Annotated in this window: 59 protein-coding genes (2 of these 59 cut by a window edge); 30 read left to right on the forward strand and 29 right to left on the reverse strand. The window is 64.5% G+C overall.

Annotated elements, in window-relative coordinates:
• Nucleotides 1-189, reverse strand: partial view of a hypothetical protein gene (locus A3AU_RS0107490; RefSeq protein ID WP_027052246.1) — the beginning only. The gene continues 399 nt to the left of window position 1, outside the view; only the first 189 of its 588 coding nucleotides appear in the window; the start codon lies at nt 187-189; its stop codon lies beyond the left edge, outside the window.
• Nucleotides 190-340: 151 nt separating this feature from the next.
• Nucleotides 341-703 carry a hypothetical protein gene (locus A3AU_RS0107495; protein WP_027052247.1) on the reverse strand — a complete coding sequence of 121 codons (363 nt, stop codon included), beginning with the start codon at nt 701-703 and terminating at the stop codon, nt 341-343.
• A 172-nt stretch (nt 704-875) separates the two neighbouring features.
• Between A3AU_RS0107495 and A3AU_RS0107500 the strand changes: the two genes are divergently transcribed.
• The gene (locus tag A3AU_RS0107500) at nt 876-1,178 is read left to right on the forward strand and encodes a hypothetical protein (RefSeq protein WP_027052248.1); all 303 of its coding nucleotides are present in this window, start codon (nt 876-878) and stop codon (nt 1,176-1,178) included.
• A gap of 10 nt (nt 1,179-1,188) precedes the next feature.
• Here A3AU_RS0107500 and A3AU_RS0107505 read toward each other — a convergent pair whose 3' ends face one another.
• The 3 genes from A3AU_RS0107505 to A3AU_RS01000000135050 all read right to left on the reverse strand — a co-directional run bounded on the left by A3AU_RS0107505 (nt 1,189) and on the right by A3AU_RS01000000135050 (nt 2,581).
• Nucleotides 1,189-1,500, reverse strand: a complete 312-nt coding sequence (locus tag A3AU_RS0107505) for a type II toxin-antitoxin system RelE/ParE family toxin (RefSeq protein WP_027052249.1) — start codon at nt 1,498-1,500, stop codon at nt 1,189-1,191.
• Complete coding sequence (locus tag A3AU_RS0107510; RefSeq protein ID WP_027052250.1) at nt 1,497-1,787, reverse strand: ribbon-helix-helix domain-containing protein; 291 nt, start codon at nt 1,785-1,787, stop codon at nt 1,497-1,499. Before A3AU_RS0107510 ends, A3AU_RS0107505 begins: the two co-directional genes overlap by 4 nt.
• Before the next feature lie 89 nt (nt 1,788-1,876).
• Nucleotides 1,877-2,581: an XRE family transcriptional regulator gene (locus A3AU_RS01000000135050; RefSeq protein WP_032916977.1), complete on the reverse strand. Its 705-nt coding sequence runs from the start codon at nt 2,579-2,581 to the stop codon at nt 1,877-1,879.
• Between the two features lie 26 nt (nt 2,582-2,607).
• Here A3AU_RS01000000135050 and A3AU_RS0107520 point away from each other — a divergent pair, with 26 nt between their 5' ends.
• Entirely contained in the window at nt 2,608-3,033 is a 426-nt protein-coding gene (locus A3AU_RS0107520; protein ID WP_027052251.1) for a hypothetical protein, read from the forward strand.
• 122 nt (nt 3,034-3,155) lie between these two features.
• Nucleotides 3,156-3,851, forward strand: a complete 696-nt coding sequence (locus tag A3AU_RS0107525; protein WP_027052252.1) for a GcrA cell cycle regulator — start codon at nt 3,156-3,158, stop codon at nt 3,849-3,851.
• Between the two features lie 2 nt (nt 3,852-3,853).
• On the opposite strand, the gene A3AU_RS0107530 is transcribed toward A3AU_RS0107525, so the two are convergent.
• On the reverse strand, nt 3,854-4,162 hold the full coding sequence (locus A3AU_RS0107530) for a DUF982 domain-containing protein (RefSeq protein ID WP_032917035.1): 309 nt from the start codon (nt 4,160-4,162) through the stop codon (nt 3,854-3,856).
• Between the two features lie 99 nt (nt 4,163-4,261).
• The gene (locus A3AU_RS0107535) at nt 4,262-4,543 is read right to left on the reverse strand and encodes a DUF982 domain-containing protein (protein WP_027052254.1); all 282 of its coding nucleotides are present in this window, start codon (nt 4,541-4,543) and stop codon (nt 4,262-4,264) included.
• An 86-nt stretch (nt 4,544-4,629) separates the two neighbouring features.
• On the opposite strand from A3AU_RS0107535, the gene A3AU_RS1000000140275 reads away from it, so the two are divergent.
• The 3 genes from A3AU_RS1000000140275 to A3AU_RS0107550 all read left to right on the forward strand — a co-directional run bounded on the left by A3AU_RS1000000140275 (nt 4,630) and on the right by A3AU_RS0107550 (nt 6,192).
• Entirely contained in the window at nt 4,630-4,800 is a 171-nt protein-coding gene (locus A3AU_RS1000000140275) for a DUF1376 domain-containing protein (RefSeq protein WP_245235431.1), read from the forward strand.
• A 438-nt stretch (nt 4,801-5,238) separates the two neighbouring features.
• Nucleotides 5,239-5,535: a hypothetical protein gene (locus A3AU_RS01000000135060; protein ID WP_154674540.1), complete on the forward strand. Its 297-nt coding sequence runs from the start codon at nt 5,239-5,241 to the stop codon at nt 5,533-5,535.
• A 63-nt stretch (nt 5,536-5,598) separates the two neighbouring features.
• Nucleotides 5,599-6,192, forward strand: a complete 594-nt coding sequence (locus A3AU_RS0107550; RefSeq protein ID WP_027052255.1) for a DUF6456 domain-containing protein — start codon at nt 5,599-5,601, stop codon at nt 6,190-6,192.
• 54 nt (nt 6,193-6,246) lie between these two features.
• On the opposite strand, the gene A3AU_RS0107555 is transcribed toward A3AU_RS0107550, so the two are convergent.
• From A3AU_RS0107555 to A3AU_RS0107585, 6 genes are all read right to left on the reverse strand, one after another.
• Nucleotides 6,247-6,549, reverse strand: coding sequence for a hypothetical protein (locus A3AU_RS0107555; protein ID WP_027052256.1), 303 nt, complete (start codon nt 6,547-6,549; stop codon nt 6,247-6,249).
• Nucleotides 6,550-6,805: 256 nt separating this feature from the next.
• Nucleotides 6,806-8,776, reverse strand: coding sequence for an acyltransferase family protein (locus tag A3AU_RS0107560; RefSeq protein WP_027052257.1), 1,971 nt, complete (start codon nt 8,774-8,776; stop codon nt 6,806-6,808).
• 219 nt (nt 8,777-8,995) lie between these two features.
• Nucleotides 8,996-9,502 carry a DUF2306 domain-containing protein gene (locus A3AU_RS0107570; RefSeq protein ID WP_027052259.1) on the reverse strand — a complete coding sequence of 169 codons (507 nt, stop codon included), beginning with the start codon at nt 9,500-9,502 and terminating at the stop codon, nt 8,996-8,998.
• Between the two features lie 176 nt (nt 9,503-9,678).
• Nucleotides 9,679-9,984 (reverse strand): hypothetical protein, encoded by a 306-nt coding sequence (locus tag A3AU_RS0107575; protein ID WP_027052260.1) that lies wholly within the window; start codon nt 9,982-9,984, stop codon nt 9,679-9,681.
• Nucleotides 9,985-10,301: 317 nt separating this feature from the next.
• The gene (locus A3AU_RS0107580) at nt 10,302-10,517 is read right to left on the reverse strand and encodes a hypothetical protein (protein WP_027052261.1); all 216 of its coding nucleotides are present in this window, start codon (nt 10,515-10,517) and stop codon (nt 10,302-10,304) included.
• Nucleotides 10,518-10,637: 120 nt separating this feature from the next.
• Nucleotides 10,638-11,225: a TetR/AcrR family transcriptional regulator gene (locus A3AU_RS0107585; RefSeq protein ID WP_027052262.1), complete on the reverse strand. Its 588-nt coding sequence runs from the start codon at nt 11,223-11,225 to the stop codon at nt 10,638-10,640.
• A 107-nt stretch (nt 11,226-11,332) separates the two neighbouring features.
• Between A3AU_RS0107585 and A3AU_RS0107590 the strand changes: the two genes are divergently transcribed.
• The 3 genes from A3AU_RS0107590 to A3AU_RS0107600 all read left to right on the forward strand — a co-directional run bounded on the left by A3AU_RS0107590 (nt 11,333) and on the right by A3AU_RS0107600 (nt 14,143).
• The gene (locus A3AU_RS0107590) at nt 11,333-12,148 is read left to right on the forward strand and encodes an oxidoreductase (RefSeq protein WP_027052263.1); all 816 of its coding nucleotides are present in this window, start codon (nt 11,333-11,335) and stop codon (nt 12,146-12,148) included.
• A gap of 78 nt (nt 12,149-12,226) precedes the next feature.
• Entirely contained in the window at nt 12,227-13,081 is an 855-nt protein-coding gene (locus A3AU_RS0107595) for an alpha/beta fold hydrolase (protein ID WP_027052264.1), read from the forward strand.
• A 60-nt stretch (nt 13,082-13,141) separates the two neighbouring features.
• The gene (locus A3AU_RS0107600) at nt 13,142-14,143 is read left to right on the forward strand and encodes an NADP-dependent oxidoreductase (protein WP_027052265.1); all 1,002 of its coding nucleotides are present in this window, start codon (nt 13,142-13,144) and stop codon (nt 14,141-14,143) included.
• Nucleotides 14,144-14,205: 62 nt separating this feature from the next.
• Here the strand turns inward: A3AU_RS0107600 and A3AU_RS0107605 are convergent, their stop codons facing one another.
• From A3AU_RS0107605 to A3AU_RS0107625, 5 genes are all read right to left on the reverse strand, one after another.
• Entirely contained in the window at nt 14,206-14,874 is a 669-nt protein-coding gene (locus tag A3AU_RS0107605) for a GntR family transcriptional regulator (protein ID WP_027052266.1), read from the reverse strand.
• 52 nt (nt 14,875-14,926) lie between these two features.
• The gene (locus A3AU_RS0107610; protein WP_027052267.1) at nt 14,927-15,670 is read right to left on the reverse strand and encodes a hypothetical protein; all 744 of its coding nucleotides are present in this window, start codon (nt 15,668-15,670) and stop codon (nt 14,927-14,929) included.
• 159 nt (nt 15,671-15,829) lie between these two features.
• Nucleotides 15,830-16,012 (reverse strand): hypothetical protein, encoded by a 183-nt coding sequence (locus A3AU_RS1000000138830; protein ID WP_154674541.1) that lies wholly within the window; start codon nt 16,010-16,012, stop codon nt 15,830-15,832.
• A gap of 102 nt (nt 16,013-16,114) precedes the next feature.
• The gene (locus A3AU_RS0107620) at nt 16,115-16,384 is read right to left on the reverse strand and encodes a hypothetical protein (protein WP_155765327.1); all 270 of its coding nucleotides are present in this window, start codon (nt 16,382-16,384) and stop codon (nt 16,115-16,117) included.
• A gap of 157 nt (nt 16,385-16,541) precedes the next feature.
• Nucleotides 16,542-17,141 (reverse strand): SOS response-associated peptidase, encoded by a 600-nt coding sequence (locus tag A3AU_RS0107625; protein WP_027052269.1) that lies wholly within the window; start codon nt 17,139-17,141, stop codon nt 16,542-16,544.
• 77 nt (nt 17,142-17,218) lie between these two features.
• On the opposite strand from A3AU_RS0107625, the gene A3AU_RS0107630 reads away from it, so the two are divergent.
• Both A3AU_RS0107630 and A3AU_RS01000000135065 read left to right on the forward strand, forming a co-directional pair.
• Nucleotides 17,219-17,428: a hypothetical protein gene (locus A3AU_RS0107630; protein ID WP_027052270.1), complete on the forward strand. Its 210-nt coding sequence runs from the start codon at nt 17,219-17,221 to the stop codon at nt 17,426-17,428.
• A 130-nt stretch (nt 17,429-17,558) separates the two neighbouring features.
• A complete protein-coding gene (locus A3AU_RS01000000135065) occupies nt 17,559-17,924 on the forward strand; it encodes a low affinity iron permease family protein (RefSeq protein WP_051355322.1) in 366 nt (121 codons plus the stop codon).
• Here A3AU_RS01000000135065 and A3AU_RS01000000135070 read toward each other — a convergent pair.
• The 4 genes from A3AU_RS01000000135070 to A3AU_RS0107660 form a co-directional block, all read right to left on the reverse strand.
• Nucleotides 17,921-18,355 (reverse strand): low affinity iron permease family protein, encoded by a 435-nt coding sequence (locus A3AU_RS01000000135070; RefSeq protein WP_081709461.1) that lies wholly within the window; start codon nt 18,353-18,355, stop codon nt 17,921-17,923. The genes A3AU_RS01000000135065 and A3AU_RS01000000135070 overlap by 4 nt on opposite strands.
• 153 nt (nt 18,356-18,508) lie before the next feature.
• Nucleotides 18,509-20,617 carry a catalase gene (gene katE, locus A3AU_RS0107645; protein WP_027052271.1) on the reverse strand — a complete coding sequence of 703 codons (2,109 nt, stop codon included), beginning with the start codon at nt 20,615-20,617 and terminating at the stop codon, nt 18,509-18,511.
• A 151-nt stretch (nt 20,618-20,768) separates the two neighbouring features.
• A complete protein-coding gene (locus A3AU_RS0107650) occupies nt 20,769-20,984 on the reverse strand; it encodes a CsbD family protein (RefSeq protein WP_019859538.1) in 216 nt (71 codons plus the stop codon).
• Between the two features lie 569 nt (nt 20,985-21,553).
• Complete coding sequence (locus A3AU_RS0107660) at nt 21,554-22,537, reverse strand: alpha/beta fold hydrolase (protein WP_154674543.1); 984 nt, start codon at nt 22,535-22,537, stop codon at nt 21,554-21,556.
• A gap of 123 nt (nt 22,538-22,660) precedes the next feature.
• Between A3AU_RS0107660 and A3AU_RS0107665 the strand changes: the two genes are divergently transcribed.
• Nucleotides 22,661-23,284 carry a TetR/AcrR family transcriptional regulator gene (locus A3AU_RS0107665; RefSeq protein ID WP_027052273.1) on the forward strand — a complete coding sequence of 208 codons (624 nt, stop codon included), beginning with the start codon at nt 22,661-22,663 and terminating at the stop codon, nt 23,282-23,284.
• A 539-nt stretch (nt 23,285-23,823) separates the two neighbouring features.
• Here A3AU_RS0107665 and A3AU_RS0107675 read toward each other — a convergent pair.
• Nucleotides 23,824-24,855, reverse strand: a complete 1,032-nt coding sequence (locus A3AU_RS0107675) for a hydroxyacid dehydrogenase (protein ID WP_027052275.1) — start codon at nt 24,853-24,855, stop codon at nt 23,824-23,826.
• 201 nt (nt 24,856-25,056) lie between these two features.
• On the opposite strand from A3AU_RS0107675, the gene A3AU_RS0107680 reads away from it, so the two are divergent.
• Nucleotides 25,057-26,106 carry a LacI family DNA-binding transcriptional regulator gene (locus tag A3AU_RS0107680; RefSeq protein ID WP_027052276.1) on the forward strand — a complete coding sequence of 350 codons (1,050 nt, stop codon included), beginning with the start codon at nt 25,057-25,059 and terminating at the stop codon, nt 26,104-26,106.
• Nucleotides 26,107-26,166: 60 nt separating this feature from the next.
• Nucleotides 26,167-27,021 (forward strand): sugar phosphate isomerase/epimerase family protein, encoded by an 855-nt coding sequence (locus A3AU_RS0107685; RefSeq protein ID WP_027052277.1) that lies wholly within the window; start codon nt 26,167-26,169, stop codon nt 27,019-27,021.
• Nucleotides 27,022-27,066: 45 nt separating this feature from the next.
• On the opposite strand, the gene A3AU_RS0107690 is transcribed toward A3AU_RS0107685, so the two are convergent.
• Both A3AU_RS0107690 and A3AU_RS0107695 read right to left on the reverse strand, forming a co-directional pair.
• Complete coding sequence (locus tag A3AU_RS0107690; protein ID WP_027052278.1) at nt 27,067-28,278, reverse strand: FAD-dependent oxidoreductase; 1,212 nt, start codon at nt 28,276-28,278, stop codon at nt 27,067-27,069.
• Between the two features lie 98 nt (nt 28,279-28,376).
• Nucleotides 28,377-29,888, reverse strand: coding sequence for a glucosamine inositolphosphorylceramide transferase family protein (locus A3AU_RS0107695; protein WP_027052279.1), 1,512 nt, complete (start codon nt 29,886-29,888; stop codon nt 28,377-28,379).
• Between the two features lie 377 nt (nt 29,889-30,265).
• Here A3AU_RS0107695 and A3AU_RS0107700 point away from each other — a divergent pair, with 377 nt between their 5' ends.
• Together A3AU_RS0107700 and A3AU_RS0107705 are read left to right on the forward strand one after the other, a co-directional pair.
• The gene (locus A3AU_RS0107700) at nt 30,266-32,323 is read left to right on the forward strand and encodes a GumC family protein (RefSeq protein ID WP_154674544.1); all 2,058 of its coding nucleotides are present in this window, start codon (nt 30,266-30,268) and stop codon (nt 32,321-32,323) included.
• A gap of 1 nt (nt 32,324) precedes the next feature.
• On the forward strand, nt 32,325-33,665 hold the full coding sequence (locus A3AU_RS0107705; protein WP_027052281.1) for a VpsF family polysaccharide biosynthesis protein: 1,341 nt from the start codon (nt 32,325-32,327) through the stop codon (nt 33,663-33,665).
• Between the two features lie 203 nt (nt 33,666-33,868).
• Here A3AU_RS0107705 and A3AU_RS0107710 read toward each other — a convergent pair whose 3' ends face one another.
• Complete coding sequence (locus A3AU_RS0107710) at nt 33,869-35,143, reverse strand: glycoside hydrolase family 5 protein (RefSeq protein ID WP_027052282.1); 1,275 nt, start codon at nt 35,141-35,143, stop codon at nt 33,869-33,871.
• A complete protein-coding gene (locus tag A3AU_RS0107715; protein WP_027052283.1) occupies nt 35,140-36,309 on the reverse strand; it encodes a DUF1972 domain-containing protein in 1,170 nt (389 codons plus the stop codon). The genes A3AU_RS0107710 and A3AU_RS0107715 overlap by 4 nt, the downstream gene beginning before the upstream one ends.
• A gap of 418 nt (nt 36,310-36,727) precedes the next feature.
• Here A3AU_RS0107715 and A3AU_RS0107720 point away from each other — a divergent pair, with 418 nt between their 5' ends.
• The 5 genes from A3AU_RS0107720 to A3AU_RS0107740 all read left to right on the forward strand — a co-directional run bounded on the left by A3AU_RS0107720 (nt 36,728) and on the right by A3AU_RS0107740 (nt 42,070).
• Nucleotides 36,728-37,897: a glycosyltransferase family 4 protein gene (locus tag A3AU_RS0107720; protein WP_032917041.1), complete on the forward strand. Its 1,170-nt coding sequence runs from the start codon at nt 36,728-36,730 to the stop codon at nt 37,895-37,897.
• The gene (locus A3AU_RS0107725) at nt 37,894-39,195 is read left to right on the forward strand and encodes an MATE family efflux transporter (RefSeq protein ID WP_027052285.1); all 1,302 of its coding nucleotides are present in this window, start codon (nt 37,894-37,896) and stop codon (nt 39,193-39,195) included. The genes A3AU_RS0107720 and A3AU_RS0107725 overlap by 4 nt, the downstream gene beginning before the upstream one ends.
• Nucleotides 39,196-39,204: 9 nt before the next feature.
• Nucleotides 39,205-40,440 carry a GNAT family N-acetyltransferase gene (locus tag A3AU_RS0107730; protein ID WP_027052286.1) on the forward strand — a complete coding sequence of 412 codons (1,236 nt, stop codon included), beginning with the start codon at nt 39,205-39,207 and terminating at the stop codon, nt 40,438-40,440.
• A gap of 8 nt (nt 40,441-40,448) precedes the next feature.
• A complete protein-coding gene (locus A3AU_RS0107735; RefSeq protein WP_027052287.1) occupies nt 40,449-41,672 on the forward strand; it encodes a GNAT family N-acetyltransferase in 1,224 nt (407 codons plus the stop codon).
• Between the two features lie 89 nt (nt 41,673-41,761).
• Nucleotides 41,762-42,070: an EthD family reductase gene (locus A3AU_RS0107740; RefSeq protein ID WP_027052288.1), complete on the forward strand. Its 309-nt coding sequence runs from the start codon at nt 41,762-41,764 to the stop codon at nt 42,068-42,070.
• A gap of 4 nt (nt 42,071-42,074) precedes the next feature.
• Here the strand turns inward: A3AU_RS0107740 and A3AU_RS0107745 are convergent, their stop codons facing one another.
• On the reverse strand, nt 42,075-42,389 hold the full coding sequence (locus A3AU_RS0107745; protein WP_027052289.1) for an EthD family reductase: 315 nt from the start codon (nt 42,387-42,389) through the stop codon (nt 42,075-42,077).
• Nucleotides 42,390-42,851: 462 nt separating this feature from the next.
• On the opposite strand from A3AU_RS0107745, the gene A3AU_RS0107750 reads away from it, so the two are divergent.
• The 8 genes from A3AU_RS0107750 (at nt 42,852) to A3AU_RS0107785 (ending at nt 51,722) form a co-directional block, all read left to right on the forward strand.
• Nucleotides 42,852-43,004 (forward strand): Flp family type IVb pilin, encoded by a 153-nt coding sequence (locus A3AU_RS0107750; RefSeq protein ID WP_027052290.1) that lies wholly within the window; start codon nt 42,852-42,854, stop codon nt 43,002-43,004.
• A gap of 109 nt (nt 43,005-43,113) precedes the next feature.
• Entirely contained in the window at nt 43,114-43,338 is a 225-nt protein-coding gene (locus A3AU_RS0107755; RefSeq protein ID WP_027052291.1) for a hypothetical protein, read from the forward strand.
• A 243-nt stretch (nt 43,339-43,581) separates the two neighbouring features.
• On the forward strand, nt 43,582-46,062 hold the full coding sequence (gene ligD, locus A3AU_RS0107760) for a DNA ligase D (protein WP_027052292.1): 2,481 nt from the start codon (nt 43,582-43,584) through the stop codon (nt 46,060-46,062).
• Nucleotides 46,063-46,481: 419 nt separating this feature from the next.
• The gene (gene ku / locus A3AU_RS0107765) at nt 46,482-47,390 is read left to right on the forward strand and encodes a non-homologous end joining protein Ku (protein ID WP_027052293.1); all 909 of its coding nucleotides are present in this window, start codon (nt 46,482-46,484) and stop codon (nt 47,388-47,390) included.
• Nucleotides 47,387-48,514: a tetratricopeptide repeat protein gene (locus A3AU_RS0107770; RefSeq protein ID WP_027052294.1), complete on the forward strand. Its 1,128-nt coding sequence runs from the start codon at nt 47,387-47,389 to the stop codon at nt 48,512-48,514. Before ku ends, A3AU_RS0107770 begins: the two co-directional genes overlap by 4 nt.
• 229 nt (nt 48,515-48,743) lie before the next feature.
• Entirely contained in the window at nt 48,744-49,397 is a 654-nt protein-coding gene (locus A3AU_RS0107775; RefSeq protein WP_027052295.1) for an alpha/beta hydrolase family protein, read from the forward strand.
• A gap of 171 nt (nt 49,398-49,568) precedes the next feature.
• The gene (gene xth / locus A3AU_RS0107780; protein ID WP_027052296.1) at nt 49,569-50,339 is read left to right on the forward strand and encodes an exodeoxyribonuclease III; all 771 of its coding nucleotides are present in this window, start codon (nt 49,569-49,571) and stop codon (nt 50,337-50,339) included.
• Between the two features lie 189 nt (nt 50,340-50,528).
• The gene (locus tag A3AU_RS0107785; protein ID WP_027052297.1) at nt 50,529-51,722 is read left to right on the forward strand and encodes a hypothetical protein; all 1,194 of its coding nucleotides are present in this window, start codon (nt 50,529-50,531) and stop codon (nt 51,720-51,722) included.
• A 4-nt stretch (nt 51,723-51,726) separates the two neighbouring features.
• On the opposite strand, the gene A3AU_RS1000000140100 is transcribed toward A3AU_RS0107785, so the two are convergent.
• Nucleotides 51,727-51,831 carry a putative RiPP precursor gene (locus tag A3AU_RS1000000140100; RefSeq protein ID WP_209444638.1) on the reverse strand — a complete coding sequence of 35 codons (105 nt, stop codon included), beginning with the start codon at nt 51,829-51,831 and terminating at the stop codon, nt 51,727-51,729.
• A 330-nt stretch (nt 51,832-52,161) separates the two neighbouring features.
• On the opposite strand from A3AU_RS1000000140100, the gene A3AU_RS0107795 reads away from it, so the two are divergent.
• Nucleotides 52,162-53,707, forward strand: partial view of a WD40 repeat domain-containing protein gene (locus tag A3AU_RS0107795; protein ID WP_027052298.1) — the 5' portion only. It continues 35 nt past the right edge of the window; 1,546 of the gene's 1,581 nt are visible here — the first part of the coding sequence; it begins with the start codon at nt 52,162-52,164; the stop codon falls past the right edge of the window.

Genomic DNA, 53,707 nt, shown 5'->3' on the forward strand with positions numbered 1-53,707 from the left:
GACATAGGCGCGCACCGGCTGCACGCGCCAGCGTCCTGCATCGATGGCGGTGCCGGGCGGCAATTGCGGTGGGGCGTGGGCGGGCAGGGCGCCGAAGGCACCCATCAGGCCGGCGACGAACAGCGCCGCGATGGTTCCCGCGCCGGCCGTTATCCAGGTCTGAACTCTTGAGCGGGCAGTCTTGAACATTCCAGATCATGCACGTCGAACGAACAGCCACCCCCGGGCAATGTAGAAAGAAAAAGCGGTCTTTGAAACCCGAAAACGGCTGAACCCGAAAACGACTGAACCCGAAGACGACTGGGGAACCCGAATGTGGCTGGTCCAGCCCTGTCCGGCCTCAGGCTGCTTCGAGCGCCCACAGACGGTGGCCGTAGCGGCGGAAGAAACGCGCCACGAGACGCTGCTGCCTGGCCCTGACGAGGTCGGGCAGGCGACGTTCCTGGCGCCAGCGTGGCATGTTGCGCCAGCCAGCGATGACATGGGTGGCGTCCTCGATGGCTTCGTCCGCCGACAAGGCCGGGCCGATCGCGGCCAGGAACAGCGGCTCCGACTGCTTCAACGCGTCGATGATTGCCTTGCGCCTGAAATGGTCGTGGCGGGCTTGGGCGATGCCGTTGCGGCGGATCGCCTCGAACGCTTCGAGCAAGGCAGGGCTGTCACCGGTGTAACCGCAGGCGCGGGTGAAATCGGCGTCATCCATCATTGCTCCCGGATCTGATGCGGCAGGCGACTCACATTTGTGAGTTTATAGAAGTATAACTCAAAAATTGATAAAAGAGAAACTTTTGGAGAAGTGTTGAAACTGCGACTCGACTCCTGCTTGAAAACGCAGGAATATATGAACAAATCAGGAACGCACGGGGTGGGGGGCAATGGCATTACCCGGCAGGAAACCAGTCATCGCGCATGTCGCCTCGCTATCGGTCGAGTGCGCCGATTGCGGCCGCAACAGGTGGTGGAAGGCTGATGAACTCCGGCGTTTCGGGGTGACGGGCAACACGCCGCTGGCGGAGCTTTCCGGCCGAATCGTCTGTTCGGCCTGCCGTGCCGACGGGCTGCCGGGCACGGCGGTGTCGATCCAGGCGGCCTTCATCGACGAGCGCCAGCGCGTGCGCAGCGAGGCGCAGATGCTGAGCGAGCGCGAGGTGCTGGTGGAGGGGGCGAGGCGGGCTTGAGGGGTGGACGTCAGAAGGCGTCGTCTTCATCGGCGAGAATGACGTCACGCCCGCCGTGAAAGATCCGGATGATAGTCACTGTCTTGTCTTTTACGGTGAATGCGATCGTCGCCCGTCTGCGATAGCCCACGGTGCGGAGGCCTGGTCTTACATCGTCGTGGCGCGTCCCACGTTCGGGAAAATTGCCAAAGGCCGAACAGTAATCGATGAGGCGATCAACATAGGCTCGCGCAATCCGTTCGCCAGCTTGTGGAACCAGATAGGTCAGCAAATCCAGCAGGTCTTGCTCTGCGGCTTTGCTGAAGGCGACCCTGTGCGTCATGCTTGGCGGGAACGCTTGCCCGCCAGTGCGTCAATGCGGTTGTGAAGTCGCTTGCGTACTTCCTCGAGAGGCGAGACGAGCGAAGGATCCTTCTGCAACGCATCCATCGTCGGCGCGACCTCTTCCCGCAACCAGCGATCGACGGCAGCGTCTCTTGCGGCAAGGGTTCTCAGGCCATCGCGGATGACTTCGCTCTCGGTTGCGTACTCGCCGGATGCCACCTTATTCTTCACCATTTGCGCCATCTCGAGCGGCAAGGTGATGGTCAAAGGCTGGGTGCTGCGCATCGCGATTCCCTGGATCAAATGAGCGTGTATGACTTAATCATACACTTTTCCACACGCTGCCGCTAGCCAGATGATGGCCCTTGTGTCCTCTAATACCCCAGCAATTCCTTCAGCGGGATCACCCGCCAGACATGCTTGATGGCGTAGCGGTTGAAGGTCAGCGTCTTCGGCGGATTGTACTGCTCGACCACCAGTTCGCCCGCCGTGCGCTTGACCAGTTTCTTGATGAAGGCCTTGCCGTTGCGCTCGTTTTCTTCGGGAAACGTCTCGATCACCACATGGTCGCCGGGGACCGCGTCGCGGCCGCCGCAATAGATGAGGTCGCCGGGTTCGTAGCGCGGCACCATGGAATCCGACAGCACATGCAGCGCGAATACCTTGGGCAGGTTGCGCACGCCCGGCGGGCGCTGGACGTAACCGGCAGGCTCGCCGTTGAAGGTGAAGTCGCCGTCGTCGCCGCCGACCGCAGCGCCCAGCACTTCGATATCCATTGATCCGGCGGGCAACGGGCCGGCATCGGTGACGATCTCGGCGTCGGCCACCGGGCCGGCATCGTCGAGGAAGACGACCTGCCCTTGGCCGAGCGCGACAGGGTCGACGCGCAGGAAGGCGGCGGTCTTCAGAAGGTTCTCGGTCTTGGGCAGATTGCGGCCGGTCTCCCAATTGCCGACGGCGGCGACATCGGTGTCGTTGTGCTCGGCAATATGGCGCATGACCAGGCCGCGCTGCTTGCGCGCCTGGCGTATCGCCGCCCCGACCCTGATCGACAGTTCCGTTTTCGCCATGGTGCCCATGTGAGCGATGAAAGTGGCTCTCGTCTATGAAAGAATGGCTTGCATCTATTTTTGAGTTATGCTTATATATGGCCATGCACAACCTGTCCAACTTTCATGGCGCGGTAGCGCCGGCCTCCCGCGAGGCCAACAAGGCGACCGAAGTCGTCACCCTTCCGTCCCGGCCGTCCTCCTCCCCGGCCGTGGCGAAGCCCGAGCGCCTTGATGCCTCGGGTCCGGCCCGCCCGTCACCGGCGGCCGGAACGGCCGGAGCCGCCGCTCCCCTCGGCTCCGGCCCCCTATTCGACCGGCATGCTGCCGGTCCCTATGCACGCTCCTGCACCCGCACGCAGGACGGCACCGTCATCCTGTTCGAACCGATGACGGGCAGGGCGGTTTGCGCCCCCGACAGGAAGACGGCGGAGGCGCGGCTGGAGCGCCTCGGCACCCGGCACTCGGCCCACTCCGGCTAGGCCGGCGCCAGCCGGCATCAACCACAACTCACCGCGGCTTTTCGGAGCCGGAAACCCCGACGCTTGCCTGACGGCGCGCCTTGAAGCGCTGCCGCAGGCCGACCCTTGGATGGAGCCTGGAGATGGCGGGATATAGCGATGCCGAATTGCAGGAGATCGCCCGCTGGCTGAAGGAGGGGCTTTCGGCCTCGAGGATCGCGGCGGCGTTCAGCGCGCTGCGCGGCAGCCCGGTCTCACGCAACGCCATAATCGGCATCGTTCATCGCAACGCCATGCTGGGCGCCATCGGCTTTGCCAATGGCCGCGGAATGCCGCCGGTGGCAAGACAGGCTGCCGGCGAACCGGCAATGCGCAAGCCGGCCCAGGCGAAGCGGGCAAAGGGCAAGGCCGGCGGCGGCAAGGGCGCGGGCAGAAAGGTCGCCAATGGTCATCCCGGCCACCTCGCGGACAACAACATCGCGCGCAAGAACAAGGCTAGAGCCCGGCGCGACTCTTCGCCGGCCTGGCTGCCGCCGCGCCTGTTCGTGCGCGAGGTGGGCGTGCTGGTCGCCGATGGCGAGGCCTATCGTTTCAAAGTGCCGGCGCCGGCGCGCGGGCCGATCGGCCGCCAGCCGCACGGTGTGGCGATGCGCTTCATCGACTGCCTGTTTTCCCGTTGCCGCGCACCGCTCGACCTGACGCTGCAGGAGAACCCGCAGGACGATGCGCCCGGCAGCCAGCCCGGCGCCGACATGCTGTGCTGCGGCATGCGCACCCGGGCGCTGAAAAGCTATTGCAGCTACCACCAGGCGCGGTTTCAGAGGCGAGTTTGCGTGTGAGCCTATTTCGGTATCTGCCGGCCCTGCTTGGGCATGCGGCTTTGCACGCTGCGGGCCTCCAGCCGCATGGCCGGGCCACCTTCGGCAACCAGGATGCCGGCGACGCGGGCAAAGCCGGTAAACACCTTGATCGCGTCGGATTCCGAGATCTGCGCCGCGATCGCGGCGCTGCAGGCGTTGAGCGCGCTACGGTAGACGTGGCCGCGCCGCTCGACCGGCCAGCGCTGCAGGAAATCGGCGGCGTCGCTGACGCTGTCGATCTCCTCGACCTGTCCGTCGATACTTACTTTAAGCGGCACTCCGGTTTTCATCGTACCCACGGCGTTCACCTTCGGTGTTGCAGCGGCTTTCAAGCCTCTGCTCATAAACGCGCGAGGCCCTCGGGCGGTTGCATCGCCTTCGCGCGGCCTTCACGGGCTGGCGGCGGCATCGAGCCAATCATACGCGCGGCTCTTGCTCTTGACCATCAAAATGCCTTGTCGCCGGGCGGCCTTGCTGAAGGCTTCGAAGGCGGTGCGTGGACAGCAATTGCCTTCGACCGCCAGCCTGACCAGTCTTGCGGCTTCAATATAGGCTGGTGCCGTCTTGTCGGGCCATTGCCGCTGCAGCGCCGTCTGGGCATCGGCAACGGAGCCGACCAGCATGGTCTTGTTGTCGCAAAAGCGCAGCGTAATCGGCATGAACGCCGTCATCGGCAAACCTCCCTCTTGCATGGTCGCGTCATAACGTACTGGCCGGCGGCTGGTTCCATTAGCTTGCCTGTAAGCATGGGCCAGGCATGAGCGAGCGGCCTTTCATGCAGCTCTACGTCTCCGATTTCGTCGGCGATACGTTGCAGCTCTCCACCGAGCAGATCGGCGCCTACATGCTGATCCTGATGGCAATGTGGAACGCCGGCGGCTGCCCGACGACGACGCCAAGCTGGCGCGCGTTGCGCGCCTGTCGCTGAAAAGATGGCGCGCGCTGAGGGGCGACCTGTTGACCTTTTTCGAGCGTGAGGCAGGCGAGATCGGCCACAAGAGGCTGACCAGGGAGTTGCACAAGGCGCTGGTCAAAAGCGAGGCGAGGGCGGCCGCCGGGGCGCGCGGCGGCGCCGCCACCGCCTTGAAAACAAAGGCGCATGCCGCGCCAAATGCCGGCGCTTTGCCGCGGCATTCTCCAGACTCCAGAGACCAGAGTGAAAGAGCTTCGGCTTTTTCCCCTGAGAATGCGCCGCATTCTTCGGCTCGTGGAGAACAAGGGGCGGCAGTGTTTTCCCCTGAAGGCGCGCGGCATTTTTCGCCCGCCAACAAGACAGCCGCCGCGTCTTCGGGGAAGAGACCCGGCTGGGTCCGGCCGAAAACCCATACCGACGCCGCCAACGCCATCATTGAGGAGATCCGTAGCCATGACCGCAGCCGAACTGCAGCAGGCGACGAAGGCGCTGGCGGCGATGTTCTCATGCTTCCCGCAATCGGCCCTGACTGATGTCGAGATGCAGATGCGGGGCTATCTCGGCGCGGTGCGCGACGCCGAACTCGCCGATCTGCAGGCCGCCATCCAGCGCTTCGTGCGTGGCGAGGTAAGGACCGGCAACCCCCAGTTCTGCCCGTCGAGCGCTCAGCTCTGCATCGAAGTGCGCGAGCGGCGGGTAATGCGCGAGCTGATGGCGAGAAGGGCACCCGGCGCGCTGGTGAAGGGATGACAAGCGCTGGCCCGCCAACCTTTCCAACCAAAAACACCACACCCCAGCCCAAGGAGACACCCCATGCCGAAGAAAGCCAAAGCCGCCAAGCCGCAGGCGCCGAAACTGCCCAAGGGCGAGGCCGAACAGGTGCGTATCCGTCGCGAGGTCGGCCATGATTTCGCGCTCCGCGACGATGCCTTCGGCCGCAAGCGGCTGGCGGCCGGCACGGCTGAAGCGCGCCGCGTCTACGAAGTGTCGAACGACGGCTACACCTCGACAGGCGGCATCGTGCGGGTGCGCAGCGTCGATCCGCTCATCGGCATCACCTCGCTGTCGCGCCAGCAACGCGAGGCCGGCCAGCGCTATCGCGAGGATTTCCAGTGCAGCCAGCAAGCTGATGTCAAGCCGATGCGCTGGACCGAGCGCGTCGATGGCGGCCGCCACGGTGGCGGCATCGCCGACAGCGTGCTGGACGCCGGCCGGGCGCATGCCGCCGCGACCAGGGCGCTAGGGCACTGGGAGGTCGCGGCTGTGGCGCGACAAGTCTGCTGCATGGGGGAGTCGGTGAAGGGTGTGGCGGAACAGACCGGCGACGGCAGGGACGTGGTGACTAAGCTCTTGAAGGTCGGGCTCGATCTGCTCGCGGTGCACTATGGGATGATGATGGGGCGGTGAGGGGCGCAGAAATCCGACCGGCACATGCCGGTCGGATCAGTTCACAAGGTCAGGTCATCCGCAGACGCGGACTTCCTCGACGATCCTGTGATGATGACGCCAGTGATTGATCACTTCGATGTGGCAACGGTGGTGGTGCCGATGGAAATAGCGGGGCCTGTAGCCGTTGTCGTAGGCGTCGTAGGGGCTATAGACGTAGCCGCCACCATAGTCCCCATAGCCGTCGTAATAATCGTTGCCATAATAGTCGTTGTAGCCGCCGATGCCGATAAAGACGTGACTGCGGGCGGCGGCAGGCGCGATCATCGCCGCCGCCGAAGCAATGGCGATAACCGAGACAAGCAGGAGCTTCTTCATGACAGCCTCCTTTTCAAGGTTTGTCTAATATAACGATCAAGACGCGGTCTCGTTCCATGGATTGCAGCGACGCGGCGAGAGCGTGGAAAGCTGACGCCTGAGCGCGATGTGGCGGAACTGGCGGCCAGTGAGGGCGAGCCCACGCTGGATGCAGAGAGGCTGGCGGGTAAGATGCGAAGCAAGGCAGACGCCGCGCCGCCCCTCATCCGCCTGCCGGCACCTTCTCCCCGTGAACGGTGAGAAGGCAGCTAGTTCTTCAAAACAGTGCCTTCTCCAGCGGCCCTTCCAGCGTCTCGGCGAAGCCCGTCGCCAGATGATGGCGGTCGCGAAACGCCAGCTTTCCGCCGATGAACACATGGCACTGCGTCGGGCCGCAGAAGCGGTCGGTCAGGTCGACGTAGAGCGTGTCGGGGACGCTTTTGACGACGGCGCGTTCTTGCGCGGCGGCGCGGTCATTGGCGGCCTGCGCTCTCGGCGTGTCGCAGCGCGAGGGGGCTTCGCGCCACCACAAGGCGCGGGCCACGCAGGAGTCGGCGAAACTGTCGCCGATCGGCGTGTCGCGGATGACGGCGGTCTCGACGCCGGCCTGGCTGAAGGCCTGCAAGGTCGAGCGCAGGCCGGCCTGCCAGCGCGCGGTCTCTTGCTTGCGGCCGGCGGCGGGCATGTCGCGGGTCAGATTGCCGATCGAGAATTCCGAGATCACCACCAGGCGCGGCTTGCGGCGGATGATTTCCGCTATCGCCTGTTCGCGCCAGGCGTCGCATTCGGTGTAGTCGCGCTTCAGCACCGTGTTGAAGGTCGACAGCCGCGAGGCGCGACACGAGGATTTGAGATAGGTGACCACCTTGGTGTGGTTGCGGCTCGCCGCCTCGATCAGCGGCGTCGACCAATGGTCGGCGTGCGAATCGCCGAACAACACGATGGTGTGGGCGGCGTCATTTGGCCCGAACGTACAGGGTTTCGGCGTCACCGTGTGGAAGTCGAGCAGGCAGTTCTTGTCGAGGGCGCGCGCGATGGAGGGCTGTTCGGCGGCCTGTTCGATGCCGCGCTGGGCCGGGTCGATGTTGCGCGTCGCCAGATGCGCATTGGCATAGGCCACCGCTACGCCGAGGCCGGTTAGCGCCACAGCGGGGGCGAGCGCCCATTTGCCCGCCGTGAGCCAGCCGAAGCGCCGCCCCGGGTTCTCGATCAGGTGATAGGTGAGGAAGGCCAGCAGCAGCGCCAGCGCGCCACAGAAGAGGCGCTGGAGGATAGTGAGATCCGACGCCAGCATGCCAGCATAGACGATGACAGGCCAGTGCCAGAGATAGAGCGAATAAGAGAGCGCGCCGACCCATTGCAAAGGCGGTAGCGACAGCACGGAAGCGGGCACGAGAGCCTGCCAGCCGGTTGGACCGGCCGCGACATTGTCATCGCCCGTGCCGGCCAGCAGCACCAGCACCGTGCCGGCGACCGGGAGCGCTGCGTACCAGCCCGGGAAAGGCAGGTCTTCGCTCAGGCAGAGATAGGCGATCGCGATCAGCGCCAGGCCAAGCCAGCCCTGCGCTGCCCCCAGCCACGGCCGATGCCGCAACAGGGCCGCCGGCGCCAGCGTCGCCAGGCCGCCGGCGGCGAACTCCCAGGCGCGCAGCGGCGAGAAGTAGAAGGCCCAGGCCGGCGAGAGGCTGGTCAGCCACAGGCAGGCGGCGAAGGAGGCGAGGCCGGCGACGCCGATCACCACCATGGCCATGCGCCGGCCCGGATGCAGCCAGGCGGCGAAGACGAGCAGGGTTGGCCAGACGAGGTAGAACTGCTCCTCCACCGACAGCGACCAGAAATGGATGAAGGGATTACTCAGGGCATCCGAGGCAAAATAGTCGAACGACCAGCGCAGCAGCCACAGATTGATGGCATAGGCCGAGGCATACATGGCGCCGCGCGAATAGAGCGCCTGCTCCTGTGGCGCCAGGATGAAATAACCCGTGCAAAGCGTCGCCAGGATGACGAACAGGGCAGCCGGCAGAAGGCGCCGGGCGCGGCGGGCATAAAAACGCCAGAGGTCGAGCCCGCCGGTCTCTGTGATCTCGCGCATCAGATGCGTCGTGATCAGCCAGCCCGAGATGACGAAGAAGATGTCGACGCCGGCAAAGCCGCCGGGCAGTGCCGTGAGGCCGAAATGATAGGCAACGACGCCGCCTACCGCCAGCGCGCGCAATCCCTGTATATCAGGCCGAAACGATGCCGCCACGAGGCCTCCTTCGTTACGCCCAGCCCGCCACGCATTTCCAGGCCCGACCGGCCGCTATCGCAATGCAACAAGTTTTTCGCAGTGCAACATGGCCAGAAGGAGGCGAGCGACTGCGCCACGGCGACGAAGACCGCCAGGTCCGCGGCGTCGTCGGGGTTCTCGATCTCGACCCTGCCGTCAGGCATCGATGCTGCGCGCGGGTTCGGCGCCGGAAGATGTCTACGGTCGAATGGCTGCCGGCTTCGCACGGCGCGCGGCATAGAGGCCGGCCGCTGCCGCCACGGCGACCAGGGCAGCGAAGACCATCAGCTTCTGCGGCGTCGCGCCCTGCGGGCCGAAGGCGACGAAATACATGGTGCGGCCGGGAATGAAGGTCAAAAGCCCAGTAATGATCATCCCGAAAATGTAGGTGCCCTGCATGATGCGGCGGTGCGCGGCAATGTTGCCGCCGCGCGCGGCGCGTACGCCGCGCCACAGCATCACCAGGACCAAGAGCGACAGAAGGTGGATCGGGCTGAACGGTCCCCACAGCCGGATCGTCCAGATGAACAGGCCGGAGCCGGCGACCGTCGCCATCAGCACCGCCCAGACTCGCCCAAGCGCCCGGTGCAGCCGGTCGCCCTTGCGGCGCCAGAGCTGCACGGCACCGAGCAGCAGCGCGGCGATGGCGATCAGCGCATGGAGCTGGATGACGGGCGAGGCATGAAGCAATGGGCTGAGCGACATCTTTGGTCTCCGCAGGATGGCGGATTATGGCCGACCATCCCGCAACAAAACAGCCCCGCATGCGGGACTGTTTTGCATCGCTGGGCGATGACGCGTCTAACTCTCTGCTTTACGCAATTCCCAAGGGGAAGCGCCATGCGCTTCCCCTGGGAAAACCGTTGCACACTTTCCTGGAATTACTTGCTGCCGCCGTTTTTCTTCACGCTGCTGCAGAATTCCGGATGGGTGTTGGTGGGGTTGGCGTTCTTGGACTCATCCTCGCAAGCCGTCATCATCATCTTCTGGTCTTCCGGTGTCATCGCCTTCCAGGCTTTGACGAAATCGTCATCGCCGCGCAGCGTCTTCATGCTGGAGTCGGTGTAGAAGGGCTGCATCTTGGCCGGGTCGTCGAGCGCGGAGGTGCCAGTGTTACCCGCGGCGAGAGCCGAACCGGCGACCATCGAAAGCGCCACGGCGCTGAGACAGATCATCTTGATCTTCATGATAGGTTCCTTCCCTGTTGCTTTATGATCGTCTAAGCAACGATCAAAGGCGTAACGAAAGCATTTGGGTGAAGGTTCCAGTGCGTGGCGTGGAATGAGCTATAATTTCCAAAAAAGCATCTTTTATAAGCTATAAATCCTCCAAGACGTCTATCGTATATCCAAATTAAAGCTTTGCCAGTCGCAGAGTTGCCGCAGGAAAACCTGCCGCTAACGCGAAACGCGGCTGCCGCTGGGGCCGCTCGGACGTCGCAGCGTCCGGCCGATTTGAAACTTCCCGACTCCCTGATTGTTCCGTGCCGCCGCCCGCCGCTGCCTCAAAAAAAGGCCCCACCGGCATAGCCGGCGGGGACATAGATCGGAGGTCTGCGATCGCCTTGGGAAGGCGATGCCGGCAGCAACGAGAACGGCGCGCGAAAAGTTTCAGCGGTGGCCGGTGATATCGAAGCCGGCCCCAGCCTTTCGCTGCCCGGGTGTCGTGCCGCGCCCAGATGGTTCGCCACCGCCAGGAGCACGATCGACAGGGCCATCATCAGTGTCGCGGCGGCGGTGAGGCGGGCGAGAGTTTTTAGCGCAGGCGATGAACGTTTCGAGCGGCATGGTGCGCTGGCCGGCACCGCACCACGACGGCCCGAGGCCGCCGCTCGTCGTTTCTACGAAACATCTCCACCTTGGCGCGGCTGGATCAGCGTGCGCGCGGCGTCCGCTCCGGCCGCGAGGATGCGGTTGGACAATTCCGTTCCTTCCACCGCACGGGCCAATTGAAGGGCGCCGATGAGCGCCGCGAAGATGCCCAGCGCCACGCCCTCGGGATCACGGGTGTGCGGCGGCATGTCCGCTGCCAACTGGCGCACCAGCGTCATCAGGCCTTCGGTGTAGAGGCCGCGCGTCTCGGCCGGCTGACGGGCGATTTCCGGCAACAGCGCCGCCGATGCGCAGCCCGTCTCTGGGTGATCGCGATGCTCCGATGACAGATACATGGCCATGGCCAGTTCCAGCCCGCCCGAGGCCAATGCCTCCCGCAATTGCCGCGATTGGGTCTCCAGTGCCGATGCGATGCTCTCGCGGACAAGGTCGGCCTTGGACTGGAAGTGCGGATAGAAGGCGCCGTTCGTCATTCCGGCGTCGCTCATGATGCTGGCCAGCCCGGACGCGGCGATGCCGTCGCTTCGGAAGCGTTGCGCGGCGACCTCCATGATGCGGCTGCGTGATGCGTCCTTCCGGCCCTTGTCGTAGCGCATGATGGCTCCTTTTCATTTTTCTCATTGCATTATGAGCATAATGTGATATTATGATCGTAATTCAATAATCGCCGACAGGCAATACCACTCGAGTTTGGAGTTACCAGATGAACCGGAATTCCGGAAAGACCGCGATCGTGACCGGCGCCTCCTCTGGCATCGGCCGCGCCAGCGCCGAAGCCTTGGCGCGGGCCGGCTTCACTGTTTTCGGCACAAGCCGCAAGCCCACCAGCCAAAGCCCGGAAGGGGCGTCGATGCTGGTTTGCGACGTGACCGACGACGCGTCCGTCGCCTCGCTGGTTTCGGCTGTCCTTGGCAAGACCGGCCGGATAGACCTCCTGGTGAACAATGCCGGTATCGGGCTGCTGGGCGGCGCGGAAGAGTCCTCGGTCTCGCAGTCAAAGGCCCTGTTCGACGTCAATCTGTTCGGCGTGATGCGGATGACCAACGCGGTGCTGCCGTCGATGCGGCTACGCGGCGAGGGGCGCATCGTCAATATCGGGTCGATCCTGGGCCTGGTTCCCGCGCCGTACTCGGCCCATTATTCCGCCGTCAAGCACGCGCTCGAAGGCTATTCGGAATCGCTCGACCACGAGGTTCGCGCTTTCAACATACGCGTCTCGGTCATCGAGCCGGCGTTCGTGCGCACCGTGTTCGACCAGAACGGGTTCGAGCCGGATTCCGTCATCAAGGAATACGATCAGGCGCGAGCCGGGGTCGACGCATTGCTTCGCGACGTGATGCCGAAGGCCGATCCTCCGGAAGTGGTGGCGAAGGTCGTTCTCACGGCCGCCACCGACAGGCATCCGCGACGGCGCTACACCGCCGGCAAGGCAGCCCGGCAGGTGAGCATATTGCGCCGGTTCGCGCCCGCCGCGATGTTCGACAAGACCTTGCGCAAGCAGTTCCGCCTGCCGGCCTGAACGAAGCGGCGGATCACGCATATGCGACACGCAACCACGACCCATCCGGTCAGGCCCCACAACAGGGAGGCGCCAAGCATGACATATCCATTCAGCTCACACGCCTTGTTCCAGGACGTGCCGACGCGCGCCATCGACGTCGCGGGCACTGAATTCGTCTACCGCGAACTCGGCCCGAAGAGCGGCGTGCCAGTGATCCTGCTCAACCATCTGGGCGCGCAATTGGACAATTTCGACCCCCGCATCGTCGATGGCCTCGCCGCGAGCCGGCGGGTGATCGCCTTCGACAATCGCGGCGTCGGAGCATCGGCCGGCAAGACGCCGGCCACGATCTCCGCGATGGCGCGCGACGCGGTCGCCTTCATCAGGGCGCTGGGGTTCGGCCAGGTCGACCTTTTCGGCTTCTCGCTTGGCGGTTTCGTGGCGCAGGAAATCGTGCTGACCGAGCCGCTGCTCGTGCGAAGGCTCATCCTGGCCGGCACGGGACCGGCGGGCGGCCAGGGCATCGACAAGGTGACGCCGCTGACGATCGTCGACATGATCAAGGGCGCTCTGACCTTCAAGGATCCGAAATACTACCTGTTCTTCACCACGACGCCGAACGGCCGCCGCGCAGCGAGGGCCTTTCTGGATCGCCTGCAAGAGCGCAGGAGCAGTCGCGACAAGCCGTTCTCGATCAGCGCTTTCAGAGCGCAGCTTAAGGCGATCAAGGCCTATGGACTGCAGGCGCCGCAGGATTTGGGTGCCATTCGAGCCCCCACCCTGGTGGCGAATGGGGACCACGACAGGATGGTGCCGAGCAGCAACACCGTCGATCTCGCCCATCGCATTCCGGGGGCGCAACTGATCATCTACGCCGACGCCGGACATGGCGGAGTCTTCCAGAACCACGCAGACTTCGTCCCCAAAGCACTGTCATTCCTCGAGGCATGACGCCTTGCCGACCGGCCGGTTTCGTACCGGCCATCGAGACCATTTTAGAAAGAAAACATGATGAAAGCCTTCGTTGTCGACAAGTATCAAAAGAAGGGCGCCTTGCGCCTTGCCGAAATGCCGGAACCTGAGTTGCGGGACAATGATGTCCTGGTCGAGGTCCACGCCGCCGGTGTGAACCTTGTCGATTCCAAGCTGCGGGATGGAGAGTTCAAGCTGATAGTGCCCTATCGCACGCCCTTCATCCTGGGCCATGACGTGGCGGGGATCGTCGTGCGGGCCGGATCGAAGGTCCGCAAATTCAAGCCAGGTGACGAGGTCTATGCGCGGCCGCGCGATGGCCGGATCGGGACGTTCGCCGAATTCATCGCCATCGACGAAGCCGACGTGGCTCTGAAGCCAAAAAACCTCAGCATGGAAGAAGCCGCCTCCATTCCGCTCGTGGGCCTGACCGCCTGGCAGGTGCTGGTCGAGACGGCCGGGCTGAAGAAAGGCCAGAAGGTGTTTATCCAGGCTGGCTCCGGCGGCGTGGGGACCTTCGCCATCCAACTGGCGAAGCATCTCGGCGCCATCGTCGCGACGACGGCCAGCGCGGCGAATACGGATCTGCTGAAGGGTCTCGGAGCCGATATAGTCGTCGACTACAAGAAAGACGATTTCGAAAAGATCCTGAAAGGCTACGACGTCGTGCTGAACAGCCAGGACGCCAAGACGCTGGAAAAATCCCTGCATGTGCTGAAGCCGGGCGGCAAGCTCATCTCCATTTCCGGTCCGCCGGATCCCGCATTTGCCAGCAAGCAGGGGCTGAACATGGTTCTCAAACTGATCATGCGCCTGCTGAGCCGCGGCATACGCGGCAAGGCCAGGCGCGCTGGTGTCGACTATTCGTTCCTGTTCATGTGGGCGCAGGGCGATCAGTTGGGCAAGATCACGTCGCTCATCGAATCCGGTGTCATACGCCCCGTCATCGACCGGACTTTTCCGTTCGAGAAGACCAACGAGGCGTTGGCGTATGTCGAAACGGGGCGTGCCAAGGGCAAGGTCGTCATCAAGGTCAGGTAGGTCGAGTCTTCAGCGAGCCGCCTGAGCTCTCTGTTTTTTCAGCTGGAAAGCCCTTGCTTCGGCTAGCCGCCCGTCGGCTCCGCGTCGATCTCGCTCAGATAAAAATCCTTGCTCGGCTGCAGATGGTCGACGCAGAGCTGCGCCAGCACCCAATTGTCCCGGCGCTTCAGCGCTTCGATCATCATGGCGTGGTGCTGGCGCGAGACGTCGAGCTTTTCCCGGTCGGCGAGCGAATTCGCCCGTACCGGCAGGCTGAGGCGCATGTAGTGTTCGATCGAGGAGACCAGATAGGCGTTGCCGCAGGCCGAGAACATGGTGAGGTGGAAGCGGTCATTGGCCTCGTGGATGCCGCGCAGGAAGCCGGCGTCGACATGGAAGCTGTAGATGCGTTGAATGTCGGTCAGTTCGGCGATCAGCGCCTCGCTGACGGGCAACGGGATCATCAGCGCCGCCTGGCGCTGCAGCATTTCGCGCACTTCATAGATCTGGCGCACCTCCCGCGGCGAGAGCCGGCGCACCATGGCACCCTTGTTGCGCTCGCGGGTGACGATGCCCAGCCTCTCCAGCTGGTAGAGCGCCTGGCGTATGGTGTGGCGCGAGACCGGGAAGCGGGCGAGCAGCACGTCCTCGACCAGGCGCGTGCCGGGCGCCAGCCGGCCGAAGATGATGTCCTCCTCCAGCACACGCACCGTATCGGCTTCCTTGCCGCCATAGTCGAAGCTGTTGAGCATCGCGAATCCCTGTGGCTCAGGGCCACTGCTTGCTGGCCCCGGGAGCAGCACTCTAGCCTTCGCGCACGAGGCTGGCCACAAGCTGGTCGAGGCGCGGGTCGTCGAGGCTGACGACGCCGCACATCTGCATCGCCTGCCGCAGGCGAATCCTGCGGACCTCCTGGCGCATGATGACCTTGACGCAGGCCGGTCCCGTTTGGGTCAGGACGAAGGCGTTGCCGACCAGGACCGGCTCCGAGAGCGGCGCCCACTGCACCGTCATGATCGACGGCTCGCCAGTCTGGCGGCGGTTGATGCCGGCGAAATAGATCCAGTTCAGCCGCGAGATGGCCACGCCATAGTGCCACCCCATTACCCGTGCTCCGCCCTGGCGGTGGCCTTCGGCCCAACGGGTCACGCGCCTGAAGGTCACCAGTTCGGCCTCGCGCCGCACGAAGGTGACCGACCGCATCACGAGGTCGGGACGGTCGGGAACCGCGAAATAGGTGAAATAGGTGCCGCCGGCGATGGCCGGCGCTGGACCGCGCACCATGTTCTCGTAAAGCGTCTGGTGGATGGGCATTAACGCCGGCGGTGCGGTTTCGGGGACTGGCGGCGCGCGATACAACTCATCCTCGCCGACCCGGAAATAGTCGCATATCAGCTTGGCGGTCGCCTGGTTGGGCACACTCTTGCCCTGCAGGTAGCGCTCGAATTGAGAGCGATTCATGGGCAGGCCGCGGCATACGGCCGCCACCGATGCATGGCTGCTGACCAGCCGTCTTAGGTTGGCGGAAAGATTCTTGCGAATTGGCACGACATCGCCCCTCGCGACAGACGTACGAACCTTATTAAAGCAGATGCTTATATTGCGGCAATCTTGCACATCACGAGGATTTAGCGAATGGGACCTTTGGCCAATAAGCCGGGCGGCGCCCGCCAATCGCCATCTGCCAACATGCTTTTGATGCCTTTCTCAAGGCAGTGCACGTTCGAGCACGGCAATCCGCCTTTCGGCCTCCAATTGCGCGACCTGCATGAGCGTGTCGATTTCGGTGAGTGCCTCGATATGGCGCGCATCGATGACCGCTTTTCGAGCGACGGTCAGGCAGCCCCTGACGATCCGCAAGGTCTCTACAATGTTGGGTTGTTCCGACACGGTCAGGCCCTCCTTTGCTTACAACCCTGAAGCGGTGCCAACGTTCCACAGCGAATCGACACGCTATTGCCCGGCAACAGTGCCGGACAGAACGCGCGCCACTCACTCGTCTCTCCAGATGACCCGCTTTACCCACCTGATCTCGACCAGGCGCCGGAACCGAATGGTGACCGCCTCCTGGCCCACCGCGTGGAACAGCTCTGCATTGATGGATTCCTTGCTGCCGCATTTTTCGCAGCGAACTCGCGCCCTGACGTCGTCGATGCTCACATTGCCGATGATCTCTCTGAGCTCCCTGGGCTTGTAGAAGCGCTTGATGTTGCAATGCCCGCATCGGATGCGCGCAATCTGACCTGCGTCATGGGCATGCATCAGCGTCCATGGGACGCCCTTCGGCCATCTGTCAGGTTGATCAGGCATGGCTTAAATGAGGAAAATATTCCTCATTCGTCAAGAGCCCGAAGCGGAAACCTACCCGATTTCGCCTGCCACCGGCACCGTAGCCACAGGCCCCGATCGGGCATTCTCGTTACACGCTTTCAGGACGCACGGTCTCCACCAGGAGTGACCCAGCTGGAAGCGGGCGTAGCAGTTCGGTTTCCGGCTTTGTCAGGTCGATCCAGGCCGCCCAATTCTCGGGCTCGAGCACGACGACCTGGCGATTGTGGTAGGGCGCGACATCGGGGCCCGGATCCGTCGTCAGCATGGTGAAGGTGGGCGGTTTGTTGCCCGCGCCTTCCCGCCAGAGCCCGGCTATGGCGAGGAAGGGAGAACCGTTGAGCGAGAACCGATGCTTCGCCTTCGGATATTTGGTGCCGGTGAATTCGAAGAAGCCGGACGCCGGAACCAGACACCGTTTGCTGTTTGCGAATTGCCGGCCTTCGGAGCGGAAGTTGAACACCGGCCCGCCCTTGGGGCCGGCCGGTGGGAATCCGAATGTCATCGTGGCCAATTCGATCGCGTCGCCACCGGCGGCGGCGCGCATGATGGGAGCCGGATCGTTGATGCGGATGTCATCGGCCTGGGGCAGATCGAGTTCGCTCTGCTGGACCGGCACACGCAACGCCAGGGATTCCATCATCCGGCAATATTCGGCCCAGGCTACATGCTGTTCATAATCGTTGCACATGTGGATCAAGTCCCGTGTGGAGATTGAGTTCCGGAACCAATGTCGGCCTTGCCAAGTTGGCTCACAGGAGAAAAGCCATGCCAAGATACCAGATCGACGAGATGCAGGGCGACTCGCTGACCGCATCTCACATTGCCAGTGGTGACACCGCGCTCGATGCCGTGAGAAAAGTCACCAGCGGGCCGATATCGCGAAGAGCGTTGCAGAAACACTGGTTTCGCGTGGTTGATGAGGCCGAGGGCAGTGTTTTCGAATACAGCTACGACAGCGATCCCGAGGAACGCTGAGGTCGCTTGCAGGCGCTTTCGCACCAATGCTTCGAGCCGATCGAGCATCTCTCCAAAATGGATAGAGCAGCCGGAACCCGGCATCGATACGGAAGTTGTGGCAGGCCTCCAACTTCTCGAAAGCATGTTCATGGAAAAAACCTTCAACCGCATGGCTGGCGCCGTTGCTCATGCCACCGGAAGGCCGTCGGCTTTCGGCCTGTGCCTTGGATCCGTGTTGATCTGGGCGGCTACCGGTCCGATCTTCCATTATTCCGAAACCTGGCAGCTGATCATCAACACCGGAACCACGATCATCACCTTCCTGATGGTCTTTCTCATCCAGAACACCCAGAACAGGGACGGCGCGGCCATCCAGGCCAAGCTCGACGAACTGATACGGTCCGGTCAGGCAAAGAACGACTTTATCGGTATCGAGCACCTCACGGAGAGGGAGGTGGAGGAGTTTCGCTCGCTGTGCGAGCGAGCCAAGACGGCGGCGTCAACGAACCCCTAGAGCGCTTTCGAAGCAGTCCGACCGGCTTTGAGCGCCTTCGCCGCAGGCCGGTGGGAAGACCGTTTCGCGCTTTTCCCGGCGTTTGTTGCAGCCGGGGGCGCCTCGTTCGTCGAGACGGACGAAGCCCGCTTTTCTATGTCTTTCAGCTCCGCATCGATGGCGTTGGGCGAAGCATGTTCCAATCCGACCACCTCATTGCGGGCGGTGTCCAGGGCGACGATTATCTCGTTGAGTTTTGCTTGCATGGCCGCGGTGTCGCGGTAGTTCTGGATGAGCACCACGCCCGTCAGGCACATCGCCGAAATCGATATGATGTAGGTTCCAAGGGTCGTGCTGGTGAACAGCGCACAGACGAGGGCGGCGACCAGCATCACGTAGAAGCCCGGCGGCTTGGAGAAGAATTCGGCGAGGGCATATAATGGTCTATCCACCCAAATCTCCGCCGAGGATGAAAGAGCCCGCCATCCGAGGTAGGCGGCGGGCTCGTTTGCGATCGCACCCCTGCCTGGGGCAGCCGATTGCACTAGCTGACGTAACCTCCGCGAAAGCGACAGGTTCCGGCCGGTCGGAAATAAAGACCGGATCTATCCCAGCTTTACCTTCGGTTCTCGCGCCCAGAAGCGCAGGTCGCCGAGCCTGGCCACGAAGCCCGATGCGTCCTTGGCGGATGCCAGCGCGATGACCGCTTCGTCCTCGGCGACGCCAGCCTTCGTCAGCAGTGGCGCCGCCGCCTCGACGAAGCCGATGAACTTGCAGTGCGCGAAGGCGTCGGCGACGAAGTCGCGGGCGGTGGATTCCTTCAGCAGATCTGCCATTGCAGCTTTTGCCGGCAACAGCGCGACCGCGTCGTAGAGAACCGACGGCGCGCCCGCGATCATCTGGTGGGCCTCGATCCAGCTGCCGTCGCTGGCCTTGGCGCCGCCGACCTTCGGCGCGATGATCTCGAAACTGGCGCCGGCCTTTGCCAGCGCCTGCTTCAGGGCATTCAGCAAGGCCGCGTCGGTTCCCTCGGTCACCAATATGCCGAGCTTGCGGCCCTCGAAACGGCCGGGGCCGTTCTTCAGGATGCTGAGCGCATCCGATGCAGCGACATCCCTGCGCGTCGGCACCGCCGCGTCGGCGGGATTCGGCATCGCCTTCAGGCCGAGCCCATCCGCCACCTTGCGGGCCAGGCCGTCATCGATGTTGAGAAGAGGCGATACGATGCGCTCGCGGATGACGGGCGTCTGCACCTTGCTCAGTTCGAAGGTCAGCGCGGCGGCGATGTGGCCTTGTTCCACGGGGTCCTGGCTGATGTAGAACTGGCGCGCCTGGCTGTAGTGATCGGCAAAGGTCTCCGACCGCAAACGCGCCTTCGGTCCGGCTTCGACTTCGGTGAATGAGCGGAAGCCTTTCGACGGGGATTCACGCGGACCCTCGTCCCATGAATTGGGCTGGTAGTTGGCGCGGCCAACCGGATTGCGCATCGCCATGTGCCCATCCTGCTGGAAGTGGTGGAAGGGACATTTCGGCGCGTTGATCGGGATATGAGTGAAGTTGGTGCTGCCCAGTCGTTTGATCTGCGTGTCGAGATAGGAAAAGTTGCGGCCCTGCAGCAGCGGATCGTTGGAGAAGTCGACGCCGGGCGGCACGTTCTGCGTCATGAACGCGACCTGCTCGGTCTCGGCAAAGAAATTGTCGGGCATGCGATCGAGCACCAGGCGGCCGACGGCTATGGGCGGCAGGATTTCTTCCGGGATGAGCTTGGTGGCATCGAGCACGTCGAAGTCGAAACTGTCGGCGAATGCCTGGTCGAACAATTGCAGCTGCAGTTCCCACTCCGGAAAGTTGCCGGCCTGGATCGATTCCCAGAGATCGCGGCGATGGAAATCGGGGTCGGCGCCGTTGATCTTCACCGCCTCGTTCCAGGCCACGGATTGCAGCCCGAGCTTCGGCTTCCAGTGGAATTTGACGAAGGTGGACTCGTCCTTGGCGTTGAGCAGCCGGAAAGTGTGGACGCCGAATCCCTCCATGAAGCGGAAGGAGCGCGGGATCGCCCGGTCCGACATCACCCACATGATCATGTGCATGGACTCGGGCGTCAGCGAAATGAAATCCCAGAAATTATCATGCGCCGATTGTGCCTGCGGGAAGGCGCGATCGGGCTCCTCCTTCACCGCATGCACCATATCGGGGAACTTGATCGCATCCTGGATGAAGAAGACCGGTATGTTGTTGCCGACAATGTCCCAGTTGCCCTCCTGCGTGTAGAGCTTGACGGCAAAGCCGCGCACGTCACGCGCCAGGTCGAAGGAACCCTTGTTGCCGGCGACCGTGGAGAAGCGCACGAATGCCGGCGTTTTTTCGCCGGCGCGCTGGAAGATGTCGGCGCGCGTATATTTGGCCAGCGATTCATAGGTTTCGAAATATCCGTGCGCGCCATAGCCACGCGCATGGACGACGCGCTCCGGGATGCGCTCGTGATCGAAATGGAAGATCTTTTCGCGGAAATGAAAGTCTTCGAGCGCGGTTGGTCCACGGGCACCGATCTTCAGCGAGTTCTGATCGTCCGACACCGGCCCGCCCTGGGCGGTGGTCAGTAGCGGTGTTGGCCCGGCTGCGGTCTGGTGCAGTTCGCCGCCTTCGCCGCGCAGCAGTTTCTGATCGTGGATGGTGGCGGCGGTGCCGGCCGGTTTGGATGCTTGCTTCGCCATGACTGAAATTCCTCGAGGGTCAAATGCGCGCGCTGCGCTGGCTCCTCAATCTCTGGAATGGCGATGCGTTCCCTGCCGATTTCAAATCCTGACATCAAGAAGGCCGCCGGGTCGCACGGCGGCCTTTGCCTGTCTTCGAACACGAAAAACCTCAGAGGTTTTTGTTGATCGCGGCGGCGGTCTTGTTGGTGGCGTCCTTGACGGCGGACTTGGCGTCGCCGACGGCCTTCTGGACCTTGCCCTTGGCTTCCTGTGCGGCGCCTTCGGCCCGCAGGCGGTCATTGCCGACGGCCTTGCCGACGCCTTCCTTGGCCTTGCCGACAGCCTGATTGGCGAGACCCGATGCTTTGTCGCTGGTGCTTCCCATGGCGTGTTTCCTTTCGCGGATTGTTGCCTGACCGGCGAGCACCAACGTCGCCTTGTCGGGAAGGTTCCGCGCCCTCGAGCAAGCAGGCAACGAAAAGGCCCGCCACCGACGCGACTCGTGACGGGCCTTCTGGAGTAGGCCGGGCGTCCCACCGCCCAGCCATTTCACAAACCTGTCAGCGGGACGATCGTTCCATCACAACAAAAAGCCCGCCATCTCGGCGGGCCTTGCGGATCTCGTTCCTCGAGCTTCAATTATTCGACCGGCCTTCGATTCAGATGCAAACCGAGGTGCAGGTGCCCGCGGTAACCGCCGAGAGCTTCTGACGCTTGAAAAGTGTCGGCTTCCGGTAGGTTTTTTCATGCATTCCCCCGTTACGTGAACCCACCAGAGGTAAGCGCATGCCGGCGAATTTTGTCAACCGAACTACAAAATGGCTATTTCATAAAAAAACCCCGCCGGCGGTGCGCCTGGCGGGGCTTTGATTGGCGGAGTATCGGATCGAATGGGAGACGATCCGGATCATAAACGCAAACGCCGCGCGGAAGTTCCGCTCGTTGGTGACCGGATTATCGCAGTCCGCGTGTCGCGGCGCGCAGGATGATCGCACGCGCCTGCCGGCCTTCGGGCGTGGGCAGACCGGGATAATTGTGCGGCTGGCCCTTTCGCAGGTGAAACTCGACCGGCACGCCCGCCGCGCGCGCCTTTGCGGCCAACTCGATGCTGTCGGGATAGAGCATGTCGCGCGTGCCGGAGAAGACGAGCATCGGCGGCAGGTCTCGGAAATCGCCATTCAGCGGGCTGACATAGGGATGGGTGACATCCAGGCCACCGGCATAGAGACGAGCGCCTTCGACGGTTCCAGGAATATCCAGCAGGGGATCGCGGGCGGCGATCGCTTTCCGCTCCGGGTTGTCCAGCGAAGCATTCACACCGGGCGAAATCAGCACCAGTCCATCGGGTTGACGGTATCCCTGGTCGCGTAGCCATTGCGCCGCTGCCAGCGCCAGCCCGGCACCCGCCGAATTGCCGATCACGATCACCTTGGCATGTTCGGCCTCCCGCAGAACCTTGCGCAGCAGCAGGCCGGTCGCCGGTACGACATCGCCGGCGGTGGCGGCCGGCGCCAGCGGATAGATGGGGACGACACAGCGGCTGCCGTCGCGGGTGAGAAGGCCGATGAAACGCCAATGCGCGCGCGCGATCTCATGGATGTAGCCACCGCCATGCAGGAACACCACGATGTTGCCGCCATCCGGCCTGATGCGCGACGCCGTGTGATAGACGGGCCAGCCCGCCCCATGCATCAACGTTACCTTGAGGCCGCCGCCAAGGCCCTTCGGCCTGTGCGAGGCCGGGCGCAGCGCCAGCCGGTGGGTGGCATCGCGCACGGCCGCCGCGGTGGCCAACCGCTTCTTCACGCGCAGAAGGCGCAGCACGGCGCAGATACAACGGCTCCGCCAACTTGGTGGCGTATCGTCCGGGGTTATGTCGCATGGGACGCCCGTGCGCCGTTCGTGATCTGAAGATAGCTTGCCGATGTTCATTGCCATGGCCTGTCCGAATTCGGTTGGTTGCCTGCTTGGCGGATCATGGCGTCTGGTCATTCGCCGCCGTCGGCAGCTATAATACGAGCGATTGCTCGTATTCTCCTACTCGCATTCGGACCGCAGGCCATGGCGCGAAAGCCGCTGACCAAACCCAGGAAGACCGCAACCCAGGAGCGCGCGCGCGTGACGGTCGACGCGCTGGTCGAAGCAACCGCTCGCATTCTGGTCAAGGAAGGGTTCGACAAAGCGAGCACCAACCGGATCGCCGAAGAGGCGGGTGTCAGCGTCGGTTCGCTCTATCAATATTATCCGAGCAAGGAGGCGCTGGTCGCCGCCGTCATCGATCGCCACAATGACGAGATCATGAAAGTCGTGACCGCCGCCTTCGCTGAGGTCGCGCCGCTGCCGGTCGATCAGGCGGTGCGCCGGCTGGTCGCGGTGGCGATCGAGGCGCACCAAATCGACCCCAGGCTGCACAGGGTGCTCGCCGAACAGATCCCGCGCACCGGACGGCTGGCCGATGTCGAAGCCTTCGGCCGGCAAACCTATGCAATGTTCAGCGCCTATCTCGAGGCCCATCGTGACGAGTTGCGCATGGCCGACCTCAACATGGCGGCGTTCGTGTCGGTGACCTCGATCGAGGCGTTGGCGCACACGGCGGTGCTGAATGGGCCGCAAAAGCTCGGCCGCGACACGGTGCGGGAGCTGGTCGACGAGGCGACGCGGCTGGTGGTGGGGTATCTGCTGTAGCGGCGACGCGCGGCTATTATGCGCCCGCATTGGCGACTGCATTTTTGACATACCCAAGCGGCCGGCGATAGGGTTCCAATTTCTGGTGGCAATGGGGATAGTCGCCTTGGGCTGGCAATCTATAGCAAGGGGCTGGCGGCGGTTCTGGTCACGCAGGGTTGTGGCGGAGTATACAGTCAAAGCCCGTTACATGACGCTCTCGTTCAAAATCTACCAGGTCGATGATGGGGAGCGGACGTGCCGCATGAGCATTTTCGCAGGTAGCGAATCGTACTCCTCCCCAATACGGACAGATGACCTCGATCTTCTTGTCAAAGCCGCTCAGGAGGCGAGGGCGCAGCTTGGCGCCTAGCGTTTTAAGCAGGCCTGCGGTGCGCTATGGTGCGCGTCATAGGGAAGGCGAAGCGGAATCAAAAGCAGGCGATTGAACCTCCGATAGAACGCCGGCTTGAAGCAGAAGCCGCCTATTATGCCCAAAAGTGCGAGATCACCATTCAAGAGCTGCCCAGCTTATCCGGGACGCCCACAAACCCAGGCTTTCAATTCCTGTCAGACGGCTTGGAGCGCATCCTCGATACCGTCTCGCGCTCGGCGCGCTTGGAGCGCAGCGGCGGCAGGCCACGGTCGATCAGGTCCATGTCCTCCAGCACCATGTCGCCCATGCGCTTGAAGGCGATGTCGAGCGCGCCGGCGCGGTGGGCCGAGCGCAGGAAGCCGGGCAGGGCGCGAACCGGATGGTCGCCCGCCAGCGGTTCTTCCGGGAAGACGTCGCTGGCGGCGACGATGTGGCGGCTTTTCACCGCCGCCATCAGAGCGGGGAAATCGACGACACCGGCGCGGCTGAGCAGGATGAAGGCGGCGCCCTTGCGCATCGAAGCGAAGGCGTCGGCGCCGAGAAAGCCCTGGTTCTCCGAGGTCACCGAGGCGACGACGAAAACGAAATCGCTCGATGTCAGGACCTCGTCGAGAGAAGCCGGCTCGACGCCATTGTCGATCAGGATCGACGGCGGCAGCCAGGGGTCGAAGACTTTGGTGCGGGTGCGGAACCCGCCCAGCAGGCGGTTCAGCGCGCGGCCGAGGTCGCCGAAGCCGATGATGCCGACATCGGCGCCCGACAAAAGCCGCGCCGTCTGGTTGCCGTCGCCGCCCCACCGCTCCTCGCCCTTGCGGAAGGCGAGGTCGGCGTCGACGATGCCGCGGGCAAGGTTGAGCGCCATGGCAAGGCCGAGCTCGGCCACCGGCTCGGCGAAGACGAGACCGGTGGTGACGACATGGATGCCGCGTGAAAACAGCGTCTCGTAAGGCATGTTGTTCAGGAGGTTGCTCTCGACATTGAAGACGCAGCGCAAGGCCTTCATCCGCTCCAGCGTTTCGGGCGAGATCGGCGGCTGGCCGACGATATAGCGCGCCTCTCCCAGCACATCGGCCGGCAGGCTGGCGACACCGTCGGCCGTGGTTTCGACGATGCGGTATTTCGCCTTGAGGCGCGCCAACTGCGGCGGCGTGAAGATCAGTTCCAGCGAGCGCGGTTCCGGCGCGCTGATGACCAGCGGCAAATCCTTGTCTGACATGACGATTCCTCCCGGCGCGATGCTACAGGCGCGTTTTTGCTTTGCCCATGTCGTTATCCCGAAATCGCCGTGGACTTGCGGAGGACATCTGGCTCGGCGGCTAAAATACCGCCGATGAACCGATTTACAACTGCGAAAAATCGATTTACTCGTTTCTTCGGCGGACAGAAATGCTCTGTCCGCGCCTCGGGAGGAGGAGCAATGGCGCACAGGCAGGACCAGCAGCGGCGTGCGTCGATCCACGACGTGGCCAGCCGTGCCGGCGTGTCGGCCGCCACCGTCTCCAAGGTCATGGCAGGCGTCACCACGGTCAAGCCCGAGAATGCGCAGCGCGTGCTTGATGCGATCGAGCAGCTGGGCTACCGCGTCGATCCGCTGGCCTCCGACATGCGCCGGGCCAAGCGCCGCATCATCGGCGCCATCATGCCGGAGTTCGAAAGCGAATTCTTCGGCCAGATGGTGAGCCAGCTGGAAAGCCTCGCCGAGCAACGCGGCTACACGCTGGTGGCGGCGTCGAGCCGCGAATCCGAAGCCCGCGAAACGGAAATCCTCGCCCGCATGCATGACTGGCGGGTGGCCGGCGTGGTGCTGGCGCCGGTGCGCAACGAGCACGGCCCGGCGGCCGCCTTCATGAAGACCAACGGCATGACCGGCGTGCTGATCGATCGCGTGCTGTCCGATGACGCCTTCGACACGGTGTCGGCCGACAGTGCGGCGGCCAGCGCCGAGGTGGCGCGCCAACTGATCGGCAAAGGCCACCGCCACATATTGGTGGTCGGCCTCGGCGAGCAGGCGGCGACGGTGCGCGCCCGCCTCGACGGGTTTCGCGCCACCGCGCTCGAACTGGCGCCGGATGTGCGCATCGATGTCGTGCTGGCCGAGACCGATGTCGAGCCGCTCAGGGCACAGCTGCGCCACTATTTCGCGAAAGGCGAACGCCCGACGGCGGTCTATTCGCTGTTTCTCAAGGGCACGCTGGTCGCGCTGTCGGAATTTCGCCGGCGCGGCTGGCACTGCCCCAATGACATTTCGCTGGTCGGCTTCGACGACGCCGAATGGATGCAGGTGACGTGGCCGGCCATCGCCGCCGTGGTGCAGCCGGTGCGGCAGATCGCCAGCCACGCGATGGAGGCGCTGTTTGCCAGGATTGAAGGCGAGGCGGGGCCGCCGACCGCGCGGCTCGAACCTTGCCAGGTCTTGATGCGGGAATCCGTCGGCTCGCCGGCCAACGGCTCCGGAACCCGACAATAGCCCGCATCGTCGGCGGCGGCGACACCAGCGCCGTGGCGGCGCACGAACAGAGAGGTCGAGATGAATATTTTTGGACTGCACACTTTCGCCATTGCCCCGATCTGGAACCTCGACCTGATCGAGCCGCAGATGGAGCGGCTGAAGGGGCTCGGCATTGGCCTGCTGGAAATCCCGCTGCTGCGCCCCGAAGAGATCGACACCAAACGCACGCGCGCTTTCGCCGAGCGGTGGAATGTCGAGCTTATTCCGTCGCTTGGCCTGCCGGCTTCACTCGATGTGGTGGCGCGGCCCGACGAGGCGCTGGCCTTCCTCGAACCGGCCTTCGGCGTCTGCGAAGCGGTGCGCAGCGCAGCACTCGGCGGCGTCACCTACGGCACGATCGGCAAGACGTCCGGTCGCGCGCCGACGGCCGACGAGATCGACGGCATGTGCCGCTTCCTGGCGCGCGCGGCGAAGGTCGCCAAGGCGCATGGGCTGAAGCTCGGCATCGAGCCCTGCAACCGTTACGAGACGCATCTGATCAACCGCGGCATCGACGCGGCGCGGATCATCGAACGTGTCGGCGCCGACAACATCTTCATCCATCTCGACACCTACCACATGCATATCGAGGAGGAGAGCTTCGCGGCCGGCTTCAAGGCGGCGGCGCCCTATCTCGGCTATGTCCACGTCTCGGAAGCCAATCGCGGCGTGCCGGGCCGCGGCATGCTGAACTGGGCGGCCTGCATGAAGGCCATGGCTGACATCGGCTACACCGGTCCGATCACGCTCGAAAGCATGAACCATGTCGATGTCGACATCGCCGGCGGGCTGGCGGTGTGGCGGCCGGTGGCGGAGAACCCGGACGATGTCATCGGTATCGGGTTGCCATTCCTGCGCGAGGAGGCGCGCAAGGCGGGGCTGCAACTGGGGTGAGGTTCAAGGCTTTGGTTGCTCCCCCGCAAAGCGGGGAAGGTCCCCTCACGCCAGGCCGGGCTCGCGCCGCGGTCCCAGATGGCGCATCTTGCGGCCGATGATCATCAGCTGGCGCGCGGTGTTGTTGCGCAGACGCCGTACGCGCCATTCCAGTCCGGTTTCAGTGGTGATCCGTTTGGCATAGATGCTCACCCGCATGCCGTCTTCATCGGAGGCCACCTTGACCGGGTCGTCATAGAAGGTGCCGATCTTGTCGGCCGCCATGCCTGGCGTTTCCAGCCAGCGCGGAATGTGAACCGAATGGAGCTGATCGACATCGATCATGACCCGCCCGATGCCGACGCCCGGCGTCGGGCATGTCGTCACGAATGCATCGCCAATGAAGACGACGCCGTCGCGGCGATGGCCTTGCGTCGTGGTCAGGCTGACCTGCCTGACCTCGACGGGGCTTGCCACTTCGAAGTTGCCGCACTGCGCCGCGATCTCGGGCATCAGTTCGCAAAGCATCTTTTGCGGTTCGGCGCGGAAGTCCCGCGTCCATTGGTCGGCGACGGTGCGATAGACGAACATGTTCGCCCGCATCCTGTCGCCGATGGGAAAGACGGTGAGGTAGGCGACGCGGTCCGAGGCCCGCTTGCCATAGCTGGTGACCGCGTGAAAGGCGCAATCGCGCCGCGAGATAGCAAGGTCGAATCCCATCGACAGCGAATGCGCCTTCGACAATTCGATGCGCTCGACACCGATGGCGCGCCGGATCGCTTCGCTGTGGCCGGTTGCCACCACCAGCAGGCGGGCATTGACGACGCTACCGTCGGCCAGCACGAGCCGCTGCCGGTCCGGTCCGGTCGAGACCTCGGTTACCTTGCCGACCGTGATCGGCACTTGCGGCGGCAAGGCATCGCGCAGGCCGTTGATCAGCGCGCCATAGGAAAATGCGTATTCCCACTTCTTTTCCCTGGCGAAGAACTGGCCGAGGCGGAAAACGTCAACGTCGGTAAACGGCGTGACGAGAGGCATCACCATCTTGTCGAGGCCGAGCTTTTCGAACAGCTGCATCTGATTTGCGCCGATCTTCTCGGCCCGGAACTCTTCGTGATGAATGCGGTGCGGATCGATCAGCGCGACCTTGCGGCCGGCCTTTCCCAGCAATGCACCCAGGGTAATTCCGGCCATCCCGGCACCAATGATCGCCACGTCGACTTCGGCCGGGGCAGCCTCGGCGGCGGCGGGGGTCTCGCTGCCCTTTCTGCTAGTCATCTTCCGTCTCCACAATCCGTGGTCGAAATATCTTTCGGACCTTCATCAACCTCAAGCAACCAGCGCGCGTGGCTGGTAGTAACGCTTGTTTAGGTTAATCACGGTGGCCTTTGTTTCCAGCGCGGCGCGATCGCCGAGCCATCGATGAACTCCAGGCCGCCCGCCTCATTGAGCGTATGCAGCTTGCGCCCATTCCATAGCGCGCCAGGAGTTAAGATCGTCTCGACGACCTGCTCCATGCCGTTCACATCGAGCTGAGCGACGCGAGCGATGCCGAGGGCGGCGCCATAGCTCCTGCGGCAATCCTGCACCGGCCGCAGCAACTGGCCGTCGCGCTCGACCATGCGTCCGGCCGGCCGTGCCGAGGCGATGTCGACCAGCACGGGATTTTTGGGATGCGGCGTCCACGGGCCGCGAAAGTCCGGCGCCGACCACAAATGCAGCGCGTCGGAGAAGGCGCCGCCGCCATCGCGGACAGTGGCGAACATCCACCAGCGGCCGCCATGCTCGACCAGCGTGGCGTCGCTGGCGACGACATCGGACAACAGCGTCGCTTCCTTGACCCATCCGCCGGGGAAGGCGGTGGCGCGATAGAGATCGACCGTGCGGTTGGCGCAGCTTTCCGGCACCATCCAGACCTCGCCGTCGCGCTCGAAGACGAAGGGATAGGAGAGGTGATAGGGCAGGTCGAGCACCGGCTCCGGGCGGCCGACCGGCCCTGCCGGACCGAACGGCACGGCGGAGATGATGGCCCGGCCCAGGCGGTGGATATAGTCCTCGACGAACAGGGTCACCTGGCCCCGATACAGGATCGGGAACGGATCGGCGTAGAAGCGGCTGCCGTCGTCGGGCAGCACCTGCCAACCCGTCGCCGGATGGGCGCGCAGGTCGTAAAGGTCGCGGCCATCGGTCTGGCGCCAGCCGACCTTCCAGTGCGGGGCATTGTAGCAGAGATGGTAGATCTTCTGGACGATGCGCCGCGCCAGCGCCTTGCCGCCTCGGATGCCAAGCTTGGCGGTGGAGGGTATCGCCGACGGGGCACCGACCGGCGCCGGCTCGGGCAGCTCGGGCAGCGCGCGCGCCGCGCCTTCCATTGCCGTGGGGTTCAGGGCCGCGACGATCAGGCTCGCGGTGCGCGCCAGCATGTCCTGGAAGGAGGCCAGCGCGATGCCGCCATATTCGGTGCCCAGGCGTCCTTCGGCGACCGTGATGCCGTTTTCCTCGATGCGGGCAATCGGCGTGCGGCCGTCGAGGATCGGCGCCAGCAAGGCGGCTTCGCCGGCGGCGCCGTCATAGGTCACGCGCCAGACCCGCGTCCCTTCCGATGCCACGTCGCCGCAGAGGTCGATTACCAGATCGGGAGAGGCCGGCGTCTGCGTGCGATAGGGCGCGAGCGCCGACAGCGGCAGGCGCTTGGCGAGACCGTCAGCCGGCAGGCCGTGGATGACCGTTTCGAGCTGGAAGAGTGCGGCGGCGCTGCCTGGAATGCCGCCTCCGGCCGGGCGTGCGTCGACGCGAACCTCGACCTGCGCCAGCGCCGCCAGGCGCTGCAGCAACAGCAGGTGAAAAGCTCTGACGCACTCGCCGTCCAGGCGCAGGCTCACTTGCATGTCGCACCCTTGGCATAGCGATGTCTTGCTGACCGGTGTTCGATATCGGGGCAGGGGAGATGGCGGCACGGCGGGGCCGGATTGAAGTGCTGCCCCATTTCCGTTCGTCTCCTGCTCGCTCGCGCCCGTGTTGGCACGCCTGTGCCTAATTACGCAAACTCCGTGCCAAGAATGCGTAAACGCCGGGCCGAAATTCGGAAGAGCTCCCAACATAATTAACAGTGTTTTAACAGTTGGAGGCATAGCTAGGTCGAAGCTGCAATTTAGACTTGCAGGCACATGGAGTGTTGTCGGAGCGACCGTTGCAATCATCCCTGCTCTCGTTGCCGCAACAAGACGCTCCGGAGGCAATTCAATATGCCCCGGAGCCAGTGCCTATGACGTCCCATGCATCCTCGACCGTCGAGCTGGGCGACCTGAAACGCATATTGGTGCGCCGCCGTTTCCTGATCCTCATGACCGCCGCGCTGCTGACGCTCGGGACGCTCGCCTACGGATTGCTCACGCCGGCGCTCTATAGCTCGGTGGCGGAAATCCTCGTCGACCCGCAGGACCTCCAGGTGGTCACCAACGACGTCAATCCGAGCCGTGTTCCGCCCGATGGCGGCATCACCATGGTGGAGAGCCAGGTCAGCGTCGTCCAGTCGAGCGGCGTGCTGCTCAAGGCCATCGCGGCAACCAACTTGACCGAGGATCCGGAATTCAACGGGCAGGGCGGGCTGGTGAGCCGCCTGCTCGGCGGCTTGCTGGGCTCGGGCTCGGCCGAAACCGACAGAACGGGGAAGACACTCGATGCACTGCGCCGGGTGCTGGCGGTGAAGCGGGCCGACAAGGTGCTGGTCCTCGACGTCATCGTCACCGCCAAGAGCGCCGACAAGGCGGCCAAGCTCGCCAACGCCATCGCACAGGCCTACCTGGCCGACCAGGCGAGCGCGCGCGCGAAGATGGCCACCGATGCTTCCGATTCCATCACCGCGCGGCTGGACGAGCAGCGCAAGCGCGTCCAGCAGGCCGAGAACGCGGTGGAGGCCTACAAATCCGCCCACAACATGGTGATGGCGGCAGGCAATCTGGTCAGCGACCAGGAACTGACCGAGATCAACACGCAGCTCTCGGCCGCGCAGAGCCGCACCGCGGCGCTGAAGGCGCAGGTCGACCAGCTGCGCCGGTCCGGTGGCGTGCCGGACGCCACCTCGGAAGCCATGCGCTCATCGGTGATTTCGAGCCTGCGGGCGCAGGAGGCGACGCTTGTCGACCAGGTCTCGCAGCTCGGCACCGAACTCGGGCCACGCCATCCCTCGATGATCGCGGCGCAGCAACAGCTGCGCGACACGCGCGCGCTCATCGTGCGCGAACTCGGCCGGATCAGCGCCGCCGCCGAAACCGACTACGAGCGGGCGCTGGCCAACCAGCAGGCGCTGGAAGCCAAGGTCGCCGGCATGAAGAGCAAATCGCTCGACACCGACCAGGCTTCGGTCAAGCTGCGCGAATTGCAGCGCGACCTGGAGGCCGTGCGTTCCGTCTATGCCACCTATCTGCAGCGGGCGCAGGAAACGCGCGAGCAGATCAATGTCGACAGCACCAATGCGCGCATCATCTCGCAGGCCATGCCCGCCTTGAAGAAGAGCTGGCCGCCCTTGCCGCTGCTGCTGTTCGGCGCGCTCTTCGGCGGGCTGGGACTGGGCACCGCGCTGGCGCTGATCGCGGAATATTCATCGCCGACCGTGCTTTCCAGCGCGCAGATGCAATCGGCCATCGACGCGCCGGTGTTTGGCGTGCTGCCGGCAAAGTCCGGCGGCGGCCGCCGCTGGTGGCCTTTCGGCGGCGGGGCCACTGCTGCCGGGCAGAAGACGGATGCGGTCGCGGGGCTGGCGCTGAGACGCCTGTTCGCCTCCAGCCGGCGTCCGCCGAACTGGCCGCTGGTGCCGTCTGTCCTGCTGACGTCGCCACCCGAGGACGCGGCGCATCGGGGCCGCGTGGCGCGCCTTCTCGCCAATGCTGCGGCCGCCAGGGGCAGCCGTGTACTGTTTATCGACACCAATGCCGCCGGCGGCAGCAAGGAGCCGCAGCCCGGCCTGCTCGACGTGCTGCGCGGCGAATACGCCTTCGAGGCGCTGAGCCAGCACACGGCCGGCAGCAATGTCGCGGTGCTGGGCAGGGGCCGGCAAAAGGCCGTCTTCTCCGAGGCGCAGGGCGTCTATTTCACGCAGCACATGCTGGCGCAGGCAGGCCGCAATTTCGACCTCGTCGTCGTCGACGGCGGCGCGCTCGCCGACAATCTCAACGCCTCGCCGCTGGTCGCCATGGTCGACGAGATCGTGATGGTCGCGACGCTCAACTCGACGCCGATGCGCGATGTCACGGTGGCCTCGCAAGCCATTTCCGTCATGGGGCGGCTGCCGACCGGCGCGTTGCTGGTCGACGAGGCGGCCTGACATGGCCACCGTTCGGGCCGCCGCCCGGGCCAACAACCCGGCATCCGGCTGGGCCGGTTCGGGACAGGCCGCCACCGCACCGCGCATCGGGTCCGTCGACGCGGTGACACGCTTCGGCCTGGTCGCGGTCGTGGTGCTGCTGTTCGCCATCTCCGGCGGCATGCTGTGGCTGGTGGGCTACAATTACGATGGCTTGACCGGCAACCCGGCGACCAAGATCCATCCATCCACCTATCTGCTCGTGCTGGTGTTTGCCTGGCGCGCCTGCACCTTCGGCAATCCGGTCGGCTACATGGTTGCTGTCGCCGACCGGCGGCCGGCCAGCACGCTGATGGCGGTCATCTCGATCATGCTCCTGGTCGTCGTCATCGCGCGCCAGCGCCCGGGCATGGCCGGCATGATCGACACGTTCGTGACGCCGGCGCTGCTGGTGATGATGCTGGGCGAGGACGACGACAAGACATTCGCCCGGATGCAGACCGTCGTTCACGCCATCATGACAGTGAACGCACTGCTCGCTTTGTTCGAGTTCGCCACCAAGACGCTGATCTTTCCCTATCGCCTCGACGGCGTGGTGTTCATGGCCGATTTGCGCTCGACGGCGCTTCAGGGCCATCCGCTGTCCAATGCCACGGTCACCTCGATCTATGTGCTGGCGCTGCTCTCAGGTTCGAAATCGCTGTCCATGCCGCTGCGGCTAGGCATGATCGGCTTGCAATTCGCGGCTCTCGTCGCCTTCGGTGGCCGCTCGGCGATGGTGCTGACGATCGTGCTCGGCGGTTGCTACCTGCTCATCCAGGGGCTGCGCGGCCTGCGCACGGGGCGCGTCAACCTGCTTGGCGCCGCACTCGGCCTCATCCTGGCCGCGCTGGTGCCGGTGGTCATCGTGGTCGCCGCGTCATTAGGCTTCTTCGACGCACTGCTCGAGCGCTTCGTGTCGGATAGCGGCAGCGCCAATGCCCGCGTCGAAATGTTCGATCTGTTCAACCATTTCGACCTGCGCGACCTGATCGTCGGGCCCGACATCGATCTCATCGAGAGCCTGCGCCGCATCAGCGGTCTCGAGCAGGGCATCGAGAACCCGATCATCCGCCTGATCCTCTACCAGGGCGCCTTCTTCACCCTGCTGTTGTTCGTCGGCTTCGCCCTGTTCATGCACGAGGTGGCGCGCCGCTGCCATTCCGGCATCTGGCTGACCATGCTGGGCTGGCTGATCCTGCTCAACACGTCCGAGAGCCTGGCGTCGAAGACGACGCTGATGACCAAATTCGTGGTGATCGCGCTGGTGCTTTATAGGCCGGCGGTGATACCGCGAAGGGTGGCGCAGGGGGCGCGAAGGTAGCGCTCTACGGCGCCCCCCTCTGTCCTGCCGGACATCTCCCCCACGAGGGGGGAGATCGGACGCGCATCGGCCTTCGCCAATTGCCCACGCCGCAAAGGAGAGCCGGCGCCAAAGCTGCCAATCTCCCCCCTCGTGGGGGAGATGTCCGGCAGGACAGAGGGGGGAGCAAAGGAACTCGACGATCGCCCTGTATGGAACGGTTTCTATCCCGGCATCCTCAACCCCAGCGCCTCGACCATGGCCGGGTCGAGGGCACGCGTGGTGTCGTCCATCATGCCCATGCCGTCGAAGAGGTCCCAGAAGGCCCAGGGAAAGCCTGCCGCCTCGGCGCTCTGCCGGACATCGGCAATGTAGCGGGCGCGGTCGGGATTCGGGGCGGCGGTGTAGCGGGCGTCGGTGCGCAGCGCGCCGAATTCGCCCATGATGACGCGCTCCGGCGCAATGCCGTGGGCATCGGCCCAGGCGCGCGCCTGGCCGAGATATTTGTCGATGAACCAGCGGTCGGGCTTGGCGTCGAAATAGACCTTGAGCACGCGCTCGGTTTCGGCATAGGCGGCCTTTTTGTCGGCTTCGGAGGTTTCGGTATCCCGCGCCATGCGCGCCCGGACGGAAGCCAGCGTCTGTTCGAGCGAGCCGGCGGAGGCCGGCCACGGCACATTGTTCAGCGCACGATAGACCGGCTCTCGCATCCACGGCGCGCCCTGGTGGCTGAACAGATAGGGTTCGTAGAAATGGAAGGTGAACAGGATCGGCTCGAAGGCCGCCAACGGCGCCGGATCGAGCGCCGCCAGCCCGCTCACCATCGAGCCGCAGCCGCCGGTGACGACCAGCGGCAGGGACGGGGATGACGCCCTGGCCGCCGTCAGCAGGGCTGCCTGGACGTTTGACCAGACGTTGGAATCGCAGGACTGCGGCGGCTCGTTGACCGGCTCCAGTGCACCATATCCCGGCGTGAACCGCTCCAGCCGTCCGGCAAGCTCGCCGACGAGGGCGCGATAGGCCTCGAATTCGGGCGCGGCGGTGCTGGAGACCATGCGGTCGGGATTCCAGTAGTGGGTGGCGCCATTGGCCTGGACGTTGACGATGATGCCGAGGCCGGCATCGAGCGTGGCGGCGACGGCGGCGTCCAGCATATCCAGCAATTTTGCGCGGGTCGTGGCATCGGCGGCAAGGAACGGGCCGGGATCGACGGGGAGGCGGATGAAGTCGAGCCCGGTTCGGCGTAGCCGACCAAGGTCGTCAGGGGTCGGCACCGGGCGCTGCGACTGGAATGGCGGCCAGGCATAGTCGGTGCGCGGGGCGGGAAATTCGCGTGTCAGAGCAAACCAGGGCCAGGCATTGACGCCGCGGCGGAAGCGCCATTCGCCGGTGGCGGCAGGAGCGGGCTGTGCGGACGAAAGCGGCGCCAGCGATGCAGCGGGCACCAGCGCCGTCGACAGCGCGGTGCGAAGAAGCCGCCGCCGCGACCAGCCCGTCATACGGCGCCGGGCGAGGGGCGGTCGATCGCGGCCGGCCGTGCGGCGCTCACGCCGAGAAGCCGGTAGGCTTCGTTCTCGTAGGCCAGCAGGACATCCTCCCAGCGGAAGCTTTCGCGGGCGCGCGTCCTGGCAGCTTCGCTGCAGGCCTTGACCAGCGCGTCGTCCGTCATCGCCTGCCGGATCCGCTCGGCGCAGCTTTGCGTGTCGGTGAAATGGATGGCGGCGGCGCCGGCGACCCACCTGTTGTAGGGATTGTCGTGGGCGATCACCATGTTGCCGGCGGCCAGCGCCTCGACCAGCGACGGGTTGGTGCCGCCGACCGTGTGGCCATGCATATAGGCGCGCGCGTGGTAGCGCAGCGCCTTCACCGCCGCCTGGTCGTAGATGGCGCCCGGCAGGACCATGGAGGCGTTCGCCGCCTTGCGGACCGCGACATGATAGGGGATCTGGTCGGACAGTGTTCCCAGCACCACCAGCTTCATGTCGCGCTTCTGGCTGCAGAACGCTTCGACGATGGGCAGGATGTTGTTGTCGGGCTCGATGCGCGCGATCGAGATCAGGTATTTTCCAGGTTCGAGCCCGAGGGCGCGCACCGGCGCCTCGGATGCCGATGTCACCGGGTCGGCGCCATAGGCGATGGTGGAGATGGCGCTGCGCGGCCGGCGCGTCGCCAGGTGATCGGCAATGACCGGATGGTCGGCGACCAGGCGGTGCGAGGCCCACGCGCCGATCCACTCATTGAGCCAGAACCAGGTGCGCGCCGCGCGCCCCCATTTGGGGCGGCGCCACTCGATGCCGTCCATGTTGGTGATGATCTTGCGCCGCATCAGCCTGAGCCAGGTCAGGAAGACCGCGCCGTTATAGCCGAGCACCAGGCAGACGCCGGGCCGCCGCGCGGCGTCGAGCACGCATTGCCAGTCGAATTCCAGCGTCGCGCGCGGACCTTTCGAGGCAACCTGGATGTGGATGAGGTCGATGCCGTTCCAGGTTTCGGTGCGCACCCTCTGGTCGACCCGCTCGACTTCGTCCTGGCAGTAGACGCCGACCTTCCAGCCGCGTGCGACCAGAAACAGCGCCAGCTTCTCGGCGAACGTCTCGAAACCGCCATGCGCCGCGGGAATGCCGCGCGTTCCCAGGATCAGGATGGAGGGTTGTTCCGATTTCATGGTTGCTGGCACTTTCAGGTCCGCCCGATCCGCGGTGCGTGGCTGTCTCATCTCAAAACCGCGCCGTTGCAAGATGCCTGCCAGGCCCGATTCCAGCCATCATCGCATCGGGGTTGTAAAATATTTCTTCCAAACGCCCGAGTTGTTTCATTATCGGTCAACTTTCCGCTCGTATGTGTATCGGAACGAGGCAATGCCGGGGCCGGCTGGCCTGCATCTGAATATATTAGCACGGCATAATCCTTGCGTATGGACTTTTGCGCGTCGGAATCGGCGGAAGGCGTGCGGGCATTGGTGTGGAGATCCGACCACACCGACAACGAGGGAAGTCCAGGGGTGTTGGCTTGAAGTTTCCGGCCGCCGATAGCGTCAGGCGGCGGAATCGTCACATCACCCTGACAGAAAGATGCGCGTGAAGATGCGGATTGCCTGCATCCATCAGGGGTACGAACTCTACGGTTCCGACCGCAGCTTCGCCGAGAGCGTCGCGGCGTTGCGCACCGCGTTTCCGTCCGCCGACATCGAGGTGGTCCTGCCGCGCAGCGGACCGATCGTCGAAATCCTGGAATCCCATGCCAGCCGCATCGTCTTCGAACCGCTCTGGGTGCTGCGGCGGCAGGCGATGCTGAGGCTGGCGACCGTCGAGATGGCGCGGCTGCCGGCCGCGCTGTGGCGGGCCTGGCGGCGCCTGCGTGATAGCGACCTCGTCTATGTCAACACGTCTATCGTCGCCGACTATGCGCTGGCTTCGCGCCTGCTGCCAACCAAGGCACTGCTGCACATCCACGAAATTCCCGAAGGTGTGCTGCGCCGGGTTCTCGTCGGGCTGATGCGCTGGAGCCATGCCGACCTCATCTTCAATTCAAAAGCGACGCGCGATACCTTCGGCGAGCCCAGATCGGCGCGCTCCCATGTGGTCTACAACGGCGTCGCCGGTCCGGCGGCGGAGGCGGCGATGACCTATGACGGCAAGCGTCCGCTGAGGGTGCTGCTGCTTGGCCGCATCAACCGCATCAAGGGCCAGGAAGTGCTGTTGGAGGCGATCGCCTCGCTGCCGGCGGAGTTGAAGTCGAGGATCGAGGTGCGGCTGGTAGGCGGCGCCTTCGAAAGCGCCGAGCGCGAGCGTGCGCTCGCCGACCTGGTCGAGACCATGGGGCTGGCCGGACAGGTCAGCGCCTTGCCCTTCATTTCGGACCCTTCGGAGCATTACCGCTGGGCCGACATCGTCACGGTGCCGTCGCGGCGCCCGGAATCGCTCGGCCGCGTCGCCATCGAGGCGATGGCCTATGGCCGTCCGCCGTTGGTGTCGGCGATCGGCGGGCTGGTCGAAGTGGTTGCCGACGGCGAGACCGGCTGGCATGTGCCGCCTGGCGACGCGGCGGCGCTGGCCGCGAAATTGCGCGAGATCATGCTTGCCCCCGAGGCCTGGCGCGGCTTCGTCGCCGCCGGGCGCAGGCGCTACGAGACGATGTTCAGCGAGCCGGTCGCCGCCGCGGCGATCATCGCGATTGCCGCCGACAAGCTGAAGGCCGCCGTGGCGCGGCCTGGCAGGGCGGCAAGCACGCGCCAGGCGGAGACACGGTCGTGAAGTTCCCGGTCCATCTGGTGCGGCGCCTGGTGCTGATGATCGGCGGCGAGGCGATGCAGAGCGGCTTTCACTTTGCCCTCAACATCGCGCTGCTGCACTTATTGTCGGCGCAAGGCTACGGCCTCTTCGCCATCGGCATGGTGATGGGCGGCGTCGGCCTGTCCTACATCAGGTCGCTGACCGCGGTTCCGGCCTCGATATGGATGAGCAAGAGCACCAACAGCGCCGGTGTCGATGCCTATGACGTGGCTTTCGGAACGGCGGCGCTGGTCGTGGCGCTGCTGATGGCGGTCGGCACGGCGGTTCTGATGCGTCTGCTGGGCGATCCGAGCGGCATTGCCGCCGGCTGCTTCGTCGGCGCATGGTCGCTGCGCAGCCATATGCGCACGGCCTTCTTCGCGCGCCGCCAGCAGGTGATCGTCTCCATCAGCGACGCCGCTTTCACGATTGCCGGCACCGTGTTCGCTGGGCTGGCGATCTGGTACGCCGGGGCCGCGCTGCAGAGCGTGTTCTATGCCCTCGCCGCGGCGAATGTGATCGGCATCTTCGTGCTGGTGCGGCTGGCGCGCCGCACGATGCGCATCTCCTTCCGCATGCCGACGCGGCGGCGCTATGCCAGGCTCTGGCGCCAGCTGTGCTGGTCGGCGTTCAGCGCGACCACCACGAACATCCAGGGGCAGTGCCTGGCGCTGCTGGTTGCCGGCATTGCCGGCCCGGCGGCCTACGCACCGCTGGCGGCGGTGCTGGTGCTGTTTGCGCCGCTGCGCATCATCAGTCTTGCCTTCGTCAACATGGCGCAGCCCGAACTCGCCAAGCTGATGCGGCACAACGAGACACGCCGTGTCTGGTCGCAGGCGAGGATCTGGTCGGTGGTCATGGGGCTCGGCGGCCTGGCCTATGGCAGCGCCATCCTGTTCGTGCTGCCGATGATCAAATCCCAGGCTCTCCAGGATGCCTCGGTCGGCACCATCGGGCTTTTCGCGATCGTGAATTTCGTGCCGATCATGCTCTACATCATGCCGCGCATCGTCCTCGAAATCCTCGGCGATTTCCGCATCGTCGCCTTCATCACGCTGGGTGGAGCGATTGTCGGGCTGGCGCTGATCGCGATCGTGCTGGCGGTTGCGTCGCCGCCATGGGCACTGCTGGGGTCGGCGGTCTCCGAGACTTTCGTGCTCGTGGCATCATGGTATTTCGCACACCACCGCATCTGGAACATCGAGCATCCGGAGCAGCAGCGCAACAGCCGGCTGGGTTCGTGGCGGCGGGCGATCACATTCGCCGCGGCGAAACGATAGGAGCGGGACGTGACAGGCCAGGCAGTACAGACCGTGGTGAATGACCTGCCCGCCGGGCCGGCGTCCCGCGTTGTCGCGGCGAACGATACGTTCACGGTGCGCCTGCACACGAGCCTCGACTCGGTCAGGCCGCTTTGGCTGCACCTCCAGGAAAATGGCGTGTGCACCGGCCACCAGAACTATGCCTGGGCCGAGGGCATCGTCGCCGGGCTGATGCCGGACGATGCCGAACTGCTGATCGTCGAGGTGAACGACGCCGCGACCGGCGCCAACCGGATGCTGGTACCGCTGATGCGGCGGCAGGCTTTCCAGCATCGGGTGATCGAATGGCTGAGTTGTGGCGTCTGCGACTATTCGGCGCCGCTGCTGGCGGATGCGAGCCCGTGGACGGCGCAATCCGCGCAGGCCGCATGGACCGCGGTTCGTTCCATACTGCCGCCGGCGGACCGCTTCCACATCACGGGAATACCACGCACGATCAACGGCGTCGCCAATCCGCTGGCCTTGCTTCCGGAAATACGCGATTCCCTCCAGACCGCCTTTGGCATGGCCATAGATGGCGAGCCCGAGACTGTCCTCAAGCGCCTGTGCAGGCCATCCTTCGTCAAGGAATTCAACAAGGACTGGCGCCGGCTCGAACGGCTCGGCAGCGTGGAACTGGTGGAGGCCGGCACGCCGGCCGAGGCGGAGCAGATCTTTGGCGAACTGCTCAGGATGCGGCTCAGCCGCTTTCGTGAGCTTGGCCGCTTCGACTTGCTGACGCAGGAGAAAGTGGTCGATTTCTACCGCAACGCCGCCCTCCGGGGCCTGCTGGACAAATCGGTGCGGCTGTTCGGGCTGCGCGTCGGCGAGGCCCTGATCGCGGTGCAATATCTGCTTGTCCATCAAGATACTGTTCATGCTCTGCTGATAGCAATGGACCAAAGCGTCGTGCCCAATGTCTCGCCCGGGCTTGCGATCATGGGCAGGCTGATGGGCTGGGCGCGCGAACAGGCATTGGGATATTTCGACCTGTCGGTCGGAGACCAGAGTTACAAGGAACGCATGGGCGCCAAAGGTTCGGTTCTGGTCAAACTCAGCCACGGATACACAATGCGGGGCAATGCGGCGACTGCCGCCATTGATCTGCGCAGCCGGACCGAGGCTTTCGTGCGCTCCAGGCCAGGCCTGCTCAAGGTAGCCCGGGAAACGATGCGGCGTGTCAGGCGCCTGCGGGGAGGATTGCAGCGGCAGCCTGACAAATAGGAGCGCATGTGACAAGCCAGGCGACGCGAAGGGCCGCCATTGCGGACGTTCCGGATCAAGTACTATCTCCGGTCGTCGCCAGCGCGGGCGCGGCCTTGCACTATTCAGCGCGACTGCACACCAGCTTCGACACCATCAAACCGCTCTGGCTGTTCCTCGAGGCGACCGGCATCTGCACCGGCCATCAGGGCTTTTTCTGGGTGGAAGGGATCGCCAGGCGGCTGATGCCCAAGAGCGCGGAACTGCTCATCGTCGAGGTCAGCGATGCCGCCACGGGCGACCCGGTCATGCTGCTGCCGCTGATGCGGCGCCGGGCCCTGGGCCACTATGTGATCGAATGGCTGAGCTGCGGCGTCTGCGACTACTCGGCGCCGTTGCTGGCCGATGCCAGTCCGTGGACCCGGCAGAGCGCCGACGCCGCCTGGGCGGCGGTGCGCGCCGTGCTGCCGCCGGCGGACCGCTTCCACATAGCGGGGATCCCGCAACAGATTCACGGCATCGCCAATCCGCTGGCGCTGCTTTCGGCGGCGCGCGACTCCATCCAGATCGCCTCGGGCCTGGTCCTCGACGGCGAGCCGGAGACGCTGATCAAGCGCATCTGCAAACCCTCCTTCGCCAAGAATTTCCACAAGCATTGCCGCCGCTTCGCACAGTTGGGCAAGCTCGACCTGGTCGAAGCCACGACGCCTGACATGGTGGAGCAGCATTTCGCAACGCTGCTGGAGCTCAGGCTCAACCGCTTCCGCGAGCTCGGGCGCTCCGACCTGTTGACGCAGGCGCCGGTCGTCGAGTTCTACCGCGACGCCGCCCTGCACGGCCTGTCCGACGGTTCGGTGCGGCTGTTCGGGCTGCGTGCCGGTCAAGACTATCTCGCTGTCATCTACGTGCTGGTCATGAACGACACCTTGCACGCGCTGCTGCTCGGCATCGACCAGGACGCGGTGCCCAACGTCTCGCCGGGCCTGACGACGATCGGCAAGCTGATGATATGGGCGCGCGCGCATGGGCTCGATTATTTCGACCTGTCGGTCGGCAGCCAGGGCTACAAGCAGCATATCGGCGCTTCGGGCGCGGTGCTGGCCGAGTTATGCGAGGCGGTGACGCTGAAGGGCAGGGGCTCGACCGCCTATATCAGGCTGCGCAGCAAGACCGAGCTTTTCGTGCGCTCCAAGCCCGGACTGTACAAGGCCGTGCAGGGCGTGATGCGCCGGTTGCGGCGATTGAAGAACTGAGACTGCTTCGTCCTTGAGCGAATGACGAATTGACAAGCTCCCGACAAAGCCATCACGCTCCAGCAGCGCAATGATTGCAGGAGGCAGTGATGGCAAGCCTGGTGGTGACGTACGGAACGCCCGAGAATCCCGAGGCGTTCGATGCCTACTATCGCGAAAAGCACATTCCGCTGGCCAAGACCATCCCGGGGTTGCGTCGCTATGAAATCAGCCGCGGCCCGGTGATGACGCCGGCCGGCCCAGCGAACGCCCATCTGATCGCTATCTTGCGGTTCGACGACCTCGCCGCCATCCAGAATGCCTTTGCCAGCGCCGAGGGGCAGGCGGCGGCGGCCGATCTCCAGGTCTTCGCGACCGGCGGCGCCGATATGCTGATCTTCGACACCGAAGACGTCTGACGGCTCACAGCGGCTCGGTGTCGAAAAGCAGCATCGTCACCAGGTCGTCATCGCCGGCGAGTTTGCGCCGGTCCACCGCGCAGGCCCGGCCGATATCGCTGGCAAAGGCCGTGCGAATGGCCTCCAAATTGTCGAAATAGAGCGTCGCCACCCTGTAGGGCGTCTCGCCCGGCAGGACGTTCATGATCGGCGAACGGCTGATCTCATAGCGCCGCAGTCCGGGCAATTGCTTGGCCAGCGGCACGTGGATGTCGTGGTAATGGCGCTCGAAGGCCGCCGGATCGGCGGGGGTTTTGTAGATGACGAGCATCTTGGCCATGATGGTGTTCCCTGTCGTTCGATGTGATCGCGCCACGTCGGCGCCGCACCAATGTCGTTCGTCGGGTGCGGATTTCGACAGAGGTCGGGAACCCAGCAAAAAATGGCCCCGGCGATTGAAGATATTTTCGCGCCTGACAAAGGCAAAACCCGTAGGCGCATTTGGCACTTGATCCATGTCAAGGTGGATCGGCATCGATGCGCCTATCTGGTCTCCTGTCTTGGGAAGGACACAAGGCGGGTGGGCGGTTCCAGGCCGGCAAGCTGAAAACAGCTCCGGCCTGGACTGCCTGCAATCAAGCCGTGTCCGCTGGCCGGATGCTTCATGTTTTGATTCATCCCCGCAGGCAAGCACCTTCAAAAGTCTCGCAAAATCTAACCGAAGCGCAACCAGCGGTGTCTATAGGGTTGTGCGAGGGATCAGAAACCAGGGGCTTGAAATGCAAGCAATCGTCTCCGTTTCATGCGGGATGAAACCGGGGCGACCGCCATCGAATATGGCCTGATCGCCCCCCTCATCGCGCTTGCCATCGTCACCGGCGCCGGCGCGCTCGGCAATGCGATCAATGCCAAGTTCACGACGATCGGTACAAGAGTCACCAGCAGCGGATCGTAAGCTGTGCGGGCGCGAAATTGACAGGACGGCGCGTGTCCGTCATCTTTGAGGCCGTCGTCGGGCCGTGCAAGCGGCCATGTTGAGTGTCAGGGCGACCGAGGGCAGCGTCATGTTCAGTCCCGTCACCGGCCAGAATGCCAAGCGCCAAGCGGTGCGCAAGGCGCTCGACGCGCACAGGGTCTACATCACCGCGCAAAGCTTTTCGGACGGCGCCTACCGGGCACGCGTGCTGGTCGACGGCGAGGCCTATTGGGTCGATGAATTCCGGCTCGCCCAGCTGCGGCAGGGACTGACCCCGGCCGAGCTCGAGCTGACGCCGGCTGCCGACGATTGAGCGAACGACACCGCGCCTGATGGCTGCCGCGCATTTTCTTTCGTCATCCCAGGGCGGAGCAGGAGCGAAGCGACGTCGCGCAGACCCTGGGATACATGCCGTGACATCAGAACGCTGCAGCGGTCCAAGTTCTGCATCGCTGCGCTTCGCGGTTGGCGTCACGGCATGGATCCTCGGGTCAAGCCCGAGGATGACGACCGCGGGGTTTGCGCAACGATGCCGTGAAGGATCGCGGCGGATGCCATGACCACTCCTCCCAAACTCAAATCGTATCGCGCCAAGCGCGAGTTCACCAAAACGCCGGAGCCGGCGGGCGGCCTTGTTACCGGAGACGGCAACCGCTTCGTCGTGCACAAGCACCATGCCACCGCGGACCACTTCGATCTGCGCCTGCAGGTCGGCGATGTGCTGAAGAGTTGGGCGGTGCCGCGCGGGCCCTCGCTCAATCCAGCCGACAAGAGACTGGCGGTCGAGACCGAAGACCATCCGCTCGAATATATCGACTTCGAAGGCGTCATTCCCGAGGGCGAATATGGCGGCGGGCCGATGATCGTCTGGGACACCGGCACCTGGGCGCCGATGGACGATGTCGAGAAGAGCCTTCGCACCGGAGCGTTCAAATTTCGCCTCGCCGGCGGCAAGCTCAATGGCGGCTGGATGCTGACTCGCCTGAAGCCCAAGCCCGGCGAGGACGAGAACAAGAAGAACTGGCTGCTGTTCAAGGAGCGCGACCTCGCCGCCGACACAGTGCTGGACATCCTCGAAGCGCGGCCGGAAAGCGTGAAATCCGGCCTGCGCATCGAGGAACTGGCGGCGGCTGCGAAACCGGTCGCGAAGTTCGCGCCAAAGCCGGGTTCCTTGAAACCCGGCACGCTGCCGGGCGCGGTGAAGGCGCCGGCGCTCAGCCGCATCGAGCCGCAGCTGGCGACGCAGGTGCCAAGGCCGCCCGATGGCGCGGACACGCGCGAGACATGGCTGCACGAGATCAAATTCGACGGCTACCGCACCATGGCGCATCTGAGCGACGGGCAGGTGCGGCTGATCACCCGTGGCGGCATCGACTGGACGAAGCGCTATGGCGACCTCCCGCATGCGTTTGCAAAACTGCCGTGCCGCGAGGCGATCATCGACGGCGAGATCGTCGTGCTCGATGGCCGGGGCATTTCCCGTTTTGCGCTGTTGCAGGATGCGCTGGCCGAGGGCGCCGGCAGCAAGCTGCATTTCTATGCCTTCGATCTCCTGCATCTCGACGGCTGGGATTTGACGAAGGCGCCACTCATCGCGCGCAAGGCGCTGCTGGCGGAGCTGCTTGGCGGTCTCGGCGCCAACTCCGCCATCCAGTACTCCGATCATGTCGAAGGCTCCGGGCAGGGGCTCTATGACCAGGCCAGCGAACTCGGGCTGGAAGGCGTCGTCTCCAAGCGCGCCAGCGCCATATACCAGAGCGGCCGCACCAAGAGCTGGACCAAGTGCAAGGCGCTGCAGAAGGACGATTTCGTCATCGCCGGCTACACGATCTCTCAAGCGGCGGAAGGCCTGGCCGCGCTCGGCATGGCCGAGTGGCAGGACGGCGAACTGCACTATCGCGGCAAGGTCGGCACCGGATTCGACCGTGACACGGCCGAGGACCTGCTTGCCCGCCTGGAGCCGTTGACATCGGGCGCGACGCCACCCGAAGGGGTGCCGCGTGAAATCATGCGCGAGATGCACTGGGTGAAGCCGCTGTTTTCGGCGCGCATCCACTATGCCAACCGCACCGCCGACAATTCGCTGCGCCATGGCGTGTTTCGCGGTCTCCGGGATGTCGGGCTGTCGACGCCGGTCTCGGCCAAGCGCAAGCGGCTGATCTCGGAAGCGGACCTTGCCACGATCTGGGTGACCAATCCCGGGCGGCGACTGTTCGGCAGGACCGGCCCGACCAAGCTCGACATCGCCGTCTACTACGCGCTGGTCGGCGATTTCATGCTGCCGCACATTCTCGGCCGCCCGGTGTCGCTGGTGCGCTGCCCGACCGGCCTGCCCAAGGACTGCTTCTTCCAGCGCCACGCCTTCACCGGAATGCCACCTTCGGTCGTGACGTTCGAGGCCACCAACTCCGAAGGCGAGACCAAATCCTACCTCTCGGTCGAGGGAGCAAAAGGTTATCTGGCGCTGGCGCAGTTCGGCGTCGTCGAGTTCCACACCTGGGGCACGCATCGCACCAACCTCGACAGACCGGACCAGATCGTCTTCGACCTCGACCCGGGCGAGGGGATTTCCTGGCGCGAAGTGGTCGAGGCCGCGGTGCACATCAAGGGCGAGCTGGAAGGGCTGGGGCTGGTGCCCTTCGCCAAGACGTCAGGCGGCAGCGGCATCCACATAACCGTGCCGGTGACGAAGAAGCAGAACTGGAAGAAGCTGCATCAGGCGACCAGCGCCATCTCCACCCACCTGGCGGCGACCGCGCCCGACATTTTCACCACCACCATGGGCAAGGAGAACCGCAAGAAGCGCATCTTCATCGACTATCACCGCAACGCGCGCGGCCACACCTCGGCGGCGCCCTATTCGCTGCGCGCCCGCACCAACCTGCCGGCCTCGACGCCGGTGAGCTGGAACGACCTGGAGACGATCGACGCGCCACAGGACCTGAACTATGCCTCGCTGCCGGGGCTGCTGGAGACGTCGGGCGACCCGTGGGCGGAGATCGATGAGGCAGCCAGGGATTTGCCAGTGTTCAAATAAGGGGTTCCTCGCCCCCGTGAAACGGGGGAGAGGTGGCTCGGCGAAGCCGAGACGGAGAGGAGGCAGCGCTAGCCTGTCCGGAAGTGCAGCCTTGAGCCTTGCTTCGAACCGTTGGCGCTGCCCCCTCTCCGTCCGCTTCGCGGACACCTCTCCCCCGCGTTGCGGGGGCGAGGAAACCCAAGTCCATCGACGCTTCAGACAATTTGAATTATCCTCGGCCTGCGATCCATCCGGCGCCCTAAAACATTTCGTCAGGATTTGCCGGTATTGTGCTGGGTCGGTGTAGGATTTGCGCAGCCTCGATCGTCCTTCGGACGAAAAGCGCTGCAGAGAGCATGATCCCGAAAAGTGGGAACCGGTTTTCGGACAAGATCATGCTCAAGCTAAAATGTCAGTGCATGGCCGCGTAGGAGTTCATCATGGCGCCCAGGGCAAGTTGGAAGGGTTATCTCAAGCTCAGCCTCGTCAGCTGTCCGGTGCGGCTATACCCCGCGACGACGACCAGCGAGCGCATATCGTTCAATCAGTTGCACAAGAAGACCCATAACCGCATCAACATGAAGCCGGTCGATCCGGAACTCGGGCTCGTCGAGCGCTCGGATCTGGTCAAGGGTTACGAGTATGAGGACAAGCAGTACATCATCATCGACGATGCCGATCTCGACGCGGTGCGCATCGAATCCAACCACACGATGAACATCGAGGCCTTCGTCGACGAGGGCGAGGTCGATGTCATCTACCAGGATGCGCCCTACTACATGGCGCCGGATGGAGCGATGGCTGAGGAGACCTTCGCCGTGCTGCGCGAGGCCATGCGCAAGTCCGGCAAGCTGGCCATCGCCCGGCTGGTGCTGTCCAGCCGCGAGCGTGTGGTGACGATCGGCGCGCGGGAAAACGGCATGTTCGTGTGCACGTTGAGGAACCCGAACGAAGTGCGCGGTACGGCTGAATATTTCGGCAACATTCCGGCCGGCAAGCCCGACCAGGAGATGCTGGAGCTCGCCGAAGCGCTGATCAAGCAGAAGGAAACCACCTTCGACCCGAAGAATTACGAGGACCGCTACGAGATCGCGCTGATGGCGATGATCCGCGAGAAGCTCAAGGGCCACAAGCCGATCATCGCGGCCGCGCCCGAGCGCGGCAATGTCATCAACCTCATGGATGCGCTGAAAGCGAGCCTGTCGCAGTCGAAGCCGCCGGCCAAGTCGAAGAGCAAGGCCGACGAGGTGGCGGCAAAGCCCGCCGCCAAGAAGGCGGCAGCCGGCGGCCCAGCTGAAAATCCGCTGAAGGCCAGTCTGCTCAAGGCGGTCGGCAAGAGCAAGAAATGACGGCACCGGCGGTCTCGGTTGCGGGGGCCGTCTTCGGCACGATCGGCGCGCTGGCGGCGTTTCCGCTCAGGCTCGCCACCCGCGAGGTCGAACGCCAGCACGGCCAGCTCAGGCGCGGCATCACCCGGCGCACCACGCATGTCGTGTTCGGCCGGACACTTCTTGCCAAGGCTGGTTTGACGAAAAACGGCGACGCCGGGATCGAGCGCAACATCGCCGCCGAGCGCGCGGCCGGGCGCATGCTGATCAGCGAGAATGGCTTTTTGCGGCGGCTCGGCCTGATGAAGGCGCCGGAGGCCTCGTCCCTGTCCCGGCAATCGCTGATCGACCAATCGCGGCTTTCAGGCGCCGATCTCGACATGCTGTCGCTGTTCGATGCCTTCGAGCATGATGGCGAGCCCTATTCGTTCCGCGACCTGATCCTGGCGCGCAAATATGCCGGTCTCATCGCCGGCGGGGCGTCATGGGGAGCGATCGCGCGTTCGGTGCATCGCTCGGGCCCGGTGGCCTCGCTCACCGCCAAGTCGCTCAATGTCGGCTCCCAGCACGGCCGCCGCTCCGACGCCATCTATCTCGAAGGCGGCCAGAGCGAACTCGACGGGCAGTTGCTGTTCGATCTCGGCAGCGCGGCGCAAAGCGACGACACGCTGGAAGACTTGTTCGCCGAGGCCGAGGCGGCGGAGGAGGGCGGCGACCATGATGGTGCCGCGGCACTCTACCTGCGCTGCCTCGCCATCGACCCGAGCGATGCCATCGCCGCCTTCAACCGCGCCAACTGCCTGCGCGCCGGCGGCCACGCTGCCGACGCCGCGCATGATTATGCACGCGCCATAAAACTCGACCCGGCTTTCGTCGAGGCGTGGTTCAACCTCGCCGGGCTGATGAGCGAGCAAGGCCGCGACGCCTCGGCACGAAAGCATCTGCAGAAGGCGATCGCGCTCGACAAGAACTATGCCGATCCGGTGTTCAACCTGGCGCGGCTGGAGTTCGATGCCGGTAATCTCGCCGAGGCGCGGCGGCTTTGGGTGCGATATCTGGAACTCGACGCGCATTCCGAATGGGCTGGGGTGGCGGCCAAGGGGGTGCAGTTCGTGGATATGCAGCTGGCGCGGACGGCGGGGTGACGATGATTGGCGAAGGCCGCGATGACAGCCAATCTCCCCCCTCGTGGGGGAGATGTCCGGCAGGACAGAGGGGGGCGCTGTCCCGCCGACTCATCGGCATATTGCGGATCGTCTCATCCTGGAGTGATCTGACCGAAGGTTCGCATTCCTTCACGCCCCCCTCTGCCCTGCCGGGCATCTCCCCCACGAGGGGGGAGATCAGCAGCGTCACTGCAGCGCGAGATGCCCCATGACCACCTTTCTCTTCGACGGCGACGACACCGCCCCCGTCACCATCCTGCTTGCCCATGGCGCTGGCGCGTCGATGGATTCGCCTTCGATGACCGCCACCGCCAAGGCGCTTGCGGCCGCCGGCTTCCAGGTCGCGCGGTTCGAATTCCACTATATGGCGGCGCGCCGCTACGGCCAGCGCAAGCCGCCGCCGCGAGCCGAGACGGTCAACCCGGAATATATCAAGGCGATCGCCGATCTCAGGGCCAGGGGCGTGGCGGGCAAGCTCATCATCGGCGGCAAGTCGATGGGCGGCCGCGTCGCCTCGATGGTCGCCGACGAGATGTTCGCCAAGGGTGAGATCGCGGGCCTCGTATGCCTCGGTTATCCCTTTCATCCGCCCGGCAAGCCAGAGCAATTGCGGACAAAGCATCTCGCTGGGCTGAAGACGCCGACGCTGATTTTCCAGGGCACGCGTGACGAGTTCGGTACGCCGGACGAGGTGGCCGGCTATGGGCTTTCCGACAGCATCGAGGTGATCTGGCTGGAGGACGGCGACCACGATTTGAAGCCGCGCAAGAGCATTTCGGGGTTTTCGACGGGCGATCATCTGAAGACGCTGGCTGAGACGATCAAAGCCAAGCTGGCGCAGCCGTCGACTTCATCATCCTAGCTGAGCAAGGAGCGAAGCGACGCGCGCAGACCCTGGGATCAATGCCGTGATGCCAAGGCGCTGCAACGGTTCAGAATTCTGACAGGCCGCATCCTTCGGCTGATGTCGCGGCATGGATCCTCGGGTCAAGCCCGAGGATGACGAAACGAGGGACGCCTTAGGCATTCAGGAATGAAAATCGCCACCTTCAACATCAACAACATCAACAGCCGCCTGGACAACCTTCTGGCGTGGCTGGCGGCGGCGAAGCCCGATGTCGTCTGCCTGCAAGAGCTGAAGGCGCGCGACATGCAGTTTCCGCGCACGGCGCTGGCCGATGCCGGCTATGGCGCGGTGTGGAAGGGCGAGCCGACCTGGAACGGCGTCGCTATACTCGCGCGAGGATCCGAACCCGTCCTGACCCGCGACGCGCTGCCGGGCGACGATGCCGACCGGCAGAGCCGTTACATCGAGGCGGCGGTGAACGGTATCGTCATCGCCTGCCTCTATGCGCCGAACGGCAATCCCCAGCCGGGGCCGAAATTCGCCTACAAGCTCGCCTGGCACAAACGGCTGGAGGCGCATGCGCGGCAACTTCTCGACACCGGCCTGCCTGTCGTGCTGGCCGGCGACTTCAACATCGTGCCCGAGCCGCGCGACATCTACGCCACGCGTTCCTATGACGACAATGCGTTGGTGCAGCCAGAAAGCCGCGCCGCCTTCGCCGTGCTCATCGAGCAGGGCTGGCTCGACGCGCTGCGCAAGGTCTATCCTAAGGAGACGCTCTATACGTTCTGGGATTACCGCCGCAACCGCTGGCCGCGCGATGCGGGCCTGCGGCTTGACCACATATTGCTGTCGAAGACACTCGCCAGGCGGCTGAAAGCGGCAGGCATCGATCGAGACGTACGCGGCGAGGACGGCGCCAGCGACCACGCGCCGGTCTGGGTGGAGTTGAAGTGAGGGCGTTATCCCTTGGCCATTCCGGTGCAGGCGATCTCCGCGCGAAACAGGTTGGACATGATCATCGCAGGGAAAGCGCTACACACTTTTCCCCGAATTGATCTAGTCTGGTGATGATCGGCATTGGGGGGCGTTTGATGCATTGCATATCCGACAGCCTGGAGCGGAGGCCTTCCAAATTCGTCCGCCATGCGTGATTTCGGCTTCGGCGAAATCCTGCTCGCGGCCGCGGCCGTCGTTTTAGCCGCGGCATGCGTTGGCTGGCTGTTGCGCAAGGCGCGTGCCCGGCGCCGCACCCAACGCCGGGCGGATCCGACCAACGACTATGCCGTGCGCAGGGATTGGGAGCGCAGCACCGGCACAGTCAACTACTCGTCCTTCGTCTATTTGGATGTCGACCGCGACGGAAGATACGGCGTGGGCGACCGGCCGATGGCCGGCATCATGGTGCGGCTGTTCGACGGAGAGGGTGGCTTCGTCGCTTCAACCCGGACAAACAATGGCGGCTTCGCCAACTTCGCCATGTCGGTGTCTTCGGCCGATGCCGCGATCCGTGCGCCGGGCGCCTATCAATTCGCGGTTTCGATGCCGCCGGGCTGGCGCTCGCCCAGCGCCAACGAAACGCAGTCCCAGGATTTCCGGCTGGCCCCAGGCTCGCCCGCCGGGCTGGTGTCCCGGGACCTGCCCCAGCCGGTCGGCTTGGCGCCTGCGCGCAGCCTGGCCGGCAGGATGCCGGCGGATGGCACAGTGACGCTGTCGGTGAAGGCGGTTGGACAGGTGCTGAAGAGCCTGGTGCTGGCGCCAGGGTTACCCTTCCGGCTCGATCTCACCGCCGAGGCGGATACGGTGACGATCGCCGGCGGCGGCCTTGACCGGCAGCTTGCCCTTTCGCCCTATCCGACCGATCTCGGGCTGCTGTCGCCGCAAACCCTTTCGAGCGCGGCCCCGCTGCGGACGATCGGTTTCGACGACGTCACCGGGCGTGGCTTCCGCAAGATCCCATGCGGCCATGCCGGGCTGCAATGGCGCAACCTCAACGCCATGGCGCAGGATCACACCAAGGGCAGCGAAGGCTATGTCAACGGCAATGTTTCGGGCGACCATGTCGCCTATACCAGTAGCGGCTACCCGGCCGAATTCAGCCGCGAGACGCCATTCGGCTTCCACTCAGTGCTGCTGAGTGCTGCCTGGCTGAAATCCGAAGGGGAGATGGCGCTGATCGAGTGCTGGCTGGGCGAGCAACTGGTCGCCTGCGACCAGTTGGCGCTGTCGGCGCTGACGCCGCTGCACTACGCGCCGATGCTCACAGCTGTGACCCGTGTCAGTCTTTCGACAAAACACTATTGGCAGATGGTACTAGACGACCTGGTGCTGGCTGGCTGACTTTTCACGGTACCGGATTCGAAGTCACAACCGGGCCGTTGGTCGCGGCGGTGATCGACTTCAAATTGCCCTTCTTGATCAGAGCGGGGCGCTCATAAATCTTCTTCATGATGCAATCTCTCCACTATATCCCATTGCGATAGTGACACATCGTCTTCTTCTGTCAATGTTGCGCTTGGATTGTCCAGTTTATGTCGGCAGCGACTGTTGCAGATTGGACACCGTGCCTTTGGGGCCTTTCGATCAAAACGGAGATCAAGACTCTGGCCGCGATGGAGGCGACCACGATCCATTTCTAACTGCTTGCCTGATCGAGGCTGGTCATGGCTGTTCTTCGTAATTCAGACGTTTCTGTCCTTCACATGCGAGTACCAAGCGTTTTGCGGTTCGTCGTCGACGCTGGTAGTCTGGCCGCAGGGTCCGGCGAGGGGGAAGCGCGATGAACAGGTTGGCTGACAGGGGCCTGGCGCTTGTCCTGGCCGCGGTTGCCATGGCCTGCCTGGCGCCGGTCTATCTGCTCGCCAACAACGGCGCCTTTGCCTGGCATGGCGCTTCCTGGCTGCCGGCGCATGCGGCCTTCTTGCGGCTTTTGGGCTTCTCCGTGGCGGCACTCGCCTGCCTGACCGGCGCCCTGCTGTTCTGGGCCGGGCTCCTGCCTGGCCGGCCGGCGCATGCCGCCGGAGCGCCGCTGTTCGGCCGCGCGGCAGAGGTCCAGCAGACCGGCAGGCCCGGCCTGCGCAAGGTGTTTTTCGCTCTGCCGCTGATTGCGCTCGCGGCGTTGGCCGTCGACCGCTTCGGCCCGTGGCATCAAGGCGGTGGCGCGGTGGCCAGCCAGCCCAAGGTGGCCGAACCCAAGCCCGATGAACGCAAGCTTGTGGAACCCATACCCGCCGAGCCGAAGGGCCAGGATGTCGCCAGCGCGCCGCCGGCTCCGGAGCCGGCAACGCCACCAGCCCCGCCGGTGCCGCCAGCTCCGCCACCGGTAGCCGCCAACCCACCGCCGGCACCCGCGCCGCCCGTGGCCGCGCCCGTCGCCCCATCGCCGCCGGAGGCCGCGGCCATCCCGCCGCCCACAGAGGCGCCGTTGCCGCCACCGCCGCCGGCGGTGCCGACGCAGCCCGACGGTCATCGCGACGCTGTCGTCTGGCTGGCGGTGGCGCCCGACGGGCGCTCGATCATGAGCGCCAGCACCGACCATGTGATCAAGCTGTGGGATGTTGGCGGCAAGCACCTGATCCGCAATCTCGGCGTCCACAAGGACATGGCGCGCACCGCGCTCTACATGCCCGACGGCGTCAGCGGGCTGACGGCGGGCGACGACGGCGAGATCGTGCTGCGCAAACTCGCCGATGGCGCGGTGCTGCATGTCTTCCAGTCGGGCCAGAATGGCGGCGTCAACAAGCTGGCAATCAGCCCGGACGGCAAGCGTGCCGTCAGCGGCCACGACACCGGCAATGTCATCGTCTGGGACCTCGTCGGCAATTCCGTGCTGCATGTCTTGACCGGGCACGACTGGTCGATCAGCGCGGTCGCCGTCTCGCCGGACGGCAAGCAAGCCGTCAGCGGCAGCATCGACGGCACGCTGAAACTCTGGGACATTGAAAGCGGCAAGCAATTGCGCAGCTGGCACGGCCACGAGCAAGGCACCTATGGCGCCGTGTTCACCGCCGACGGGCATCATCTGATCACCGGTAGCGGCGACCTGACGATCAAGGTCTGGGATCTCGACAGCGGCCGCGAGGTGAAGCGCTTCGAAGGCCATGAAGGAACGGTCTACACGCTGGCGCTGTCGGTCGACGGCAAGCGCCTGCTGTCAGGCTCACTCGACGGCACGGCAAGGCTTTGGGACATGGAAACCGGCAACCAGATCGCCATGTTCGACAGCCAGACCGGCCCGATCTACGCCGTGGCCTTCGCCCCCGACGGCACGGTGTTGACCGGCGGCTACGACCGCACGATCAGGGACTGGCCGGCGACAGGCGGCG

Source organism: Mesorhizobium erdmanii USDA 3471 (assembly GCF_000472705.1).
In the GTDB taxonomy this organism is placed as follows: domain Bacteria; phylum Pseudomonadota; class Alphaproteobacteria; order Rhizobiales; family Rhizobiaceae; genus Mesorhizobium; species Mesorhizobium erdmanii.

Coding starts and splice junctions, on each gene's coding strand:
- A3AU_RS0107495 (WP_027052247.1), bottom strand. CDS start 703: ATGGATGACGCCGATTTCACCCGCGCCTGCGGTTACACCGGTGACAGC.
- A3AU_RS0107500 (WP_027052248.1), top strand. CDS start 876: ATGGCATTACCCGGCAGGAAACCAGTCATCGCGCATGTCGCCTCGCTA.
- A3AU_RS0107505 (WP_027052249.1), bottom strand. CDS start 1,500: ATGACGCACAGGGTCGCCTTCAGCAAAGCCGCAGAGCAAGACCTGCTG.
- A3AU_RS0107510 (WP_027052250.1), bottom strand. CDS start 1,787: ATGCGCAGCACCCAGCCTTTGACCATCACCTTGCCGCTCGAGATGGCG.
- A3AU_RS01000000135050 (WP_032916977.1), bottom strand. CDS start 2,581: ATGGGCACCATGGCGAAAACGGAACTGTCGATCAGGGTCGGGGCGGCG.
- A3AU_RS0107520 (WP_027052251.1), top strand. CDS start 2,608: ATGAAAGAATGGCTTGCATCTATTTTTGAGTTATGCTTATATATGGCC.
- A3AU_RS0107525 (WP_027052252.1), top strand. CDS start 3,156: ATGGCGGGATATAGCGATGCCGAATTGCAGGAGATCGCCCGCTGGCTG.
- A3AU_RS0107530 (WP_032917035.1), bottom strand. CDS start 4,162: ATGAAAACCGGAGTGCCGCTTAAAGTAAGTATCGACGGACAGGTCGAG.
- A3AU_RS0107535 (WP_027052254.1), bottom strand. CDS start 4,543: ATGACGGCGTTCATGCCGATTACGCTGCGCTTTTGCGACAACAAGACC.
- A3AU_RS1000000140275 (WP_245235431.1), top strand. CDS start 4,630: ATGAGCGAGCGGCCTTTCATGCAGCTCTACGTCTCCGATTTCGTCGGC.
- A3AU_RS01000000135060 (WP_154674540.1), top strand. CDS start 5,239: ATGACCGCAGCCGAACTGCAGCAGGCGACGAAGGCGCTGGCGGCGATG.
- A3AU_RS0107550 (WP_027052255.1), top strand. CDS start 5,599: ATGCCGAAGAAAGCCAAAGCCGCCAAGCCGCAGGCGCCGAAACTGCCC.
- A3AU_RS0107555 (WP_027052256.1), bottom strand. CDS start 6,549: ATGAAGAAGCTCCTGCTTGTCTCGGTTATCGCCATTGCTTCGGCGGCG.
- A3AU_RS0107570 (WP_027052259.1), bottom strand. CDS start 9,502: ATGTCGCTCAGCCCATTGCTTCATGCCTCGCCCGTCATCCAGCTCCAT.
- A3AU_RS0107575 (WP_027052260.1), bottom strand. CDS start 9,984: ATGAAGATCAAGATGATCTGTCTCAGCGCCGTGGCGCTTTCGATGGTC.
- A3AU_RS0107580 (WP_027052261.1), bottom strand. CDS start 10,517: ATGATGGCCCTGTCGATCGTGCTCCTGGCGGTGGCGAACCATCTGGGC.
- A3AU_RS0107585 (WP_027052262.1), bottom strand. CDS start 11,225: ATGCGCTACGACAAGGGCCGGAAGGACGCATCACGCAGCCGCATCATG.
- A3AU_RS0107590 (WP_027052263.1), top strand. CDS start 11,333: ATGAACCGGAATTCCGGAAAGACCGCGATCGTGACCGGCGCCTCCTCT.
- A3AU_RS0107595 (WP_027052264.1), top strand. CDS start 12,227: ATGACATATCCATTCAGCTCACACGCCTTGTTCCAGGACGTGCCGACG.
- A3AU_RS0107600 (WP_027052265.1), top strand. CDS start 13,142: ATGAAAGCCTTCGTTGTCGACAAGTATCAAAAGAAGGGCGCCTTGCGC.
- A3AU_RS0107605 (WP_027052266.1), bottom strand. CDS start 14,874: ATGCTCAACAGCTTCGACTATGGCGGCAAGGAAGCCGATACGGTGCGT.
- A3AU_RS0107620 (WP_155765327.1), bottom strand. CDS start 16,384: ATGCATGCCCATGACGCAGGTCAGATTGCGCGCATCCGATGCGGGCAT.
- A3AU_RS0107625 (WP_027052269.1), bottom strand. CDS start 17,141: ATGTGCAACGATTATGAACAGCATGTAGCCTGGGCCGAATATTGCCGG.
- A3AU_RS0107630 (WP_027052270.1), top strand. CDS start 17,219: ATGCCAAGATACCAGATCGACGAGATGCAGGGCGACTCGCTGACCGCA.
- A3AU_RS01000000135065 (WP_051355322.1), top strand. CDS start 17,559: ATGGAAAAAACCTTCAACCGCATGGCTGGCGCCGTTGCTCATGCCACC.
- katE (WP_027052271.1), bottom strand. CDS start 20,617: ATGGCGAAGCAAGCATCCAAACCGGCCGGCACCGCCGCCACCATCCAC.
- A3AU_RS0107650 (WP_019859538.1), bottom strand. CDS start 20,984: ATGGGAAGCACCAGCGACAAAGCATCGGGTCTCGCCAATCAGGCTGTC.
- A3AU_RS0107660 (WP_154674543.1), bottom strand. CDS start 22,537: ATGGCAATGAACATCGGCAAGCTATCTTCAGATCACGAACGGCGCACG.
- A3AU_RS0107665 (WP_027052273.1), top strand. CDS start 22,661: ATGGCGCGAAAGCCGCTGACCAAACCCAGGAAGACCGCAACCCAGGAG.
- A3AU_RS0107675 (WP_027052275.1), bottom strand. CDS start 24,855: ATGTCAGACAAGGATTTGCCGCTGGTCATCAGCGCGCCGGAACCGCGC.
- A3AU_RS0107680 (WP_027052276.1), top strand. CDS start 25,057: ATGGCGCACAGGCAGGACCAGCAGCGGCGTGCGTCGATCCACGACGTG.
- A3AU_RS0107685 (WP_027052277.1), top strand. CDS start 26,167: ATGAATATTTTTGGACTGCACACTTTCGCCATTGCCCCGATCTGGAAC.
- A3AU_RS0107690 (WP_027052278.1), bottom strand. CDS start 28,278: ATGACTAGCAGAAAGGGCAGCGAGACCCCCGCCGCCGCCGAGGCTGCC.
- A3AU_RS0107695 (WP_027052279.1), bottom strand. CDS start 29,888: ATGCAAGTGAGCCTGCGCCTGGACGGCGAGTGCGTCAGAGCTTTTCAC.
- A3AU_RS0107700 (WP_154674544.1), top strand. CDS start 30,266: ATGACGTCCCATGCATCCTCGACCGTCGAGCTGGGCGACCTGAAACGC.
- A3AU_RS0107705 (WP_027052281.1), top strand. CDS start 32,325: ATGGCCACCGTTCGGGCCGCCGCCCGGGCCAACAACCCGGCATCCGGC.
- A3AU_RS0107710 (WP_027052282.1), bottom strand. CDS start 35,143: ATGACGGGCTGGTCGCGGCGGCGGCTTCTTCGCACCGCGCTGTCGACG.
- A3AU_RS0107715 (WP_027052283.1), bottom strand. CDS start 36,309: ATGAAATCGGAACAACCCTCCATCCTGATCCTGGGAACGCGCGGCATT.
- A3AU_RS0107720 (WP_032917041.1), top strand. CDS start 36,728: ATGCGGATTGCCTGCATCCATCAGGGGTACGAACTCTACGGTTCCGAC.
- A3AU_RS0107740 (WP_027052288.1), top strand. CDS start 41,762: ATGGCAAGCCTGGTGGTGACGTACGGAACGCCCGAGAATCCCGAGGCG.
- A3AU_RS0107745 (WP_027052289.1), bottom strand. CDS start 42,389: ATGGCCAAGATGCTCGTCATCTACAAAACCCCCGCCGATCCGGCGGCC.
- A3AU_RS0107750 (WP_027052290.1), top strand. CDS start 42,852: ATGCGGGATGAAACCGGGGCGACCGCCATCGAATATGGCCTGATCGCC.
- A3AU_RS0107755 (WP_027052291.1), top strand. CDS start 43,114: ATGTTCAGTCCCGTCACCGGCCAGAATGCCAAGCGCCAAGCGGTGCGC.
- ligD (WP_027052292.1), top strand. CDS start 43,582: ATGACCACTCCTCCCAAACTCAAATCGTATCGCGCCAAGCGCGAGTTC.
- ku (WP_027052293.1), top strand. CDS start 46,482: ATGGCGCCCAGGGCAAGTTGGAAGGGTTATCTCAAGCTCAGCCTCGTC.
- A3AU_RS0107770 (WP_027052294.1), top strand. CDS start 47,387: ATGACGGCACCGGCGGTCTCGGTTGCGGGGGCCGTCTTCGGCACGATC.
- A3AU_RS0107775 (WP_027052295.1), top strand. CDS start 48,744: ATGACCACCTTTCTCTTCGACGGCGACGACACCGCCCCCGTCACCATC.
- xth (WP_027052296.1), top strand. CDS start 49,569: ATGAAAATCGCCACCTTCAACATCAACAACATCAACAGCCGCCTGGAC.
- A3AU_RS0107785 (WP_027052297.1), top strand. CDS start 50,529: ATGCGTGATTTCGGCTTCGGCGAAATCCTGCTCGCGGCCGCGGCCGTC.
- A3AU_RS1000000140100 (WP_209444638.1), bottom strand. CDS start 51,831: ATGAAGAAGATTTATGAGCGCCCCGCTCTGATCAAGAAGGGCAATTTG.